This is a genomic window from Faecalibacterium sp. OF04-11AC (assembly GCF_003460645.1).
Taxonomy (GTDB): Bacteria; Bacillota; Clostridia; order Oscillospirales; family Ruminococcaceae; genus Faecalibacterium; species Faecalibacterium prausnitzii_I.
Genome location: NZ_QTVP01000022.1, coordinates 1 through 41318 on the forward strand (window position 1 = coordinate 1; position 41318 = coordinate 41318).

Sequence of the window (41318 nt, forward strand, 5' to 3'; positions counted from 1 at the left end):
CGTGGCCCGGCCTGCCAAGGGCTCCCCTGCTAGGAAAGACTCCCGCCGGGGAGGTGGCACGCAAGTGCCGAAAGGGAACAGGCTGTCTGCGCAGCAGACTGAGAGGCCTGCCGGGCCAGCACTCTTTAGTTCGCCGTCACCATGCCGGAGTAGCTGGACACGCTCTCAACGCGCACCATGTACTGCTCCACCAGACGCTCCGCCGCGCGCATTCCTTTCCAGCCCACGGAGGCGCGCTGGTTCAGCGGGTCGTCGCCGTAGCCCAGCTGCTTGACGATGTGCTCCAGGCCGCCGCCCTCCAGCTCGGTCACGCCGTAGGCGTGGGCACCCAGCACCAGCGTGCCAAAGACAGCCAGACCGGTGGGGCAGGTCTCATCCCGCCAGATCTTGGCCTCGCTGGTCTCCACGAAGCGGATGTTGCCCAGCTTGCCGATCTCACCGCGGTACATGGTGTCCGGGTCGGCATACTTGTGCACCTCCACAAACTCCTTGCTGGTCTTCAGGTCGTAGGCCGCATAGGGGTGGATGATGGCAATGTAGCTGTCACCGATGGGGTCCGCGTTCATGGCCCCCAGCTGCGCCGCGGCCCGGAAGAAGATCTTCGGGGTCAGGGTGCAGGTCTTGTCCAGCGCCTTGCGGCTGTTCACGGCCGTCTCGGTACCGTCCTCCGCCACCTTGGGCACATAGAGGACATTGGTGCCGCCTGCCAGCACGTCGCGGGTGATGCTGTCCATGGTGCGGCCCGCCTGGCTGGCCAGCACGCGGGTGGCCTGCACCACATTGTTGTCAATGGCCGTCATCTGGAGCACATCGGTCAGCGGGGTCCAGCCGCCATACTGGTGCAGGTCGCTGGTGATCGTGGTCACGTTCAGGGTCTGGCCATTGGGGGTCACGCCCTCCGTCAGAGGCGTGGAGGCCTTGGGCAGGCTGTCGTACTTGCGGAATTCAATGGTCTTACCGCCGTTCTGGGGCACGGGGTAGTAGTCCGCAAACTGGTCATGCACAAGGCGGGGCTCTGCCTGGTCGATGAGGCGCTTCTCGTAAAAGGTCTTCATCTCCTTGGTCATGGTGGCCGTGGTGTTGTTCAGGCTGGCCGACGCATCCGCGAACCGCTGGAGATCGATCTTCATTTCGTAGTTTTTCATGTTGTTCGTCCTTTCTGTATAGTCAAAATGATTTTTAAAAGAGGGAATTCCCTCTTACATTGATTCTTGGCTCCCCTGATAGGGGAGCTCCGCAAGGCGCTGGCGAAGCCAGACCGCAGCGTTGAGAGGTAAAACTTGATTTGCACCCCATGCAGCGCCTGCCGCTCCAGCGCTTCCCGCTGGGCCCGGGTCATGCTGGCCACGTCCGCTCTGGTCACCGCCGCGCTGCCGGGGCGGGTGCCGTTTTCCGCCGGGCGGGAGGCCCGCTGCCGGATCCGCTCCACCACCCCCTGCTCCACGGTCCGGGCTGTCTGGCGCAGGGCATCGCTGTAATGGGCAAGACGGTAGGCATCCCCCAGCCGCATCCCGGGCAGCTGCATCAGGCGGCGCATCTCCGGGTCCCGCAGCTCTGCTTTCAGGGAGAAGCCCGGCACGTCCCGGCGCAGCAGGGCTTCCTCCGCCGCCCACTGAGCGTGCAGATGCTCCACAAAACCACGGCCCGGCGCGGGCAGACGGGGCGGCAGGCGTGTTTCCGGCACTTCCGGTGCTGTGGGCTTTGCCGCCGGTTCCGGCTGCTCTGTTTCCCCGGCTTCTTCTGCCACTGCTTCCCGCGGCGGCTGCGCCGGGGCCTCTGCCTCCGCTGCTTTCATCGTGCCCGACGCAATGGCCTGCTGCTGTTGAGCGCGGCTCAGCGCCGGAGCAGAAGCAGGCGGTGGGGCGGCACCGCCCTCCCCCTCCGCAAACAGCTGCAGGTCCACCATGCACTGCTCCCCGCGGCCGCTCAGGTCCGCAAAGCGCACGTTGTCCGGGTAGCGCTCTGCCAGCAGGGCAAAACCTGCCTTGGCAAATTCAAATGCTCCCTCCACCCAGGGCTTCCGCGGGGCAGCCGCTGTCACGGCCAGGCGCGGGCCCTCCGGCTCGTCCCAGGCATCGCTTTTGGCGCTTTCCTCCCCGGCCAGCAGATAGACCAGCGTCTGCATCAGGGTGCTTGCCCCGGCGCACACGATGTCCTGCCCGGCCGGGGCATAGCCCGCATGGCCCGCCGCTTCCAGCCGGAGGGTCGGGCCGCTGGGGCCGTCCAGTTCGGTATAGGTCACTTTGATCATGAAACCGCTCCTTTCATCGCTCTTGCCGCTGCCGCCGTGCTCAGGTTCTCTCCCGGGCCGCTCAGGGGCCCTTGTTTCAACTGCACCAGCTGGCTCTGCAGCTGCTCCAGCCGCTGGGCCAGCGTGCCGTTCTGGCGCACCCGCTGGCGGACTTTTTCAATGCCCTCAAAATCCATCATTTCCAGCGCCGCCAATGCCGCGTCCGCGTTCCGCGGGGCAAAGAACCCCAGCTGGTAGCACTCTTTTGCCGTCTCATTCTGGGAGAGGCGGCTGAACGTTGATTTCTTCTCCGCGCTGACCACGATGTCAAAAACGGGCTCCCGGCTGCCAGCTCCACACCGCCCACACCGGGCAGAGCCTGTGCCCGGAGCGCCGCGCCGGAAAAGTGCACGAACTCGCTCCGGCCCGTCTCCCCGATGATCCGGAATATCCGCTCCTCGTCGTAGAACTGCCGCATCAGGTCCATGATGAGGTAGCATTCTTTGGCAAAGGCCCGGTAAGCGCTCTTGAGCATATCACGGGAGAGCTTGCTGCCCGCCTCCTGCAGCGCCGCAATGGCCGAAGCCGCCGTCACGCCGCCCGCGGTGCCGCCCTGGGTCATGTCCCGGTTGCCGCTGATCTCTTTCAGCTCCTCAATGCGGCTGTTGCGGTAGCTCAGGCTGTTGCCCTGCAGGCCGGTGGTCTGTAAGGGCCGGAAACTGTCGTCTCCCAGCCGCCCCACCACATGCACGATGTCCCGGGAGAAGTCCGCCAGCTCTTCCTCGTTCACCCCCGCCGCGTCGCTCAGCACATACCGCTGTTTGGAGGAGAGCAGGACGTTCTCGTCCATGGCGTGGTTCATCCGGTCAATGGCGGTCTGGCACTCTTTCATCACGTCGATGTACCCAAAACCCGCCGGGCTGTCCTCCTCCACAAACAGCGGGTCAAACACAAACGGATACTGGCCGTGGTCGTAAAAACCGCGTCCGGCGTATTCCGGGTCGTTCTCGCTGGCGTAGAGCACCACCCCGTTGCAGAACTTGCAGTAGTGGAGCACCCGGCGGCCCTCCGCGTTCCGCTTTTTGTAGTACCAGTCCACCACCACGCTCTTGCCGTTGGTGTCCAGCCCGCCGTCGTGGAGATAGTGGGGCACCTCCAGCGCACTGGTGCTGTGACCCTCCAACTGGGGCCAGCGCTCAGTCAGCTGGTCCGTGTCTTCCAGGCTCAGGGAGAAAAAGTTGGGTGACGCCTGGATATCGTCCACGCCCGGCTCCCAGTAGAGCATCAGCAGGTTCATGGGCCGCACCGTGATCTCACCCACACCGCCCCGCTGTTCCGGGTCCCAGAACACCCCCTTGACGCCGGTGCCCTGCTTGAGCTTGCGCCACCAGGTGTCGCTGTACACCTGCTCATAGTCCGCCTGTTCCAGCACCACAGGCAGCACGCTGGAAAGCACCCGCGCGGTCTGCTCATCGTCCGGGGCCCGGGGCAGCACATTGGGGGCCGGGTAGTTGTCCATGGCGTCAGCATGCTTGTTGGCAATGGAGTTGAACAACCACCCGCTGGACGGCTGAGGCTTGCCCTCCATCATGGGGTTCTGGTAATTTTTCCAGTGCCCCATCCGGAACCACAGCTCGTTGTCCACCAGCCGTTGATCCAGCGCCGCCTTGCCGACCTTGTACTTCTGCAAGATCTGCTCTGCCCGCGCCACCTCCTCCGCCCCGATGGGCGCTTGTCGGTCCATAGCTCTGTCATTTGTACCTCCGTTTCTAAAATTGTTTTTCTTTGTTACCATCCTTGCCCTCTCCGTCATTGTTTCGCAATGCCACCTCTCCCAGAGTGAGAGGCTTTGGCAGTTCGTAAAATTCCCTCAAAACGCTATGCGTCTATATAAAGCGAAACCTCTTTGCCAAGGGCTCTCCCTTTGGGAGAGCTGGACGCCGTCAGGCGGCCTGAGAGGCTAGCCCGCTGCCCTTTATACCCTATAAACCCTCGCCCTTTTGTGCAGCTCCAGCGGGTCATCCCGGAGGGGCGGCACCGTCTTCTGCCGGGGCGGCGCGATGGGATGTTCCATCAGCACATAGCGGCACTCGTCGTAAATGTGGTCTTCCTGCCGGGTGTCGATGTCCTCCACATTGCTCTCGTCGTACACCAGGTTCGGGATGGTCCGGATGAAATGCCGACAGGTGCTGAACACCTGAAACATCGGCCTGCCCTCCCCGTCAAAGGCCAGCCGGTAGTGGAACTGCATCTTGCCCGCCAGCCGGGTGTGGTCGCCGGGCCGCCAGTGCAGGAAATTGGGTGCCCGCTCCATCATCGCCGCGATGCTCTCGCCCCGGCTCTCGTCAAAGATGGCAGGGTCCGCGATGCCCTGAATGACCCGCCCCCGGAGCAGCGGGTCGTTCTGCTCCACTTCCCGGATTTGTCTTGCCTGCTCCACCGGGTCGATGCGCAGGCCCTCGTTGGGGCGTCCGGTGCAGCCGTACAGCTCCTTGACGCGGTAGAGCCGCCCCTCTTCGTCCGCCGCGTACCATCCCACCGAGAACGGCTTGGAGAAACCGAAATCGTAACCCCGGTAAATTTTCCAGTGCTTCGGGATGGCAAACGGCGCAATGACATGGGTCCAGCGCTGGTCCTCATAGTGGGCCGGGTCGTTCCGCCACTCGGTGAACACCTGCCCCTGAAAGCTGTCCCAGCTGCCGTAGAGCAGGGCCTGCTTTTCCGCTTCCGGCAGGCTGGCCAGAGCCGCCAGATAATCCGGATCGTTTTCCAGCAGGGCCGGGTTATCGAACACGCTGGACGGGATGAACACCCGCGCCCGTTTCAGTTTTTTCTCCGTGCCGTCCGGCATCCGCACCGGGTATTCTTCCACGATGGGCGTACCGGGCGGGGCCGGTGTGATGAACCGGGCCTTGACCCAGCCGTGCCCCACCCCGCCGGGGTTGGTGGTGGCCCGGAGATACACCCGGGTGCCCGGGCCGGTAGGGCGGTTGCGGCTCATCAGGTAGCTGTACTCTTCCCATTCAAAGTGGGTGAGCTCATCAAAGCCGATAAAATCAAAGGCCTTGCCCTGATAGTTCGTCCGGTCTTTGGTGTACTGCAGGGAGCCAAAATAAATCTTCGCCCCGCTGGGGAACACCCACACATGGCTGGTGGCGTTGTACTGCGCCCCGGGGAATGCCCGGCGGTAGTACAGCTGGCTTTTGTCCACAAGGTCGGTCAATTGCGGGTAAGTCTTGCGGAGGATGAGGGCTCGGTAGTGCGGGATGTGCACCTGCCGCAGCGCCTCGATCACCAGCGCGTCGCTCTTGCCGCCGCCTGCCGCCCCGCCGTAGAGGGCTTCCGGCTCCGGCCGCCGCATAAATTCCAGCTGCCTCGGCTGGGGCCGCCAGACCACGGCGGCTCTTTTTGGTTCACTCATGCTTCCTCCACCGACGGCAGCAGCACCACGCCGCAGACCGTGCCCTCAGCCTCTACGCCCTGCTCGTTCAGCGCCCTCGCCACCGCGGCCAGGTCTTTTAAAACAGCGGTGGCTTCTTTCAGTCCCTTGAAGCTGCCGGGGTCTGCCGGGCCGTCTTTGTCCGCTGCCTTTCTGGCCGTTTTCTGCCGGGCGTTCAGCTCCCGGACTTCCTGCGCCAGCAAGGTACTCAGGGTGTCGGTGGCCCGCTGTAAGCTTTCCATGCTCTTACTGGCGGGCTGTTTTGTCTGCCCCATCCTGGATTCTTCACTTCCTTTCCTGTTTGGCTTGGCAACAGGATACCATAGTGTTCCGCCCCCCAACAGCGCACATTTTTCAGATACTTTTTGCTTATTTTTGATTCAATTATCCAAACTGTATAACAAGAGTGTATAAAAACCTCCCTGCCTGTGTTCTTTTTCACAAGCAGGGAGGTTTCATGCTGTATTTATTTTACAAAAGCCGCTTAAAAATCGCGCATTCTTTCCGAGGTGCTCTTACAGCGTCTCCACCCGGTCAAACAGGCCCTTGGCGGCTTCCACAGCGTCCTTGCTGCCAAACGCCACCCGGACGCTCTTTGCCATCTGCCGGGGCAGAGCGGCGGCCTGGGCTTTCAGGGTGTCGGCGTCCACGGCGCAGAGGGCGGCACGGTCGGCCGCTGCCATCCCGTCAGTGATGCCGCAGAAATACCGGCGGTCCAGCTCCTTGGCCTGGGCGTAAGGCTTGCGGGGCGTGTCGAGCTTTGCCACCGTGCCCACGATGAACTCGTTCATGTCCTTTTCGGTGTAGTCCCGCGCGGCCAGGTCTGCCGGGCCCTTGGCAAAGGTGTCATAGCTCTCGGTCAGGTGCGGGTCACGGTAGGTGTAGAGGTACTCCACGCCATCCCGGGTCAGCATCCCGGTGCCGTACGCACCGCCCACCTCGCGGATATGGTGCCACAGATACTCGTAGCTCATCACACGGGCCAGCACCTTGCGGGCAGCGCACCGCTCCATGGGCCAGACCAGCAGGTCGTAGTTCACGCCGCCGTCAATGATGAACGCCTCGTTCACCGGGGCCGTCAGCTCCTCGGTGTAGGCACAGGCCGTGCCCCGCTCCGCCTCTGCAAAGGCACTGCCCGGCAGCAGCTTCCGCAGGGTGTCCAGCCCGGCCTCACTGCCATGGAAGCTCACGGTCAGCTGGGCGTGGTGCAGGATCTTCTCCCGCAGGGCCTCAAATTTGGCCCCCACAGCGGCCCAGTCGGCCTTTTCCAGCAGCTCGCACAGGAAATGATACGCCGTCACGCCGCTCACCCGCTCGGTCAGGGCGTTCTCCACGGTAAAGTGTGCCCCGGCGCGGACGGCCGCATAGCTGTTGCCCTGCTGGATGAACTGCTGTTCCATGTTCAGCTTCTGCTGGCTCAGCACCCGGGCATAAGCGGCCTCGGCGCCTGGCCCGGTCAGCCGGGTCTCGTACAGCCACTCGCCGCCCAGCTCCACGGCCTTTTCCAGGCTCCGCTCCAGCAGGCTCATGCTCAGGGTCAGCTTGGTGTGGCAGGGGCTGCCCGCCTGCCGTCCGGTCCAGATGCTCAGAGCCACGCTGCTGTTGCCCAGCCAGGTGCCGCGCAGGGTGTTCAGCTCCCGGGCCGTGTGGCGCGGGGTGTCCAGCTCGTCCAGCACGTCGGTCAACAGATCGAGATACTGCATTTCTTCCGGCGTCAGGCTGCCCAGGTCGTAGTAGAAATTCAGATAGGTGCTGCCCGCCGAGGGGTGGTGCAGCAGGGTAGCTCCGGCCAGCTGCTCTTCCCCGCCCGCGGCGCTCTTTTCCCCGCTGCCAAGATCGGCCACGGTCAGCGGGTGCTCCAGCACCAGCTTGCCGTCCACACGGGCAGCCTGTGCCTCTTCCTCTTTCTTGGGCAGGGTCGGCACCTGGGTCACCTGCACCGGCTCTGCCGCAAACAGGTCTTTCAGCAAAGCATCGAACCAGCCCTCGGCCAGCTTCTCCCGCAGGGAGGCAAACAGGCTGTTGGTGTGCAGCAGCATGGCCGGGTCGCCGGTGTGCAGCCAGCCCGTGGCCGCGTTGATGGCGTCCAGCACGCCGTCCGGGATGCTGCCCGGCCGCTCCAGCGAAGCAAACTCCGCCGCGTTCAGAGAGGCCAGCAGCAGGTCTTCCGGGATGCCTTCAGCCAGGATGTCGTCCACGGCTTTCCGCACGCCCGCGGCAAACCGGGCCGCCGTATCCTCGGTGGCACCGCGCAGCACCAGCTCCAGCGTGGGCTGTAACGTGCTGTCGTCAAACCCGATGTCGATGTCCGCGCCCAGCTTCTCGTTCAGCAGGGCCGCTTTCAGCGGGGCCTGATTGGAGCCCAGCAGCGCGTCCAGCAGGATCTCCACGCCCAGCTGCCGCTCCCGGTCTGCAAAGGCTCCGGTATACCAGGCCAGAGCGCACTGCACCTCGTCGGCCTCCGGCTTCTCGGTGTAGTAGGGGATCTTCACCTGCACGCCCGGCTGCTCGTCCTGCATCGTCAGGCGGGGGCGGCTGGTGCCCTTGGGCATCTTGCTCAGGTAGGCCTCGTCGAGGAATGCCAGCGCCTCCCCCATGTTCAGGTTTCCGTACAGGGTGATGCAGCAGTTGTCCGCGCTGTAGTGGCGGTGGTACACCCGCTTGTACTTCTCATAGGTCAGCGCCGGGATGGAAGCCGGGTCGCCGCCCGAGACAAAGCCGTAGGCCGTGTCCGGGAACATGGCCCGCTCCAGCGCGTTCTGCAGCTGGGCGTCCGGGGAGGCCAGAGCGCCCTGCATCTCGTTGTAGACCACGCCGCTCACGGTGCCGTCCTCGCCCCGGTGCCAGCCCTCCTGCTCAAACACGGCCTTGTCCACCATGGCCAGCGGGCAGAACACTGCATTGAGGTACACGTCCATCAGGTTCTTGAAATCCGTCTCGTTGGGCGTCGCAAAGGGGTAAACGGTCTTGTCCGGGAACGTCATCGCATTGAGGAACGACGCCATGCTGCTCTTGAGCAGCTGCAAAAACGGCGATTTGACCGGGTACTTCTCACTGCCCGCCAGCACCGAGTGTTCCAGGATATGGAACACTCCCGTGTCATCGGACGGGAATGTCCCGAACCCGATGCCGAACGCCTTGTTGTTATCGTCATTTTCCACCAGCAGTACCGACGCCCCGCTGACATCATGGGTCAGCACCGTCAGGGTGCCGTGCTGCTCCGGGCAGTCTTCCTGCTTCACCAGAGTGTAACCGGGATATTGCTTCATCGCTGTTTCTCCTTTGGTTTTTATTTTTTTGCCTTTATTGTATCATTCTTCCGGGTAAAACACAACAAACCAAAAACGGCAGCCTCCCGCTCCCGGGAAGCTGCCGCTCTGTCTTTTAATTTACGCTGTCGGTAATGACCCCCGCTTTGCACGACACCCTGAACAGCACAAAGCCCACCACAAACAGCACAATGAGGGAACCGACGCCCACATTGGCGCTGCCGGTCAGCTGGCTGCCCACGCTGACGATCATGGTGCCCAGGAACGAGGCCCCCTTGCCGCAGATGTCAAACAGGCCGAAGTATTCGCCGGATTTTTCCGGCGGGATGATCTTGGCAAAGTGGGAGCGGCTGAGGGCCTGCACGCCGCCCTGGAACATGCCCACGATGACGGCCAGCACCCAGAACTGCCACTGCCGGGTCAGGAAGAACGCAAACACCGCAATGCCCGCGTAGGCCGCGATGCAGACCGGGATGAGGGCCGTGGACGGGTATTTCGAGGACAGCCGCCCGAAGATGAGCGCTGACGGGAACGCCACGATCTGGGTCAGCAGCAGGGCCAGCAGCAGACCCGTGGTATCCAGCCCCAGTGCCGTGCCATAGGCCGTGGCCATATCAATGATGGTATACACGCCGTCGATGTAGCAGAAGAACGCCAGCAGGAACCAGAACACCTGTTTATCTTCCGGCAGGTGGCGGATGGTGTGCCCGATGCGGGCAAAGCTCTGGCGGATGGCGTGCCGCTCCACCTCCACATAGTGCAGCTGTTTGTATTGGTTCAGCAGCGGCAGCGTGGTCAGCAGCCACCAGAACGCCGTGATCAGCAGAGCCAGATCCAGTGCTTTCATCTGGCTGATGCCCAGCTTGTCCGCCCCCAGCACAAGGCCCAGACAGGCCACGAACGGCACACAGCTGCCAATGTAGCCCCACGCGTAGCCTTTGGAGGAGACTGCGTCCATCCGTTCTGGGCTCGTCACATCGCTCAGCATGGAATCGTAATAGACAAGGCTGCCCGAGAAGCCCACCTTGGCAATGACAAAGATGACGAGGAACGGCAGCCAGGCGGACATCTTGCCCATGGCAATGCAGCCCACGATGCCCACCCAGACGCAGAGCAGAAAGATGGGCTTTTTGAAGCCTTTCGTGTCCGCCAGAGTGCCCAGGATCGGGCTGAGGATCGCCGTGATGATGGTCACCACCGAGCTGGCGTAGCCCCAGTAGGCCAGATACTCCACCGACGACAGCCCGCCCGCGGCGGCCAGCGCGTTGAAGAAAATCGGGATGAGGGTGGCCACCATCAGCACAAAGGCCGAGTTGCCCACATCGTACAGGATCCATGCCCGTTCCAGCCCGGTGAGGCGGAATTTCTGCTTGCTTTCTTTTTCCATGTTGCCCCTCTCAGTTTTCCCCAAAGGTGTGCTGGTAGGCTTTGTCCAGCGGCGCTTCGGTCTGTAATGTATCGCAGTATTCCAGAATCAGCCGCTCGGCCAGCGGCAGGGCTTTCTGGTACAGCGCATCCAGCTGCTCACAGCTCTCCGCACAGGCGGGGTTGGGCTGCGGGTTTGCCACCAGCCCGTGCAGGCCCTCGTACCTGCCCACGGCTTTCATGCCTGTCAGCACCACCCAGCGCTTGGCCGGGCTGGATGCCAGCAGCAGCTTGTGCACGGCCACCATCCTTTCATGGCGTCGTAAGCCTGCAAAATGGTGATGCCCTGATAGAACGGCGCGATCACTTTCGCCCGCTCCATGCTGGGGTGGATGTGGCTGGCTGTCAAAAAATGCAGCGGGTCTTTGCCATCCCGGCGGAGGAGCATGTTGTCAAACTCCGTTTCAATTTCGCAGTGGCTCACGCCGCTGTCCCGGACATCCTGCTCCACGCGGGGGTGGCAGGTGGAGTCCAGCGCAAAATGGCAGAGGAAGCCCAGCGCGTAGGCCAGCGCGGCGTCTCTATTTTTCGCTTTGTTCACCACGCCCCGGGCCCGCTCGAAGAAAACCGCTCCCGGCTGCTCGTGCATGGCGTTGCCCAACGCGCTCACCGGGGTAGATTTTGCCGCGTGGTAGTAGAACAGCAGGTCCGGCCCGTGCAGGCCGATGTCATACAGCTCCCGGTAAGGAGCAATTTTTTCCTGCAATTCCGCGGGCAGGCGTTCCAGAACATCCGCGCCAAAGCGTCGGTGTGCATAGGTGGATGGCATAACAAAGGCCTCCTTTATTTTACAGCTTACAGCTGCGGCAGCTCGTTTTTCAGGCCGCGGTCCATCAGGGCGCGGACGGCCTCGGCAGCGCTCATGCCGTGGTTGACGATGGCGTCCACCGTCTGCACGATGGGCATTTCCACCTGATATTTTTCGGCCAGCTCCAGCGCGGCGGGCAGGGCGTTCATGCCCTCCACCACCATGCCGACCTCTTTCACGGCCTCCGCCGGGCTCTTACCCTTGCCAATGAGGATGCCCGCCCGGTTGTTCCGGCTGTGCATACTGGTGGCAGTAACGATGAGGTCTCCGATGCCGGCCAGGCCCGCAAAGGTGTGGACATTGCAGCCCATGGCCACGCCCAGCCGGGCGATCTCCGCAATGCCGCGGGTGATGAGGGCGGCGCGGGCGTTGTCGCCGTAGCCCAGGCCCGTGGAGATGCCCACGCCCAGGGCGATGACATTCTTCATGGCACCGCTCAGCTCCACGCCCTTGATATCCGGGTTGGTGTAAACGCGCATGCAGGTGTTGTTGAACACCTCCTGCACATACCGGGCGGCCTCCTCGTCCGGGCTGGCCGAGACGATGGTGGTGGGCAGATCAACCGCCACTTCCTCCGCGTGGGTGGGGCCGGAAAGCGCCACCAGACGCACGCCCTTGGGGCCGCCCTCCTTGCCCAGCTCGTCGGCCAGGATCTCCGTCATGGTCATCAGGGTGTCGGGCTCCACGCCCTTGGCCACATCCACGATGATCTGCCCGTCGGCCACATAGGGCCGGGCCTTGGCCGCCGTGCCCCGCACGAAGACAGACGGCACGGCAAACATCAAAATATCCTTGTCCGTGCACACTTCCTCCATGCTCTTGGTAAATTTCAGCTCCTGCGGGATCTTCATACCCGGCAGGTTGGGGTGGACGCGGGTGGTGGAGAGGCTGTCGATCTCCTGCCCCAGCGCCGACCACACCAGCACATCGTTTCCGCTCACGCACAGCATCCGTGCCAGAGCCATGCCCCAGGTGCCTGCACCCAGGATGCCAATTTTCCGTTTTGTCACGTTCTTGTCCTCCGTTTCCGCGCGCCGGGCAGAGCGCCCGTTCGCGCGGCAGTTTCTATGCAAAAAATAGTTCCGATATTTTAGTGTTCTACACCCAAGCCCATTTTACACGAAAGGCTGTATCCCGTCAACTCTCTGGCAGGCTGCACAAAGTCCGGTGGTGTTTTTCAGCGGTTTTGTCTATCGTATGCGATTTCATAACGACCAATTGCATCCATCGGAAATTCATGTTATAGTATTCTGGTAGGTTTTGTAGGTTTTTCAAAAACCCTTTGACCTCAACACAGGTTGATCCTGTATACTCTGCTTCATCGTCACATTTTCTTTAAAAGAGGATTTCAAAAAGCTTATGTTTGAGTCATTCCTTGCCAACCGCACCGTCGGCGTGCTGTGGGAGGCCCTGCCCCGTATCTTATCAGCGGGCCTCACCATGACCATCCCCCTCACGCTGATCTCGTTCTCCCTCGCCATGGTCATTGCCGTGGCGGTGGCTCTGGTGCAGTATGCCCATGTGCCGGTGCTGAGTCAGATCGCCCGGTTTTACATCTGGGTGGTACGCGGTACCCCGCTGCTGGTGCAGCTGTTCATCATCTTTTACGGCCTGCCCGGCGTGGGCATCATGCTGGACGCGTTCCCGGCTGCCGTCATTGCCTTTGCGTTCAATGAGGGTGCTTACTGCGCCGAGACCATGCGCGGCGCGCTGGAAAGCGTGCCCCAGGGCCAGCTGGAGGCCGGTTCCTGCGTGGGCATGACCTGGGCCCAGATCATGCGCCGCATCGTGCTGCCGCAGGCCCTGCGCACCGCCGTGCCCGCCCTCTCCAACTCCCTCATCGGCATGATCAAGGACACCTCGCTGGCGTCCAACATCACGGTGGCGGAGCTGTTCATGGCAGGCCAGCGGGTGGCCGCCCGCACCTATATCTTCCTGCCCATCTACTGCGAGGTCGCCGTGGTCTACCTGCTGTTCTGCACCGTCATCACCAAGCTGCAGAGCCTGCTGGAGCGCCAGCTGAACGCCCGCGGCTTCCAGTGAGAAAGGAGTGGAGCGTATGGCCATGTTAGAAGTGCGGGATCTCCGCAAATCGTTTTATACTTACGCAAAACCCGGCCTGCAGGCCGGCATCTTCCACAAGCCCGGGGCCCGCAAGGTAGTCAGCCAGCTGGATGTCCTCAAGGGCGTGGACCTCACCGTCAACAAGGGCGATGTCGTCGCCATCCTGGGCCCCAGCGGCTCGGGCAAGACCACGTTCCTGCGCTGCCTCAACTTTTTGGAAACAACCGACAGCGGCACCCTGATCTTTGACGGCGAGCAGTTTGACCTGGGTAAGATCACCAAGGCCGACATTGCCCGCCTGCGCAAAAAGACGGCGTTCGTCTTCCAGAATTACAATCTTTTCCGGAACAAGACCGCCCTGCAGAACGTCACCGAGGGCCTTGTCATCGCCCGCAAGATGCCCAAAGCCCAGGCCGACGCCATCGGGATGAAGATGCTGGAAAAAGTCGGCCTGGCCGACCGAGCCGATTCCTACCCCCGCCAGCTCTCCGGCGGCCAGCAGCAGCGGGTGGCCATTGCCCGGGCTCTTGCCACCGACCCGGAAATTCTTTATTTTGATGAGCCCACCTCCGCCCTGGACCCGGAGCTGACCGGTGAGGTGCTGGCCGTTATGCGGCAGCTGGCCGAAGAGGGCATGACCATGCTGGTGGTCACCCATGAGATGGGCTTTGCCCGCGGCGTCTCCTCCAAGACGGTCTTCATGGAAAACGGCGTGGTGGTGGAGGCCTCTCCCTCGCAGGAGTTCTTCGCCCACCCCAAAGAAGAACGCACCAGAGAATTTTTACGCAAAATTGAACATACGAACTGAAAGGAATCCAATCATGAAAAGAAGAACCTTTATCTCTCTGATGAGCGTGATGGCAGCGGCAGGCGTGCTGAGCCTGAGCGGCTGCTCTTCCTCCAATAACCCCGCGGCTTCCACCGCTGGCACTGCCGCCTCCAGTGCTGCCTCCGCAGGCGGCGACCTGCTCTCCACCATCCAGAACCGCGGCACCCTCATCGTGGCGCTGGAAGGCGCATGGCAACCCTGGAGCTTCCACGACGCGGACGACACGCTGGTGGGCTACGACGTGGAAGTCTCCCGCGCCATTGCCGAGAAGCTGGGCGTGGAGCCGGAATATGTGGAGAGCGATTGGGATAGCCTGTTTGCCGGCATGGACGCTGGCCGTTATGACATGGTCTGCAACGGCGTGGAGGTCACCGAGGAACGCTCCAAGACCTACGATTTCACCACGCCTTACGGCTACATCCACACCGCGCTCGCCGTCAAGAAAGACAACGACAGCATTACCAGCTTTGAGGACCTGGACGGCAAGACCACGGCCAACAGCCTGGCCTCCACCTACATGGAGCTGGCCGAGAGCTACGGCGCTACCGTGCAGGGCATCGACACGCTGGAAGAGACCATCCAGCTGCTGACGGCAGGCCGCATCGACGCTACCCTGAACGCCGACGTCTCGTTCTACGATTACCTCAATGTCCATCCGGACGCGGACTTCAAGCTGGTGGCATTCACGGAGGAAGCTTCCCACGTTGCCATCCCTCTGCGCAAAGGCGACGAGACCGCCACCCTGCTGGAGGCCATCAACAACGCCATTGAGGAGCTGCGTGCCGATGGCACTCTCTCCGAGCTGGGTGAGAAATATTTCGGCCAGGATATTTCTTCCGAGAACTGATTTTTTGATTTTGACAGCACAAAAGGCAGCCGCGTTCGCGGCTGCCTTTTTTCGCGCGTTAAATCGTCTCGCGGTACACTTCCAGATACACGCTCTGGCGGGACTCGTACAGTTTGCGCCGAAACTCGGTGCAGAAATCCGGGTCGTCGAACAGCTCCACCACCGCCGGGGCGTAGCGGCTGCCCTTTTGGGCCCGCAGCTCCTCGATCAGCTTTTCCAGCGGCTTTGCCGCCGTGTAGCACCGCCCGATGTTGTCGGTGGCCGCGTCCAGAGAGTCGGCCACGGTCAGGGCGTCCACAATGGGCTTCATGTTCTTCGGGCAGGGCGGCTGATCTTTCGGGTAGCCTCCCTGGCCGTCATAATATGTATGATGGTAGAGTGCCGCCAGCGCCAGGTCGCCTTTGTGGCCGATCTTACACAGCAGCTCATAGCCAAACGCCGCGTGCCACTGCACGCAGACAAATTCCTCATCCAGCAGGCGGCGGGAGTTGTTGCCCACATACATGGTCACCATGCTCTTGCCGATGTCGTGGTATACCCCGCACTCATAGGCCATCGTGCAGATTTCTTCACCGTGCTGCTGCACCGCTTCCACGGTGTCGTACCCCATGGTGCCCACCATGGCCTCAGGCTTCTTCCACAGCAGCCGCCGGACAAAAAAGCAGGTCAGGTTGGCCACCATCAAAGAGTGGACATAGGTCGGCTTGTGGGCCGCCAGCATGTACACCAGCATGTTTTTGCGGTAGGGCCGCTCCGCGACTGCCTGCATCTCCACCAGTTCCCGCACCGCGTTGCTGGCCACACGGGGATACTGGTTCACAGGCAGATCGTTCAGGTAACTCACGCTCTTGCTGAACATTTTTTCCAGCCGGCAGGCGTACTGGGGCTTTTCCTCCGGCGGAAGCGCGGCCTCATAATAAAACAGGGAGGAGAGGCTGGTCAGATTGTTGTTGATGCCCGTGGGCGAGTAGTCTTTCGGGTCCACCTTTTCAATGACCTCCAGCAGCACGTCCACTACCTCGCGGGCCGGGCAGCGCCCGGCGTGGTAACGGGCCGCCGCGTAAAAATAGCCCAGCCGCCAGTTCTGCAGCCGCTCGTCGTCCGTCTGGTTCTTCGCCTGCTCCCGGTGGATGTACTCCGCCGATTCCAGCACCTTTTCCGCGATCTCCGGGTCCTTAAAATCCCGCAGGTAAGCCAGCAGGGTCATCCGGTCCATGTGCATGGCATACTCAAATTGATCCCAGGGGATGGAGGGGTCCAGCTTGCGGTAATAGGGCGAGCGGATGACCCCCATGGCCTTGTCGAACACTTCCATGTAAGCTTCGCAGTCGGCATGGCTGTGGCGGGACATGGCCATCCGGCTGTTGCCCAGGCACCGGATGATATAGCTCTTGGTCTCCAGGTCAAATCCCTCGTACCGGGCCATGTAGGAGGCTCCCTCCTGGAAGTATCCCCGCACCTGTTTGCCCAGAGGTTGATGCTGGAATCATCGCCCCGGACATTCATGTAATGCATGGTCACGCCGGCCCAGTACAGTTCCCGGATGATAGCCCGGTCATCCTGTTTCAGGCGGGCGTAGTCCAGCAGCAGGGCGTGGATCTTATAGGCAATGCCGCTGTCCTCGCTGTTGGCGTAGTTGAACAGCTTGCCCGCGAACTCGGAAAGGCCCGCGGCTTCCTCCTCCGTCAGGTTTTCCGCCCGGCGGGAAAAGATCACTTCGTCCAGGATGGCATTGCTCTGCTGCATCAGCGTGTAGGACTCCGCCGCGTTCTGCTTGATCTCTTCCAGCAGGTCGGCGGCTTTCATTCCGGCGTGGGCTTCCGGGCGCGCGAGGGCACGGACCCGGCGCAGGTTTTCAATGTACCGCGTATACCGTTCGTCTATTCCCGGAAGCCCCCTTTCTGCGGCGATAAAATCGTTTGCCTTCGTTATTTTTTAATTTTGACAATTTTTCATAATATTGCGTTTTATTATACCCGGAATCAAAAATGTTGTCAATTCCCCCCATCTAATATTATTTTCACCCGGAACAATGGCCCACAATTTTGCCAGATTTTCACTTTTCTTTTTGTCTGGATTGCTGTTTTTCTCCCACATACAAAAAGAGAGCCGCTTCCGCCCGTGCAGCGGCTGCAGCTCTCTTTGCAAAATATCCTTTTGTTGCCGTGGGTCAGTTGCGGTAGCAGCGGTCCTGGGTCACAAGCCAGTCCTCGCAGCGGCTCTGGGCCTCCTCCACACTGCGGCTCACGCAATGGAAAAACGCCCCCTGCAGCGAGCGGTAGGAGTAGCTTACTTTGGGCACGCCGTTTGCATCCTTGATCTTCTCACAGCGTTCCTGTCCGGGCATCAGATAACATTGTTCCATGTTGCACTCTCCTCACAGTATTTCGCGGCCTGCCGCAAACAGGCTTATTCTATCACGTTTGAGCTGCGGAGGCTATGCGCTCTTTTACCAAAAAGAACGCAGGATTTTGTGGGAGAATGCGTATTGACAGCTTTTTTGTGCTTTGTTACGCGGTTTTCCGTTTCTTCCGACCCCACCAGAAACCACAGTAGACTACAAAGACCGGGATGGCCGCCAGCGTCACAGTCCGGCTCAGGGAGTAGCCATCGGCCTGGTAGACAAAATCAACGCGGTTGGTCCCTGCCGGACAGAGCACCGCCATCAGGCCCTCGTCCACTTCCACGATGTCGGCCTGCTCCCCGTTGACATAGGCCGTAAAGCCATCGTCATAGGGCACGGAGAAGAAGACAAGGTTTTCCCGGGTCAGGTTGATCTCGGCATGGAAGCCGGAATTCGTCATTTCAAACACCCGGCTGGCCGTGGCCCGGCGGGCATCACAGTCCTCCACATAGGTGTCATAGTAGAGGTCGTTCAACCGTTCCTCGGGCAGGGGTTGCAGGTACTCGCTGTAGGTTTCGGCATCCTCGTCTTTCAGCACCAGCGCCCGCATCAGCAGATTGGAGCGGGTGGTCTTGATGGTGTTCTCGTACTGGTTCTCGGTCAGGTAGTAATCGTAGGTGAACCCCATGGGGACGTAATTCTCGTTCTCATACAGCAGGTAGCCGTCCCGGGTGTCGTAGTAGCTCCAGCCCTCGTCGGCCTCCGCGAGGAAATCCTCCTGATGTTTCCGCGTGGTCAGCAGATATTTCACACTCAGCAGCCCCCGCAGGGCGTAGTTGGAGAGCTCCGGCTCGCTCCGCACGTCCCGCTTGACGCCCAGTGCCGGGTAAAAGCTCAGGATGCTGGGGGCTGCCGTGCTGCCAAAATATTGCAGGCAGCTCTTGTCCAGCCAGAGGCCCAGGTTATCGTGGGTCTTGTAGGTGTCAACGCGCCAGTCACCCGCGGGGAGATCTTCTTTCAGCTTGAGGGCGTTGGTGTACTCCTCCACCAGGTCGCTGTCGGTGTTCCACTGGCCGAACTTGCCAATGCCGATGTGCACCACGCTGAACGCGCAGGCAAAGGCCAGCGTGGCCGCCAGCAGCCGCCGGGCAAACACTTTCTGCCCCTGCCAGCGCCCGCAGAGAAAGCGGTACACCAGCAGCCCGCCCAGGCCAAAGGCGAACACCGCCGCGAACTGGCCGGGGTTCTGCAGAACGCCCAGGCTCCACTGTTTCGTCTCGCTGTCCTGCACCGGGACCACGGCAAAGGCCAGGGTGGCCACCATCAGCCAGCCAATGCCCCGGGCCGGGGCATCCAGGTCGGTGTCCGGCGCTTCCAGCGCGCAGGCCGTCATGGCGCAGAGGATGAGCACCGGCATATAGTACCAGCGGGCATAGTAGCTGGAGTTGAGGGCATAGAACGCGCTGTTGAGGACGGGCACCAGCGCAAACACGGCGCAGGTGGCCACGATCCGCTTTTTGCTGTCCCCTTTCCGGGCCCGCCAGTAGGCCATGGCACCGGCCAGGCTGCACAGGGGCAGGTAGGCGGACATGCTGGTCCACTTGATGACGCCCTCGGACCAGATGGAGGTCATATAGGGCGAATCCGGCGGCAGGATCCAGCTGACCAGAATGGCCAGATACTGCTGGACCTTGGAATAGGTCAAAAAGCCCCAGCCGGAGGAGAGGTCGATGGTGCGGGGGTTCTGCAGCACCGAGAGCACCGCCGGCCAGAGCAGGATAAAGCCCAGCGCCACGCCCAGCAGGCTTTCAAACGCCAGACGCGCAAAGAGCTTCGGCGTCAGCTTCACATCCCCGGCGCTGACTTTGCAGACAAAGTAGATGACCAGGAAGAGCACCTGCCCCACAAAGAAGAAATAGTTGTTGAGCAGGTTGAGCGCCACCCAGAACGCAAAGGGCCCGTGGCGGTGCTCATACATTGCTTCGTCCAGCGCGGCCAGCATCCAGGGGAAGAGGGCTACCACGTCAATAAAGTGGTTGAAGAAGATGTTGTAGACCGAAAAGCCGGAAAACGTATACAGGCAGGCACCCAGCACCGCAAAATTCGCGTTCTGCACATAGCGGCGCAGGTAGCGGTACGCGCCGCCGCCCGCCACGGCAAACTTGAGCACCAGCAGCGGCACCATCAGGTAGGGCAGCCACTGCTGCGGGAAGATCAGCGAGAACCAGAAAAACGGCGAGCCGTACAGGTAGAACGAATAGGCGTTCATGGCACCGCTGCCCAGGTCCGTGGCCCAGGAGAACGTATTGGACGCCGCCCCGGCCAGCGGGCTGTCCGGGTAGCCCAGCCCCTTGACAAAGCCGTTCATATACCGGTAAAAGCTGATCTGCTGGCTGTTGAAATCGCCGGCATAGTGGAAAAAGCCGCCGTCCAGAATGTAGAACGGCAGGAAGAACAACGCCGCCGTCAGGGCGCACAGCCCCACTGTCAACCAGAAGCGGTCACGCTGACGCCCCGGCAGGCGGAGACGGCGAGAAGTGAGAGAATCCATGGTAAGGGCCTTCTTTCTTTACGGGAACGGGATCTCCCGGTTATCATCTGCATCCGCAGCTCTCCGCTGCTGGTCGAACACGGCCTCGATGAGGGTGTCGATGTCTTCCAGATGGCTCAGCTCGCAGCAGTACCGCCGCAGGGCCGAAGCACCTTTCAGGCCTTTCATATAGTGCATGGTCTGGGCCCGGGCCTGGGGCATGGCGACAAATTCACCTTTCTGCTCCACCATCTCTTCCACCTGGCGGCGGAGGGCGTTCATCCGGGCCTGCAGGTTGGGCTCCTTGGGGGCGGGCAGCCCCTCGATGGCCGCGTTCACCCGCTCAAACAGCCAGGGGTCGCCCAGCGCCGCCCGGGCGATCATCACACCGTCGCAGCCGGTCTCCCGCATCATGGTCAGGGCGTCTTCCGCCGTGTGGATGTCGCCGTTGCCCAGCACCGGGATCTTCACAGCCTCTTTCACCCGCCGGATGATCTCCAGGTCGATGCCGGGGGTATACATCTGCTCCCGGGTCCGGGCATGGACAGCCACCAGCACCGCCCCCGCCTGCTCGCAGGCTTTGGCGCACTCCACGGCCGTGATGTGGTCGGCATCCCAGCCCTTGCGCATCTTGACCGTGACGGGGCGGGAGGTGTTTTGCACCACCTGCTCCACGATCCTGCCGCAGACGTCCGGGTCCAGCATCAGCTTGCTGCCCGCGCCGCCGGACACGATCTTGGGGGCCGGACAGCCCATGTTGATGTCCAGGAAATCGAATTGGTACTGCTCAATGGCCGCCGCGGCCTGCCCCATGATCTCGGGCACCTCGCCAAAGATCTGCACGCCGTAGGGGCCCCGTTGGGCTCCGCCTTGAGCAGGCTGACCGTTTTGTGGTCGCCGTACACCAGTGCCCGGCTGGACACCATCTCGCTGACGGTAAAGCCCGCGCCGTGCTCTGCCATCAGGCGGCGGCAGGGGGCATCCGTGAAGCCCGCCATGGGGCCGAACACTGCCTTGTGGGGCAGCGTGATATTGCCAAGTTTCAAAGGTTCCATTGTCTTCCTCGTATTTCAAATTGATTTGCTGCAGGTTGCGCTGCATCCTATTGTATCATATTTTTTTGCCTTATGGTATACTTGCTGCAGGAGGAGCGGCGGGCCGTGCCAAAATTCCCGCCGCAAAAGAGAGCTATGGAATATCGCAACTGGAAAAACGCCCCGGTCCGCACCTCGCTGCTGGGCTATGGGTGTATGCGCTTTCCCACCACACCGGAGGGCAGGATCGACGAGCCCCGGGCCGAAGCCCTGCTCAACGCCGCCCGGGACGCGGGCGTCAACTACTTTGACACCGCCTACCCCTACCACGGCGGTGAGAGCGAGCCCTTTGTAGGCCGGGTCATTGCCAAATGGCCCCGGGAAAGTTTTTACCTGGCCACCAAACTGCCCCTGTGGCAGTGCAAGAGCCTGGACGAGGCCAAGCGCATCTTTGCCGACCAGCAAAAACGGCTGGGCGTGGACTATTTTGATTTTTACCTGATGCACTCCCTGCACAAGGCCCGCTACGACGAGGCCAAGGCCCTGGGCATCGTGGACTGGCTCTGGGAGCAGAAAGCCGTCGGCACCATCCGCAGCCTGGGCTTCTCCTGCCACGACAACTCGGCGGGGTTTGAGCACATCCTGCGGGATCAGCCCTGGGATTTCTGCCAGCTCCAGTATAATTATCTGGACACCGACGACCGCGCCGAGGAGATCTCCGGCGACCGCGGCTACCAGCTGACCGAGGAACTGGGCGTCCCCCTCATCATCATGGAGCCCATCAAGGGCGGCACCCTGGCCACCCTGCCCCCGGACGCCGAAGCCCCCCTCAAGGCCCTGCGCCCGGAGGCCAGCGCCGCTTCCTGGGCACTGCGCTGGGTGGGCAGCCACCAGAATGTCCATGTCATCCTTTCCGGCATGAGCGCCGAAGACCAGCTGGAAGATAATCTCAAAACGTTTGAGCATTTTGAGCCGCTTTCCCCCGAAGAAGCGCAGACCGTGGAAAAGACCGCTGCCATCCTGCACAGCCGGATCAAGATCGGCTGCACGGGCTGCCGCTACTGTATGCCCTGCCCCATGGGCGTGGACATCCCGGACAACTTCAGCATCTGGAACAAACTTTCCATGTTCGGCCAGAAAGACGCCATCAAAAAGCAGTGGGCGGCCCACTTCCCGGACGCCGAAAAAGCCAGCCACTGCGCGCGCTGCGGCAAGTGTGAGGGCGTCTGCCCCCAGAAACTGCCCATCCGCGCCTCGCTGGCCCAGCTGCAGCAAGAGCTGGACGCGCTCTGATTTTTGCCCCATACGAAAAGGACGCCTGACTTATGCCGTCAGGCGTCCTTTTTTGCTTGCTTCCAGTTACCACAGCCGGATGACCTTGATGACGCCCTCGGCTTTGTCGCGGGCGATCTCCAGATGCTTCTGGAGGGCATCGGCGGCGGTGTTCCAATCGCCCCGGGTGGCGGCATCCAGGATCTCCAGGTGCTCTTCACAGGTCTGCTCCCGGTTGATCATGCTCACCTTGCCGGTCATGATGCGGAAACGGGTGTTCAGGCCGGTGATCCGGTCGTAGGCGGAGCGCAGGTATTTATTGGGCAGGGTGCTCATGAGCAGTTCATGGAAATCATCGTCCGATTTGCAGAAATCGTCGATGCGGTCCGGATTATGCATCAACTCGGTAAACGCGGCCAGCTCCTCCTGCGGGATCTCGCTGCCATAAGTACGCAGGGCGTAGGGCTCCACCAGCAGACGCATCTCAAACATACTGTGCACGTCTTCTTCGGTGATACCGGACACCATCAGGCCCTTTTTGGGCAGGATGGTGATGAGGCCCTCCTGCTCCAGCCGGCCCAGTGCGTCCCGCATGGGGGTGCGGCTGATGTTGCCCATCTCGGCGCAGAGCTTCTGCTCGTTGAGAAACTCGTTGGGACGGTACTCGCAGTTCAGGATTTTGGTTTTCAGGTACTGGTACGCCTGAAGTTTCAAGCTCAGCTTTGCCTGGGATTCCATCTCTTTCATCTTCTTCTCCTATATCTCCGGGGATCTTTCAAGCAAAAATACCCCGCCCACCCACAACGTTCCAACAGGAAGCAGCGCTCTGGGTACGGCAGGTTGTATCCCTGAAACAATCCAACGAATCTGGTCTTCTTATTATCACACAAGGTATCATTTATTACAAGACTTTTCGCAAAACTTTGGTGCGTTTTCCGTTTCAACCAGATATATTGTCTCTGTTTTGAGCATTTTGACAAATGTTTTTGTGCTTGTCACCAGTTTCGCGCTCTTGTTTTGCATCCATGTGTAAATTGTGGTACACTACCCGGTAGAAAGAAGGTTTTTGCATGGCACGAAGCGACGGCTACAACACCAAAACACGCCAGCTCATCCTGGATTATCTCATCAATAACCGCCAGCACGCAGTCAGCGCGTCCAACATTCTGGCCCACCTGGAAGAGCAGGGCGCGGCCCCCAACCCCACCACGGTCTACCGCTATCTGGATAAACTGGCCGGGGAGCAGCGGGTGATGAAATACGTGGCGGACAAGGGCGAAAAAGCCGTGTTCCAGTATGTGGACGAGGGCCGCCACTGCCGGGAGCACCTGCACCTGAAATGCGTGCGGTGCGGCCGCATCTACCACCTGGACTGCCATTTCATGGATGAAGTGCGGGGCCACCTGATGGCGGAGCACGGCTTTACCCTGCAGTGCGAGGGCAGCGTTTTGTACGGTTTGTGCCGCAGCTGCGCCGCAAAGGAAGCCGAAACCGTTCACCCTGCACAAACCGAAAAAAATTGTGAATACCCGATTGACACGGCAGAAAAGCGTGATACAATTCGGTCAAGAAAAAGCGTTGACCGGGAAAAGTAAGGTCCACGCGGCCCTCTTCCAGAGAGCGCGGGCAGGTGCAAGCCGCGCAGAGAGCCGGACCTGAACGAACCCCCGTGAGCTTCCCCCTGAACCCGCCTCGGGCGCGTAGTAGGGGCAGACGTACGCCGCTCGTTATCGCGGCAGTGCTTTCAACGGGGAGAGCGCACAAAAGTGACTGGCGCCCCTGTGCGCCGGTAATTTAGGTGGCACCACGGATACGGCAGCATTCGTCCTAGCAAATGGGATGATTGCTGCCGTATTTTTTGTTTATTTTGATTTGTTTCAGAGGGGTAAGAAGTATGTGTTGTGTTATGGGTTACACGGGGCACGACCTGAGTGCCGCCAAATTCAAAGAATACCTGCTGCGCACCGTGACGCGCGGCCCGGACGATCAGCGCGTGGTGGAAGGGCCTTTCGGCTGATGGGCTTTGGCCGCCTTGCCATCATGGGCCTGACGCCGGAGGGAATGCAGCCGTTCTACCGCGGGGCCGACTGCGTGGTCTGCAACGGTGAGCTGTACGGCTTCCGGTTCGAGAAAGAGATCCTGAAGCGCCGGGGCTACAAATTCGCCTCCGACTGTGACTGCGAGATCCTGCTGCCGCTCTATTATGAGTATGGCCTCGACATGTTCCGCCACATGGACTCCGAGTTTGCTCTTATTCTGTACGATTCCCGCAAGGATCGTCTGATCGCGGCCCGCGACCCCATCGGCATCCGGCCGCTGTTCTACGGCTACTCCAAGTCCAGCCACCAGATCGCGTTCGCCTCCGAGATGCAGAACCTCATTGGCTGGTGCGACGACATCCGCCCGTTCCCCATTGGCAGCTACTACTGCGATGGCCGCTTTATCCGGTATGAGGACATCGCCGATGTGCCGGCCCCCATGGAGGACGACATGCCCACCATCCTGAAAAACATCCGCGAAAAGCTCATTGCGGGCGTGGAGAAGCGGCTGGACGCCGATGCCCCGGTGGGCTTCCTGCTCTCCGGCGGCCTCGATTCCTCGCTGGTCTGCTCCATTGCGGCCAAAAAGCTGGGCAAGCCCATCCGGACGTTTGCCATCGGCATGGACACCGACGCCATCGACCTGAAATATGCCCGCCAGACCGCAGAGTATCTGGGCAGCGAGCACCATGAGATCATCATCAACCGGGACATGGTCATCAACAGCCTGGAAGAAGTCATCCGGCTGCTGGGCACCTGGGACATCACCACCATCCGCGCCAGCATGGGCATGTACCTGCTGTGCAAGGCCATCCACGAGCAGACTGACGTCCGCGTGCTGCTGACGGGTGAAATTTCCGATGAACTGTTCGGCTACAAATACACCGATTACGCCCCCACCGCCGACGCGTTCCAGCAGGAGAGCCAGAAGCGCATCCGGGAGCTGTACATGTATGACGTCCTCCGCGCCGACCGCTGCATCTCCGCCAACAGCATCGAGGCCCGTGTGCCGTTCGGCGACCTGGACTTCGTCCGCTACGTCATGGCCATTGACCCCGAAAAGAAGCTGAACAGCTACGGCAAGGGCAAATACCTGCTCCGCAAGGCCTTTGAGGGTGACTGGCTGCCCCCGGAGATCCTGTGGCGCGAAAAGGCTGCGTTCTCCGACGCCGTGGGCCACAGCATGGTGGACGATATCAAAGAGTATGCCGAGGGCCTGTACACTGAGGAAGAATTCCAGCTCCGCCGGGCCAACTACTCCGCCCACTGTATGCCGTTCACGAAAGAGAGCCTGCTCTACCGCGAGATCTTCGAGAAATACTACTACGACCAGAGCCGTACCATCGTGGGCTTCTGGATGCCCAACAAGGCATGGCCCAACTGCAACGTCAACGACCCCTCTGCCCGCGTGCTGGCAAACTACGGCGCTTCGGGCGTGTAATCAAGGAAACGAACGGAAAGCAAAAAATCCGCCCGGCAATGCCGGACGGATTTTTTTGTTTCTTCTCAAAATCACAGCTCGATCTTCTGGGCTGCTTTGGCGATCTCGGCCAGCAGGGCCACGAGCTTGGCCTCGTCCATCCGGCCGCTGTTGTTGGTAAAGGCGTAGAAGCACCCCTGCACGCAGAACGAGAGGACGATGCCGCGGCGGGGATCCGCCGTGAACGTGGGGTCCAGCTCCGCCACCCGCTTGCGCAGGCCCTGCTCGATGCTGTTGGCAAACACGCCCTGGCGGCTGCCCGAGAAGAGGATGTTGACGGCGCGCTGGTTCTGCACAAAGGCGCGGAACAGCCCCTGGGTCAGTTCCTCGGTGTGGTCCAGCGGGCGGTTCGGCCCAAAGTCGGTCACACAGGCAAGGATGTTGCCGATGACTTTGGTCTCCAGCCCGCTGGAGAGGGCGTAGATGTCCTCATAGTGGGCATAGAATGTGGATTTGTTGATGCAGGCCAGTGCGCACAGATCCTTGATCTTGATTTTTTCCAGCGGATTTTTGGCCCGCAGCTCCATAAATGCCTTTTCAATGGCACGGTCCGTTCTGGCAACGCGGATATCCAAAATAAACCACCTCTTTCCACGTTTGGTTGATTATCCAACCCTTTTCGTCTTTCGTCGATGGACAAGGGGTTGGTCTTTTTTTAGAATAAAATTGGGGTTACTCTTTCTGGTACAGCAGCCCCTTTTCAGCCAGAGCAGCCTTGACGCGGCGGAAGCTTGCTTCGTCCGGGCAGTGGAGGGTGTGCAGGTGCACGCCGCCGGTCATCCGGCTCAGCAGGCACTCCGGCGTATCCGCCGCCTGCCGGAGGAACAGGTCCACATCGTAGCGGCTGGCAAGGTTCAGGTTGCCGCGCAGCTCGCCGTACAGCGGGTTCTCCACGGCCACATCCACCACCACGCCGCCCTGGTCCACCACGGTGTACAGCTCGGCGCGCATCTCCTCGGCCGTGCGGTGGACACAGGCCAGGATGCCCGTGTAGCCTTTGGCCGCCGGGTGGAGCTGGTAGCCCCGGGGCGTGGCGTCGATCTGGGCCCCGGCCGCCCGCAGCAGGGCCACGTCCCCCACCACGATCTGGCGGGAGACCCCCAGTTCCCCGGCCAGCAGGCTGGCGCTCATGGGCTCGCTGGCACCCGTCAGCCGTGTCAGTATCCTTTCCCTCCGCTGTGCAGCGTTCATCCCACTCTCCCCTTTCACTTCTCTCTTATCATAGCAGAAGCCGTGCCCCGGCGCAAGCTCAGTGTTTCAGCCGCAGCAGGGCCGCGTAGTTGGAGGGCACCTGGACTTTCATCCGGCCCCAGCCCACCTCGGCCAGCAGCTTCTGCCCGCCCACGGTGTCTTCCATCAGGTCCTCGTAACCGGAGGCCTCCACGGGCAGCTGGAATTCCATCTGCACCGGGGTGTCACCGTTGTTCATCACGGCCACGATGGCCTCGCCGTCTTTCACCCGGGCGTAAGCGTAGCCCTGGGTGGTCAGGCTGAGCTCTTTGAATTCCCCGCTGCTCAGTTCCGGGTATTCCGCATGGAGTTTGCCCAGCTTTGCATAGACACTGGTGACGAAATTCGTCTTCTCGGCGTCCTTGTAGTCGTCCAGATTCAGGCAGGGGCGGAGCGGCCAGTCGCTTCCCCACTCTTTTTTGCCCTCAATGCCAAATTCCGAGCCATAATAGATGGACGGAATGCCCCAGAGCGTATATACTAGAATGGCAATGTGGCGGATATGCTCTTTGTTGCGCAGCTTGTTGGGCAGGCGCTCCACATCGTGGTTATCCGAGAAGAGATAGAGCTTTGTATCATGGCACAGGCCCTGCAGGCGGCGCATGGTGTGGGCGATCTCAAAATAGTTGTGGTCGTTGTGGCCGCTCCACAGCCCCTTGTGCAGCTCGTAGTTGGTCACGGAGTGGAGCATCTCGGGGTTGGCCCAGCGGCTGTAATCGCCGTGGATGACCTCTCCCATCAGCCAGAACTCGGGCTTGACCTCGTTGGCCAGGCGGCGCAGGCCTTTCATGAAGTCAAAGTCCAGCACATCGGCCGCGTCCAGCCGGATGCCGTCGATGTCAAATTCATCCACCCAGAAGCGGATGGTGTCAAAGTGGTAATTCTGCACCTCGGGGTTGCGCTGGTTCAGCTTGACCAGCAGGTTGAAGCCGCCCCAGTTGCCGTAGGAAAAACCATCGTTGTACTCGTTGTTGCCCCAGAAATTCACATCACAGAACCAGTCTTTATACCGGGCGTTCTCCCGGTTGGCTTTCAGGTCCTGGAACGCGAAGAAATCCCGGCCCACATGGTTGAACACACCGTCCACGATGACTTTCTGGCCCCGGGCGTGGCAGCCGGCCACAAATTCCTTAAATTCCTCGTTGGTGCCAAGGCGGCGGTCCACCCGGCGGTAATCAATGGTATCGTAGCCATGGGAACCGCTCTCAAACAGCGGGCCGATATAAATGGCCGTGCAGCCGATCCGTGCCGCGTGTTCTGCCCAGGCGTTCAGCTTTTCAAAAGCGCCGGGGGTGGGCTGGCCGTCGTTTTCGTGGGCACAGCCGCAGAGCCCCAGAGGGTAAATGTGATAAAATACCGCGTTGTCATACCAAGCCATTGTCAATCAACCGCTCCTCTTATTCGTAAATCATGCTGCATACAGCAGCTTCAGTATAGCACAAAATGCTTCGTTTTCAAAATATCAAATGTAAGGAGTCTTTTGCATGATGTATCCCTCCCTCCCCCAGAGCTTTTTTGTTGGCGAATGCTTTGACGCTTACCGCATCCTCGGCGCGCACCCGGCCCAAGGCCCCCATGGGGAAGAGGGCTGGCGGTTCAACGTCTGGGCCCCCGGTGCCACCGCCGTGGAGATCTGCGGCGGCTTTGATGGCTGGGGCCCCGGCGTGCCCATGGAAAAAGCCGACACCGGCCTGTGGAGCGGCTTCATTGCGGGCCTTGCCGAGGGCGACCTCTACAAATACCGGGTCCACGGGGCGGACGGCAGCGTCGTGCTCCACTCCGACCCCTACGCCTTTTCCACCGAGCTGCGCCCCGGCACCGCCAGCCGCCTGGCAAGGCTGGACTTCCGCTTTGACGACAATGCCTGGATGGAGCGGCGGGACAAATGCCGCAACCTGCCCCTGAATATCTACGAGCTCCACGCGGGCAGCTGGAAACAGAAACCCAACGCCACAAAGCCCGATGGCTCTGACGGCTGGTACGATTACGAGGAGCTGGCCCGGGAGCTGATTCCCTGGCTGCTGGACCACCACTTCACCCATGTGGAGCTGCTGCCCCTGGCCGAGCATCCCTTTGACGGCAGCTGGGGCTACCAGACCACCGGGTATTTCTCCGTCACCAGCCGGTACGGCAGCCCGGCTCAGTTTGCCTCGTTCGTCAACGCCTGCCACCGGATGGGCATTGGCGTCATTATGGATTTTGTTCCCGTCCACTTTGCGGCCAACGCCGACGCTCTGGCCCGCTTCGACGGCACCTATCTCTACGAGTACGACAGCGACGTGGGCCACAGCGAGTGGGGCACCTGCAATTTCAACTACTACCGGGGCGAGATCCGCAGCTTTTTGAACAGCGCCGCCGCCCTCTGGATGGATGTCTACCACTGCGACGGCATCCGGATGGACGCCATCTCCCGGGCCATCTACTGGCAGGGTGACCCCAACCGGGGCGTGAACGAGGGGGCCCTCAACTTCCTGCGGGGGCTCAACCACGGCCTGAACGAGCGCTGGCCCACCGGCATCTACACCGCCGAGGACTCCACCAACTTCCTCAAAGTGACCGCCCCCACCCGGTACGACGGCATCGGCTTTGATTACAAGTGGGACATGGGCTGGATGCACGACACGCTGGATTACTTTGCCACCCCGTTCGGGGAGCGGCCGGACGCCTACCACAAGCTGACGTTCAGTATGCAGTATTTCTACAATGAGCTGTACCTGCTGGCCCTCAGCCACGACGAAGTCGTCCACGGCAAGAAGACCATCATTGATAAGCTCTGGGGCACCTACGAGGAAAAATGCGCCCAGTTGCGCACCCTGTATCTTTATATGTATACCCATCCGGGCAAAAAGCTCAACTTTATGGGCAACGAGATGGCACATTTCCGGGAGTGGGACGAAAAGCGCCCGCTGGACTGGGACCTGCTCAAGTACCCGTTCCACGACAGCTTCCAGAAATTCTTCGCCGCCGTCTCCCGCCTGTATGCCACCGAGCCCGCCCTCTACGACGGGGAGTACAACCCGGACTGCTTTGAGTGGGTGGCCTGTGAGAGCCGCGCCGAGGGCGTGTACGCCTGGCTGCGCAAGGGAGCCGGACAGAACCTGCTCTGTGTGATGAACACCCAGAACACCGCCCACAAAAAGTTCCCGCTCTACCTCAAGTTTCCCTGTGGGGCCGAAGAACTGCTGAACACCGAGGCCTCCGTCTGGGGCGGCGCGGACAAGTCCCGCACGAAAACATTCCACACCACCGACGGCGGCGTCTACGGCCGGGACTACACGCTGGCCATCGACCTGCCCGCCATGGGCAGCCGCCTGTTCCGCCTGAGCCCGGAAGCCCTCCACCCGGAGGCCGCCCAGGCCAGCGCGGCATTGGCCCTGAACCAGAAGCGGAAAGCCGCCCGAGCCGCAAAAGCCCCCGCAAGCAAATCCAAAAAGTAATATTGCATTTAAAATATCCCGTCTGCTGAAAATGCAGCGGGATATTTTGCGTCCTGGCCCGTGGGCACTCTTGTCAGCCCCCGCCCCGGTTTGTTATACTGTAAGATGAAAAAGTTTAAATTTCATCTTTCATGGCTTCCCTGATCGGAAAGACTCCCTCCGGTCGGAGGGAGATGTCGCATACGCGACAAAGGGAGGCTACTCCGCGACAGGCTCGTAAAGCGAGATGGAGCGGTGAGAGGTTTTCAATAAGGAGAGTATTACACCATGGAAAAGAAAAAGTACAATTTCCCCGAAGTCAAGCTGGGCCAGTACAAGGGTCTGGCCGTCACCCGCCATGTCCGGCCGGTGACGGAAAAGACACTGGACATCGAGATGGTGCACCAGACCCGGATGCACGCCACCTACCGCCCCACTCAGGAGCCCGCCAAGCGCGGCTGCCGCGTCCTGCTGGATTTTGCGGGCTACATGGACGGCAAGGAGATTCCCGACAGCCGGATGGAAAAAGTGATGGTGGTGCTGGGTGACGGCAAGCTGATGCCCGCCGCCGAGCAGGCCATCTACGGCCACCGCGCCGGGGAGACGTTCCGCTTCGATTTTACTTACCCCGCTGAGTTCCGGGTGCCGGAGCTCTCCGGCAAGACCGCCCAGTTTGAGATCAACCTCCGCTCGGTGACCGAGAAGCACACCCCGGAGCTGACGGAGGAGTTTGCCAAGTCCATCGGTTATGACTCTCTCGCCGCCATGCGGGAGTCGATCCGGGCCCAGAAGCAGAAGATCCATGAAGAGGGTGCCGACCGCGCCGCCGGCCAGCGCCTGCTGGAAATGGCCGGGGCCAACATCGAGGTCCACATTGCGCCCGAAACGCTGGACCGCACTGCTGACAACGAGATGAAGCTGCTGGGCGAGCGGCTCTCCCGCAGCGGCCTGACCGTGGAACAGCACTGCAAGAACAGCCACACCACCCCGGAGGCCCTGCGCCAGCGCTACCGCGACGAGGCCGAGAGCCGGGTCCGGGTGATGCTGGCCGCCCGCGCCATTGCCGAGGCCGAGCAGATCGTCGTCCACCCGGAGGAGGTCAACGCCGAGTACCGCCGTCTGGCCGCCCTGCAGGAGACCCCCGAGGCCGAGATCCGCAAGGTGCTGACCGAGGACGCCGTGGCCGCCGCCCTGGCCGCCAAAAAAGTGCAGCGTTTTCTGTTGGATCACGCCGAAGTCACCTCTGTGACCGACAGCGCCGAAAAGGAGTGAGCCGCGCATGAGCATCTTTACCCGGTACGCCATGGATGCGCTGATGAAGACCTCGCATCCGGAGATCAACCGCCGTCAGTGCTGGAACCTGCACCCCCACCGCACGCCCTGCACCACCTGTAAGGACATCTGCCCCTACGGCGACCAGATCTTCACCCGCCCAAACCTTGTCAAAGACTGGGATCCCTGCACCGACTGCGGGCTCTGTGTTTCGGCCTGCCGCAGCGGCTGCATCGCCCCCTCGCCGGAGCAGGTGCAGCGGGACACCACCCCGGCAGACAACGATAACGATACCATCTGGATCGGGTGCGAGAAGAGCACCCGCAAAAATACCATCACCCGGCTCTGCATCTCGGCTCTCTCCTGGGAGGCGCTGGCCTACCTGGCCCTGAGCAAGAAGATCGTGCTGGATCTGACCCCCTGCGGCGAGTGCGAGAACGACCTGTGCGCCGAGCAGCTGCGCAAGGAGCTCACCCGGCTGGTGGAATTCTTTGGCCCTACCGTGTTCGAGGCCCGGTTCACCCTGGCCTATGAGCTGGAGGACGCCCCTTATCACGTCAAAGAGCTGTCCCGCCGGGAGATGATGGAACAGCTGACCGAGGGCTCCAAATCCGGCACCAAAAAGCTGCTGCAAAAGCTGCCCGGCCTGCGGGACGAGGAGGACGCCGGCATGGACTTCCGCCTGCTGCTCCACCAGCGCGCCAAACAGCTCAAGGCCGCCATGGAAACACCCCTGCGCTACGGCTACTACCTGCCCAATGTGACAGACAAGTGCTTTGGCTGCGGCAAGTGCGAAAAATCCTGCCGGGCCAACGCCCTCAAGGTGGAAGACCTGCCCGACGGCCAGACCCGCATCGTGGTCACCCCCTGGAAATGCGGGGAGTGCGGCATCTGCGTGGCGTCCTGCTCCAACCACGGCATCGACGGGATGAAGCTCCGCCAGCTGACCACGCTGGGCCCCGTGAGCATTTACAAGTGCACCAAGACCCTCTGCGCCGACTGCGGCAAGCCCATTGCACCGGACTCCGTGGATGGCATCTGCTCGGTCTGCCGGATCAAGCGCCGCACCAAAAAGCGGCAGGAGGAGGCCGCCGCCCGCGCCAAGGAGCGCGCGGCAGAGCGGGAGGCCAAGCGCGCTGCCGAGGAAGCAGCCAAAACCGCCGCGGAGGAGTCCGCCAAAGCAGCGGCTCAGGAGCTGGCCGCTGAAAATGCCGCCGCTTCCGCCGAAACCGCGGTTCCTGCTGCCCCGGCAGCGGCCCCGGAGGCCGCCGCCCCCACCGCCAGCATCTGATCGCCGGCATGCAAAACGGGCCGCAATGCGGCAAAAAACAATTGACGCCGGAGCCAATCAATGCTATACTTTGGCTAACCACCTGTGTGGCCGGAGGACTGTTACAAAGGAGTAACGGATGTATTTCCGTTGCTCTTTTTTCATAGGCTGCCCGCGGGGCAGTTGGCGGCACCTCCCCCGCTGCTGGGAAACAGCGGGCAAAACAACACGAACGCAAAATGCAAAACCGAAGAAAAGAGGGAATCATCATGACTCATTCGATCACCCGTCGTCAGTTCCTCAAGGCCAGCGGTCTGGCAGCCGTCGGCACCTGTGCAGCTGGTCTGCTGAGCAGCTGCGGCGGCAGTTCTTCCGCTGGCAGCTCCGCGGCTTCCGGTACGGCTTCTGCAGGCGGCAGCAGCTATACCATCCTGTACGACAGCCAGCCTTCCACTCTGAACTACCTGACCACCGCTTCCGACCTGGAGATGCAGGTGGGTGCCAACTGCGTGGACACCCTGGTGGAGTACGACAACAAGGGTGTGATGAAAGAGGGCCTGGCCACCAACTGGGACTGGGATGTGGACACCCTGACCTGGACGTTCCACCTGCGTGACGAGAACTGGGTGGACTGCAACGGCGAAGTCGTTGCTCCCGTGACCGCGCAGGACTTTGTGGACGCCCTGAAGTACGTCCTGACCCCGGACTACGCTTCCTCCAACGTGGACCTCGTCACCTCCTACATTGCAGGCGCTGACGATTACTACAACTACTACGTCTACCTGGCCAACGCCAACGGCGGCATCGTGGACGATGACGGCACCACCTACACCGTGGATGCTTCCGGCGTGGTCACCGTGGCAGGCCCGGACGGCACCACCACCTACGCTCCCGTTGATTTTGAGGACGTGGGCGTCCACGCTGTGGATGAGCACACCCTGACCTACACCCTGACCTACGATTTCCCTGGCTTCCTGAGCCTGCTGTGCTACCTGCCCTATGAGCCCGCTTACGGCCCCCTGCTGGAAGAGGTCGGTGACCAGTTCGCCACCAGTGCAGAGACCACCTACAGCTGCGGCGCTTACTACCTGGCTGAGTACGAGTCTCTGGAGACCTGGATCATGAAGAAGAATCCGGAGAACTACGACGCCGACAACGTCTTCATCGAGACGATCAGCCGCATCTACAACGCTGAGGCCAGCGTCAACGGCCCCGAGATGATCAAGCGCGGCGAGATCGACGAGGCTACCATCGGCTCCGACATCCTGGACAGCTGGCTGGCCGACGATACCACCAAGGACATGGTCTCCATGGATCGTCCCAACACCAACTACACCTACTTCTACATGTTCAACTTCTGCCCGCTGCCCCACAATTTCTCCAACGCCACCGTGGACGGCCTGGATGCAGAGTACGAACCCGAGAACTGGGCCAAGGCGATCAACAGCACCAACTTCCGCAAAGCATTCCTGTACGGCATCAACAACGCCGTCACGCTGGCTGTCAAGGCTCCCGAGGCTACGAGAACTATAAGCTGAACACCGTTACTCCGCCCAGCTTCTGCGCCAACAGCGAGGGCGTGGATTACCTGCAGTGCGGCGACCTGGCCAACATCACCGAGTTCTTTGACGAGGCCAAGGCCAAGGAGTACCGCGATGCCGCCGTGGAGGAGCTGACCGCGGCCGGTGCGACGTTCCCCATCAAGGTGCAGCTGCCCTACAACCCCTCCTCTGTGGACTGGGACAAGCAGTGCCAGGTGCTCAAGCAGCAGCTGGAGAGCGTGCTGAACGACGGCTTCAACTTCATCGACATCATCATCACCGCCGGCCCGTCCGACGGCTTCCTGTCCACCGTCCGCCGCAACGGCAAGTTCTGCTTCCTGCTGTGCAACTGGGGTGCCGACTACTCTGACCCCCAGACCGAGTCCGACCCGTTCTATCAGCCGAGGGCGACCGCGGCAGCCGCTACGCATTCCTGCGCACCGGCGTGGAGGATGGCTACATTACCGGCGAGACTGCTGATGCCGTGCTGAACTACATGAACGCCATTGAGGAGGCCACCGCCATCACCGAGGACATCGACGCCCGCTATGACGCCTTTGCCAACGCCGAGGCTTCCCTCATCAACAACGCTCTGGTCGTTCCCATGGGCATGAGCGTGCCCAATTATCTGGCTACCCGCCTGAACTACTGGGAGGGCCAGTACGCTTCCACCGGCTTCTCCAACAAGCGCCTCAAGGGCATCCATGTGCTGGATCACTACGTTTCCATGGCCGAGTACGAGGCCAACCGCGACGCCCGCTGAATTTTACATGAAGCAAATTTCATTTTGAACTGACCATCTTGTAATATTTTCAAAAGCCCTGTATGGTTTTGGCCGTACAGGGTCTTTTTTATCGCCCTTTCTGATTAATTTTTCAACAAAAATGGGCAAATCACTTTCCAAAAGTAGTTTTTTGTTGTATTCTATTCCTATCCGTTATTACAAAACAAAGAGAGAGGGGTGCGCGCAGATATGCTCAAATATCTGGCGAAACGTGTCGGGCGCTCGATTTTGACACTGTTCATCATCGTCACGCTCGTGTTCTGTCTTCTGCGGCTGATGCCGGTGGAGGGCTATTTTGCGAACTATGAAAAAATGACCGAGGTACAGATCCAGGCCGGCCTGCAGTCCATGGGCCTGCTGGACCCGCTCCCGGTGCAGATCGTCCGTTTCTGGAAAGATGCCCTGCATGGCGACCTGGGCGTGAGCCATATTTATAAGGTCAACGCTTCCGTCACCGGCATCCTGGCCAAGAAGCTGCCCATCTCGGTGCAGATGGGTGTATACGCCATGCTGCTGAGCCTTGTCATCGGCATCCCCATGGGCATGTTCATGGGGCGTTTTAAATCCCGCTGGCCGGATAAGATCGGCACCGCCATCATCGTGCTCATCCAGGCAGTGCCCAGCGCCGTGTACTACCTGTACATCCAGATGTATGGCACCACGGCACTGGGCGTGGGCCTGCTGTTTGACGCCTCCAACTGGAAATACTGGGTGCTGCCGGTCTGTTCCATGAGCCTGGGCAACATTGCGTTCTACGCCATGTGGCTCCGCCGCTACATGGTGGACGAGAGCAACAAGGACTACGTCCGCCTGGCACGCGCCAAGGGCGTGAGCGAGAATAAGATCGCGCTGAAGCATATCTTCCGCAACGCCATGGTCCCGCTGGTGCAGTACATTCCCTCCGCGTTCCTGAACACCGTCGTCGGCTCCATCTACATCGAGAGCCTGTACAGCATTCCCGGCATGGGCGGCCTGCTGGTCACCTGTGTGCAGCGCCATGACAACACCATGGTGCAGGGCATCGTGCTGCTGTACGCCTGTGTGGGCATCATCGGCCTGATCCTGGGCGACCTGCTCATGGTGCTCATTGATCCCCGCATCAGCCTTGGCAAGAAAGAAGGTGGCCGATAATGCTGTTCCGCATCAAAGACGAAAAAGCAAAGAAGCTGGAAGCCCAGCTGAACAAACTGCAGAAAGACGGTCCCGCTGCCTGGGCCAAGCTGCCGGAAGACGAGCTGTTCACCCCCGCCGGGTTCCGTTCCGAGCAGGCCGAAGCCACGGGCTACTCCAACTACAGCTACTGGGGCAGCACGTTCCGCGCGTTCTTTAAGAACAAGCTGGCCGTGGTCCTGCTGGTGGCCCTCATCGCCGTAGTGGCGTTTGCCTTCTTCCAGCCCCACCTGCCCGGCCAGGTAGACCCCAACCTCTGCGAGGTGGATCCTGCCACCGGCGTGCAGTACCGCAACATTGCCCCCGGTGAGATGGGCTTTATCTGGGGCTCCAACGCCATCGGCCAGGATCTGTGGGCCCGCATCTGGGCCGGTGCCCGCACCAGTCTGATCATCGCGTTCTTCGTGGCCCTCATCGAGGCCGTGGTAGGCATCACCGCCGGTGTGCTGTGGGGCTATGTCCGCCAGCTGGATTTCTTCTTTACCGAGCTGTACAACATCTGCGATAACGTTCCCTCCACCATCATCCTGATCCTGATCTCCTATGTGGCTTCCCCCAGCATCAAAACGCTGATCCTGGGCATGTCCATCACGGGCTGGATCGAGATGGCGCGCTTTATCCGTAACCAGATCCTCATCATCCGCGACCGGGATTACAATGTGGCCTCCCGCTGCATCGGCACCCCCACCAGCCGGATCGTGCTGCGCAACCTGCTGCCCTATCTGGTCAGCGTCATCATGCTGCGGATGGCTTTGACCATCCCCGCCGCCATCGGCAGTGAGGTGTTCATCACCTACATCGGCCTGGGCCTCTCGGTGGAGACGCCCTCCCTGGGCAACCTCATCAACGATGGCCGCAAGGTGATGATGCAGGCAGGCCTGCGCTACCAGCTGCTCTACCCCACCATCATCCTCAGCTTTGTCACCATCGCGTTCTATCTGATCGGCAACGCCTTCTCGGACGCTGCCGACCCGAAGAACCATCTGCAATAAAAAGGAGGGACAGACGATGCAAAAAAATCAGCTGATCCTCTCGGTCAAAGATCTCAACATCAAATTCAACCTCCGTGGAAAAGTCCTCCATGCCATCCGCGGCATCGACCTGGACGTCTACCACGGCGAAGTCCTCGCCATCGTGGGCGAGTCCGGCTCCGGCAAGAGCGTGTTCACCAAATCGTTCATGGGCCTGCTGGACGCCAACGGCTCCATTTCCAGCGGCACCATTGATTACTACGGTGCCGACGACGGCAAGCCCATCCGCCTCTCCGAGCTGACCAAAGAAAAAGACTGGCTCAAGGTCCGCGGCCACGAGATCGCCATGATCATGCAGGACCCCATGACCAGCCTCAACCCCCTGAAGACCATCGGCGACCAGATCATGGAGGCCGTGGAGCTGCATCAGGGCCTCAAGGGCAAGGCCGCCAAAGAGAAAACGTTGGAATACCTGCGGGATGTGGGCATCACCGACGCCGAGAAGCGTTTTGACCAGTACCCGCATGAGTTCTCCGGCGGTATGCGCCAGCGCGTGGTCATTGCCATTGCGGTAGCCTGCAACCCGCAGATCCTGATCTGCGACGAGCCCACCACGGCACTGGACGTGACCATCCAGGCACAGATCCTGGAGCTGCTGAAAGAGATGCGGGTAAAGTACAACCTGACCATCATCCTCATCACCCACGACCTGGGCGTTGTGGCCAATATCGCGGACCGGGTGGCCGTCATGTATGCCGGCGACATCGTGGAGATCGGCACCTCGGACGAAATTTACTACGACCCCCGCCACCCCTACACCTGGGCCCTGCTGTCCAGTATGCCCCAGATGGGCATCAAGGGCGAAGACTTGTTCAACATTCAGGGCACGCCCCCCAACCTGTTTACCGAAATTCACGGCGACGCTTTCGCGCCCCGCAACCCGCAGGCGCTCAAGATCGACTTCGTCAAGCGTCCGCCGTATTTCAATGTCAGCCTCACCCACAAGGCCAAGACCTGGCTGCTGGACCCCCGGGCCCCCAAGATTGACCCGCCGGCGGCTGTGCAGATGCTGAAAGAGGAGGGCATGTGATATGGCAGAAGAACAAAAGCGCGAAGTTCTGGTGGAGGTCAAGAACCTTGAGGTGACTTATGGCTCCGGCCGCAAGGCTTACAAGGCCGTGAGCAACGCCAACTTCATCATTTATAAAGGCGAGACCTTTGGCCTGGTGGGCGAGTCCGGTTCCGGCAAGACGACCATTGGCCGCGCCATCATGCGCATCCTGCCCACCTCGGGCGGCGAGATCCTCTACAAGGGCCAGAAGATCAACGGCAAGATCTCCCACGCGCTGGACAAACAGATCATCAAGGAGATTCAGATGATCTTCCAGGATCCCCAGTCCTCCCTGAACGAGCGCGCAAAGGTCAGCTACATCGTGGGCGAGGGCCTGATGAACGTCCGGCCCGACCTCTCCGCTGCCGAGCGGGAAGCCAAAGTGCGTCAGGCCCTGCTGGACGTGGGCCTGCTGCCGGAGTTTGCCTCCCGTTTCCCCCATGAGTTCTCGGGCGGCCAGCGCCAGCGCATCGGCATTGCCCGCGCCCTCATCGTGGAGCCGGAGTTCATCATTGCCGATGAGCCCATCTCCGCGCTGGACATGTCCATCCGCGCTCAGGTGCTCAACCTGCTGCGCCATATCCAGAAAGAGCGGAACATCACCTACCTCTTCATCGCTCACGACCTGTCCGTGATGCGGTACATCTCGGACCGCATCGCCGTCATCCACAAGGGCGACATCGTGGAGCTGGCCGATGCTGAGGAGCTGGTGACCCACGCCATCCACCCCTACACCCGCAGCCTGCTCTCAGCCATCCCCATGCCCAGCCCCCGCCGGGAGCGGAACAAGCATCTGCTGGTGTACGACCCCTCCATGCACGATTACAGCAAGGAAGCGCCTCAGTGGCGGGAGCTGCGCCCCAACCACTTTGTGCTCTGCAGCGAAGCCGAAGCTAAGCAGTGGCTGAGTGAAATGTAAACGTCCCGCGCTTTCTTTGCTACATTTCACACGCTCTGTTTATTGACTTTTCCGGGCTGCTCAACTACAATAGTCAGGATGGATTCCCATCCCGTTCTGCTGCCCTGGTGTGAGGGCGAGAAAAGATAAAAGGAAATGGATGATTCAATGACTACACCGGAAAATGTTCTCTACGCGTCTACGGCGCGTCCCTGGCTGAAATATTACGCACAGAAGTATATTGACCAGACCCTGCCCACCTGCTCGGCATTTGATTACGTCTGCCAGCAGAACAAGAACCGCCTGGGCGAGGCGGCCCTGAATTATTACGGCCGCAAGTTCACCTATGCGGACTTCATCGTCAATGTGAAAAAGACGGCAGCCGCGCTCCGCGGTGTCGGCGTCAAAAAGGGCGATATCATCACAGTGGTCAGCGTGATGACCCCGGAGGTCATCTACGCGTTCTACGCTGCCGACCTCATTGGTGCCACCCTGAACCTGGTGGATCCCCGCTACAGCGTCGAGGGCATCCGCGATTACATTGAGGAAGTGGACTCCCACCTGCTCATCTGCCTGAACGTGGTGTACGAGCGCTGCCGTCAGGCCGCCAAGCGCACCCATGTGGAGCGTGTGATCGTCCTCTCCCCGGCCGACTCCCTGCCGTTCCCGCTCAGCGTCGGCTACAAGATGACCAGCCCCGATAAGAACAAGTACAAATCCAACGTTCTGCACTGGAAGCAGTTCCTGGAGGGCGGCGAGGGCCAGAGCACCGCCGCGGAGCCTTACTCCCCGGACCACGCCTGCGTGGTGGTCCACACCGGCGGCACCACGGGCTCGCCCAAGGGCGTCATGCTGACAGACAACAGCTTCAACGCCATTGCACAGCAGTTCTCTGCCTATGACACCCTGTTCCAGAAAGGGCAGAAGCTGATGAACATTATGCCCCCGTTCATCGCCTACGGCTATGCCTGCGGCGTGCACCTGCCGCTGGTGCTGGGCCTGACGGTGATCATCATCCCCAACCTGGACCCTGCCAAGCTGGGCAGCCTGGTGCTCAAGTACAAGCCCGAGATCATGTTCGGTGTGCCCGCCCACTACCAGCAGCTGGCCGCCGACCCGAAAGTTCAGAAAAAAGACCTCTCGTTCATTCACAACTACGCGGCTGGCGGCGACGCCATTTCGCTGGGCGCGGAGAAGACGGTCAACGAATTCCTGGCCTCCCACAACGTGGAGTACCCCATGGCCAAGGGCTATGGCATGACGGAAGTTGCCTCGGCCGCCACTGTGGCCGCCGGTAAGAACAACAAGCCCGGCAGTGTGGGCATTCCCATGGTCAACACCCTCGTCTCGGCGTTTGAGCCAGGCACGGACAAAGAGCTGCCCATTGGTCAGCGCGGCGAGCTGTGCATCAGCGGCCCCGCCACCATGAAAGGCTACTACAACAAACCCGACGAAACGGCCATGATCCTGCACAAGCACCCGGATGGCCGCGTCTGGGTCCACACCGGCGATATCGGCTATATCGACGAGGACGGCTTCGTCTACCTGGATTCCCGCATCAAGCGGCTCATCATCCGGCACGACGGCTTCAAAGTCTTCCCCTCCATGATCGAAAACGTGGTCAGCCAGCACCCCGCCGTGCACCAGTGCTCCGTTGTGGGCTGTGCCGATCAGGACCATGTGCAGGGCCGCCTGCCATTCGTGTACATCGTGCTCACCCCCGCCGCTGCTGGTGTCAAGAAAAAACAGCTGATCAAAGAGCTGCGCCAGATGTGCGAGGAGGAGCTGCCCGAATACGTCCAGCCTGTGGCCTACAAGTTTGTGCCGGAGCTCCCCATGACCCCGGTGGGCAAGGTAGACTATCGCAAGCTGGAAGAGGAGATCACTCCCCGCGATTACTGAGATTTTTGATGGGAAAGAAGGAACCACACCGTGAAAAAGAAATTTGTCAGCCTGCTGCTGGCAGCCGCTCTGGTGTTCTCGCTGGGCGTCCCCGCCTTTGCTGAGACTGCTGGGCGTCCCCGCCTTTGCTGAGACTGCCAAGG

At 60.9% G+C, this 41318-nt stretch carries 37 protein-coding genes, 1 pseudogene and 1 other annotated feature; of the genes and pseudogenes, 17 read left to right on the plus strand and 21 right to left on the minus strand.

Annotated elements, in window-relative coordinates:
- Positions 1-125: 125 nt before the first annotated feature.
- The 11 genes from DXA70_RS10130 to DXA70_RS10170 form a co-directional block, all read right to left on the minus strand.
- On the minus strand, positions 126-1130 hold the full coding sequence (locus DXA70_RS10130; RefSeq protein ID WP_128118418.1) for a N4-gp56 family major capsid protein: 1005 nt from the start codon (positions 1128-1130) through the stop codon (positions 126-128).
- Between the two features lie 11 nt (positions 1131-1141).
- The gene (locus DXA70_RS10135; protein ID WP_128118401.1) at positions 1142-2251 is read right to left on the minus strand and encodes a ribosomal-processing cysteine protease Prp; all 1110 of its coding nucleotides are present in this window, start codon (positions 2249-2251) and stop codon (positions 1142-1144) included.
- Positions 2248-2430 (minus strand): hypothetical protein, encoded by a 183-nt coding sequence (locus DXA70_RS14545; RefSeq protein WP_243001295.1) that lies wholly within the window; start codon positions 2428-2430, stop codon positions 2248-2250. Before DXA70_RS14545 ends, DXA70_RS10135 begins: the two co-directional genes overlap by 4 nt.
- Positions 2427-3974 carry a hypothetical protein gene (locus tag DXA70_RS10140; RefSeq protein WP_243001296.1) on the minus strand — a complete coding sequence of 516 codons (1548 nt, stop codon included), beginning with the start codon at positions 3972-3974 and terminating at the stop codon, positions 2427-2429. The genes DXA70_RS14545 and DXA70_RS10140 overlap by 4 nt, the downstream gene beginning before the upstream one ends.
- Positions 3975-4205: 231 nt before the next feature.
- On the minus strand, positions 4206-5651 hold the full coding sequence (locus DXA70_RS10145) for a phage terminase large subunit (RefSeq protein ID WP_022256666.1): 1446 nt from the start codon (positions 5649-5651) through the stop codon (positions 4206-4208).
- Complete coding sequence (locus tag DXA70_RS10150; protein ID WP_022256667.1) at positions 5648-5944, minus strand: hypothetical protein; 297 nt, start codon at positions 5942-5944, stop codon at positions 5648-5650. Before DXA70_RS10150 ends, DXA70_RS10145 begins: the two co-directional genes overlap by 4 nt.
- A gap of 240 nt (positions 5945-6184) precedes the next feature.
- Entirely contained in the window at positions 6185-8938 is a 2754-nt protein-coding gene (locus DXA70_RS10155) for an insulinase family protein (protein ID WP_128118402.1), read from the minus strand.
- A 115-nt stretch (positions 8939-9053) separates the two neighbouring features.
- Positions 9054-10325: an MFS transporter gene (locus tag DXA70_RS10160; RefSeq protein WP_128118403.1), complete on the minus strand. Its 1272-nt coding sequence runs from the start codon at positions 10323-10325 to the stop codon at positions 9054-9056.
- Between the two features lie 10 nt (positions 10326-10335).
- Positions 10336-10602, minus strand: a complete 267-nt coding sequence (locus DXA70_RS14550; RefSeq protein ID WP_243001297.1) for a hypothetical protein — start codon at positions 10600-10602, stop codon at positions 10336-10338.
- Positions 10551-11132, minus strand: coding sequence for a zinc dependent phospholipase C family protein (locus DXA70_RS10165; RefSeq protein WP_243001298.1), 582 nt, complete (start codon positions 11130-11132; stop codon positions 10551-10553). The genes DXA70_RS14550 and DXA70_RS10165 overlap by 52 nt, the downstream gene beginning before the upstream one ends.
- 26 nt (positions 11133-11158) lie before the next feature.
- A complete protein-coding gene (locus tag DXA70_RS10170; protein ID WP_278321335.1) occupies positions 11159-12181 on the minus strand; it encodes an NAD(P)H-dependent glycerol-3-phosphate dehydrogenase in 1023 nt (340 codons plus the stop codon).
- A gap of 349 nt (positions 12182-12530) precedes the next feature.
- On the opposite strand from DXA70_RS10170, the gene DXA70_RS10175 reads away from it, so the two are divergent.
- From DXA70_RS10175 to DXA70_RS10185, 3 genes are read left to right on the plus strand one after another with little or no spacing between them, the layout of a single operon-like run.
- Positions 12531-13214, plus strand: a complete 684-nt coding sequence (locus DXA70_RS10175; protein ID WP_128118405.1) for an amino acid ABC transporter permease — start codon at positions 12531-12533, stop codon at positions 13212-13214.
- Between the two features lie 16 nt (positions 13215-13230).
- Positions 13231-14043 carry an amino acid ABC transporter ATP-binding protein gene (locus DXA70_RS10180; RefSeq protein ID WP_022256673.1) on the plus strand — a complete coding sequence of 271 codons (813 nt, stop codon included), beginning with the start codon at positions 13231-13233 and terminating at the stop codon, positions 14041-14043.
- Between the two features lie 13 nt (positions 14044-14056).
- The gene (locus DXA70_RS10185) at positions 14057-14911 is read left to right on the plus strand and encodes a transporter substrate-binding domain-containing protein (protein ID WP_128118406.1); all 855 of its coding nucleotides are present in this window, start codon (positions 14057-14059) and stop codon (positions 14909-14911) included.
- A 58-nt stretch (positions 14912-14969) separates the two neighbouring features.
- Here the strand turns inward: DXA70_RS10185 and DXA70_RS15495 are convergent, their stop codons facing one another.
- The 6 genes from DXA70_RS15495 to DXA70_RS14565 form a co-directional block, all read right to left on the minus strand.
- Positions 14970-16226 (minus strand): HD domain-containing protein, encoded by a 1257-nt coding sequence (locus DXA70_RS15495; RefSeq protein WP_347553545.1) that lies wholly within the window; start codon positions 16224-16226, stop codon positions 14970-14972.
- Entirely contained in the window at positions 16115-16717 is a 603-nt protein-coding gene (locus tag DXA70_RS14560) for a hypothetical protein (protein WP_243001299.1), read from the minus strand. Before DXA70_RS14560 ends, DXA70_RS15495 begins: the two co-directional genes overlap by 112 nt.
- A 364-nt stretch (positions 16718-17081) precedes the next feature.
- Positions 17082-17276 (minus strand): DUF3873 family protein, encoded by a 195-nt coding sequence (locus DXA70_RS10195; protein WP_022256676.1) that lies wholly within the window; start codon positions 17274-17276, stop codon positions 17082-17084.
- Positions 17277-17421: 145 nt separating this feature from the next.
- The gene (locus tag DXA70_RS10200; RefSeq protein ID WP_128118408.1) at positions 17422-19806 is read right to left on the minus strand and encodes a YfhO family protein; all 2385 of its coding nucleotides are present in this window, start codon (positions 19804-19806) and stop codon (positions 17422-17424) included.
- A gap of 18 nt (positions 19807-19824) precedes the next feature.
- The gene (locus DXA70_RS10205; RefSeq protein ID WP_243001306.1) at positions 19825-20598 is read right to left on the minus strand and encodes a tRNA-dihydrouridine synthase; all 774 of its coding nucleotides are present in this window, start codon (positions 20596-20598) and stop codon (positions 19825-19827) included.
- Positions 20490-20840 carry a tRNA-dihydrouridine synthase gene (locus tag DXA70_RS14565; RefSeq protein WP_243001300.1) on the minus strand — a complete coding sequence of 117 codons (351 nt, stop codon included), beginning with the start codon at positions 20838-20840 and terminating at the stop codon, positions 20490-20492. The genes DXA70_RS10205 and DXA70_RS14565 overlap by 109 nt, the downstream gene beginning before the upstream one ends.
- A gap of 135 nt (positions 20841-20975) precedes the next feature.
- On the opposite strand from DXA70_RS14565, the gene DXA70_RS10210 reads away from it, so the two are divergent.
- Positions 20976-22112, plus strand: a complete 1137-nt coding sequence (locus DXA70_RS10210; RefSeq protein ID WP_128118419.1) for an aldo/keto reductase — start codon at positions 20976-20978, stop codon at positions 22110-22112.
- Between the two features lie 66 nt (positions 22113-22178).
- On the opposite strand, the gene DXA70_RS10215 is transcribed toward DXA70_RS10210, so the two are convergent.
- Positions 22179-22838: a GntR family transcriptional regulator gene (locus DXA70_RS10215; protein ID WP_128118409.1), complete on the minus strand. Its 660-nt coding sequence runs from the start codon at positions 22836-22838 to the stop codon at positions 22179-22181.
- A gap of 323 nt (positions 22839-23161) precedes the next feature.
- Here DXA70_RS10215 and DXA70_RS10220 point away from each other — a divergent pair, with 323 nt between their 5' ends.
- Positions 23162-23686, plus strand: coding sequence for a transcriptional repressor (locus tag DXA70_RS10220; RefSeq protein ID WP_128118410.1), 525 nt, complete (start codon positions 23162-23164; stop codon positions 23684-23686).
- Positions 23661-23924: a binding site (T-box leader), on the plus strand. It overlaps the preceding gene by 26 nt.
- 73 nt (positions 23925-23997) lie before the next feature.
- Positions 23998-25571, plus strand: a pseudogene (asnB, locus tag DXA70_RS10225) (asparagine synthase B).
- A 71-nt stretch (positions 25572-25642) separates the two neighbouring features.
- Here the strand turns inward: asnB and DXA70_RS10230 are convergent.
- The 3 genes from DXA70_RS10230 to DXA70_RS10240 form a co-directional block, all read right to left on the minus strand.
- Positions 25643-26185 (minus strand): TetR/AcrR family transcriptional regulator, encoded by a 543-nt coding sequence (locus tag DXA70_RS10230; RefSeq protein ID WP_022256683.1) that lies wholly within the window; start codon positions 26183-26185, stop codon positions 25643-25645.
- 97 nt (positions 26186-26282) lie between these two features.
- Positions 26283-26801, minus strand: coding sequence for a transcription repressor NadR (locus DXA70_RS10235; protein ID WP_022256684.1), 519 nt, complete (start codon positions 26799-26801; stop codon positions 26283-26285).
- Between the two features lie 58 nt (positions 26802-26859).
- On the minus strand, positions 26860-28218 hold the full coding sequence (locus tag DXA70_RS10240) for an alpha-amylase family glycosyl hydrolase (protein ID WP_199522879.1): 1359 nt from the start codon (positions 28216-28218) through the stop codon (positions 26860-26862).
- A 106-nt stretch (positions 28219-28324) separates the two neighbouring features.
- Between DXA70_RS10240 and glgB the strand changes: the two genes are divergently transcribed.
- The 11 genes from glgB to DXA70_RS10285 all read left to right on the plus strand — a co-directional run bounded on the left by glgB (position 28325) and on the right by DXA70_RS10285 (position 41175).
- Complete coding sequence (gene glgB / locus DXA70_RS10245) at positions 28325-30277, plus strand: 1,4-alpha-glucan branching protein GlgB (protein ID WP_128118412.1); 1953 nt, start codon at positions 28325-28327, stop codon at positions 30275-30277.
- Between the two features lie 267 nt (positions 30278-30544).
- Positions 30545-31528 (plus strand): trigger factor, encoded by a 984-nt coding sequence (gene tig / locus DXA70_RS10250; RefSeq protein WP_128118413.1) that lies wholly within the window; start codon positions 30545-30547, stop codon positions 31526-31528.
- A gap of 7 nt (positions 31529-31535) precedes the next feature.
- Positions 31536-32819 (plus strand): 4Fe-4S dicluster domain-containing protein, encoded by a 1284-nt coding sequence (locus tag DXA70_RS10255; RefSeq protein ID WP_128118414.1) that lies wholly within the window; start codon positions 31536-31538, stop codon positions 32817-32819.
- Between the two features lie 248 nt (positions 32820-33067).
- Positions 33068-34336 (plus strand): ABC transporter substrate-binding protein, encoded by a 1269-nt coding sequence (locus tag DXA70_RS14570; RefSeq protein ID WP_243001301.1) that lies wholly within the window; start codon positions 33068-33070, stop codon positions 34334-34336.
- A gap of 41 nt (positions 34337-34377) precedes the next feature.
- On the plus strand, positions 34378-34830 hold the full coding sequence (locus tag DXA70_RS14575) for an ABC transporter substrate-binding protein (RefSeq protein WP_243001302.1): 453 nt from the start codon (positions 34378-34380) through the stop codon (positions 34828-34830).
- Positions 34785-35102, plus strand: coding sequence for a hypothetical protein (locus DXA70_RS14580; protein ID WP_243001303.1), 318 nt, complete (start codon positions 34785-34787; stop codon positions 35100-35102). The genes DXA70_RS14575 and DXA70_RS14580 overlap by 46 nt, the downstream gene beginning before the upstream one ends.
- A 210-nt stretch (positions 35103-35312) precedes the next feature.
- Positions 35313-36254 carry an ABC transporter permease gene (locus DXA70_RS10265; RefSeq protein WP_128118415.1) on the plus strand — a complete coding sequence of 314 codons (942 nt, stop codon included), beginning with the start codon at positions 35313-35315 and terminating at the stop codon, positions 36252-36254.
- On the plus strand, positions 36254-37285 hold the full coding sequence (locus tag DXA70_RS10270) for an ABC transporter permease (RefSeq protein WP_112148620.1): 1032 nt from the start codon (positions 36254-36256) through the stop codon (positions 37283-37285). Before DXA70_RS10265 ends, DXA70_RS10270 begins: the two co-directional genes overlap by 1 nt.
- Before the next feature lie 16 nt (positions 37286-37301).
- The gene (locus tag DXA70_RS10275; protein ID WP_022256692.1) at positions 37302-38354 is read left to right on the plus strand and encodes an ABC transporter ATP-binding protein; all 1053 of its coding nucleotides are present in this window, start codon (positions 37302-37304) and stop codon (positions 38352-38354) included.
- Position 38355: 1 nt separating this feature from the next.
- Positions 38356-39294: an ATP-binding cassette domain-containing protein gene (locus DXA70_RS10280; protein WP_128118416.1), complete on the plus strand. Its 939-nt coding sequence runs from the start codon at positions 38356-38358 to the stop codon at positions 39292-39294.
- A 147-nt stretch (positions 39295-39441) separates the two neighbouring features.
- On the plus strand, positions 39442-41175 hold the full coding sequence (locus DXA70_RS10285) for a class I adenylate-forming enzyme family protein (protein ID WP_128118417.1): 1734 nt from the start codon (positions 39442-39444) through the stop codon (positions 41173-41175).
- The last annotated feature ends 143 nt before the right edge of the window (positions 41176-41318 follow it).

Excerpts from the sequence above, each read along its gene's own strand:
- DXA70_RS10235 (WP_022256684.1), bottom strand. The coding sequence starts at position 26,801 with ATGAACGCTGCACAGCGGAGGGAAAGGATACTGACACGGCTGACGGGT.
- DXA70_RS10220 (WP_128118410.1), top strand. The coding sequence starts at position 23,162 with ATGGCACGAAGCGACGGCTACAACACCAAAACACGCCAGCTCATCCTG.
- DXA70_RS10180 (WP_022256673.1), top strand. The coding sequence starts at position 13,231 with ATGGCCATGTTAGAAGTGCGGGATCTCCGCAAATCGTTTTATACTTAC.
- DXA70_RS10275 (WP_022256692.1), top strand. The coding sequence starts at position 37,302 with ATGCAAAAAAATCAGCTGATCCTCTCGGTCAAAGATCTCAACATCAAA.
- DXA70_RS14570 (WP_243001301.1), top strand. The coding sequence starts at position 33,068 with ATGACTCATTCGATCACCCGTCGTCAGTTCCTCAAGGCCAGCGGTCTG.
- DXA70_RS10265 (WP_128118415.1), top strand. The coding sequence starts at position 35,313 with ATGCTCAAATATCTGGCGAAACGTGTCGGGCGCTCGATTTTGACACTG.
- DXA70_RS10270 (WP_112148620.1), top strand. The coding sequence starts at position 36,254 with ATGCTGTTCCGCATCAAAGACGAAAAAGCAAAGAAGCTGGAAGCCCAG.
- DXA70_RS10285 (WP_128118417.1), top strand. The coding sequence starts at position 39,442 with ATGACTACACCGGAAAATGTTCTCTACGCGTCTACGGCGCGTCCCTGG.
- DXA70_RS10165 (WP_243001298.1), bottom strand. The coding sequence starts at position 11,132 with ATGCCATCCACCTATGCACACCGACGCTTTGGCGCGGATGTTCTGGAA.
- DXA70_RS10280 (WP_128118416.1), top strand. The coding sequence starts at position 38,356 with ATGGCAGAAGAACAAAAGCGCGAAGTTCTGGTGGAGGTCAAGAACCTT.
- DXA70_RS10175 (WP_128118405.1), top strand. The coding sequence starts at position 12,531 with ATGTTTGAGTCATTCCTTGCCAACCGCACCGTCGGCGTGCTGTGGGAG.
- tig (WP_128118413.1), top strand. The coding sequence starts at position 30,545 with ATGGAAAAGAAAAAGTACAATTTCCCCGAAGTCAAGCTGGGCCAGTAC.
- DXA70_RS10215 (WP_128118409.1), bottom strand. The coding sequence starts at position 22,838 with ATGAAAGAGATGGAATCCCAGGCAAAGCTGAGCTTGAAACTTCAGGCG.
- glgB (WP_128118412.1), top strand. The coding sequence starts at position 28,325 with ATGATGTATCCCTCCCTCCCCCAGAGCTTTTTTGTTGGCGAATGCTTT.
- DXA70_RS14545 (WP_243001295.1), bottom strand. The coding sequence starts at position 2,430 with ATGATGGATTTTGAGGGCATTGAAAAAGTCCGCCAGCGGGTGCGCCAG.
- DXA70_RS10145 (WP_022256666.1), bottom strand. The coding sequence starts at position 5,651 with ATGAGTGAACCAAAAAGAGCCGCCGTGGTCTGGCGGCCCCAGCCGAGG.
- DXA70_RS15495 (WP_347553545.1), bottom strand. The coding sequence starts at position 16,226 with ATGGAAGTGTTCGACAAGGCCATGGGGGTCATCCGCTCGCCCTATTAC.
- DXA70_RS10130 (WP_128118418.1), bottom strand. The coding sequence starts at position 1,130 with ATGAAGATCGATCTCCAGCGGTTCGCGGATGCGTCGGCCAGCCTGAAC.
- DXA70_RS10200 (WP_128118408.1), bottom strand. The coding sequence starts at position 19,806 with ATGGATTCTCTCACTTCTCGCCGTCTCCGCCTGCCGGGGCGTCAGCGT.
- DXA70_RS14565 (WP_243001300.1), bottom strand. The coding sequence starts at position 20,840 with ATGGAACCTTTGAAACTTGGCAATATCACGCTGCCCCACAAGGCAGTG.
- DXA70_RS10210 (WP_128118419.1), top strand. The coding sequence starts at position 20,976 with ATGGAATATCGCAACTGGAAAAACGCCCCGGTCCGCACCTCGCTGCTG.
- DXA70_RS10195 (WP_022256676.1), bottom strand. The coding sequence starts at position 17,276 with ATGGAACAATGTTATCTGATGCCCGGACAGGAACGCTGTGAGAAGATC.
- DXA70_RS10160 (WP_128118403.1), bottom strand. The coding sequence starts at position 10,325 with ATGGAAAAAGAAAGCAAGCAGAAATTCCGCCTCACCGGGCTGGAACGG.
- DXA70_RS10185 (WP_128118406.1), top strand. The coding sequence starts at position 14,057 with ATGAAAAGAAGAACCTTTATCTCTCTGATGAGCGTGATGGCAGCGGCA.
- DXA70_RS10135 (WP_128118401.1), bottom strand. The coding sequence starts at position 2,251 with ATGATCAAAGTGACCTATACCGAACTGGACGGCCCCAGCGGCCCGACC.
- DXA70_RS10155 (WP_128118402.1), bottom strand. The coding sequence starts at position 8,938 with ATGAAGCAATATCCCGGTTACACTCTGGTGAAGCAGGAAGACTGCCCG.
- DXA70_RS14560 (WP_243001299.1), bottom strand. The coding sequence starts at position 16,717 with ATGAAAGCCGCCGACCTGCTGGAAGAGATCAAGCAGAACGCGGCGGAG.
- DXA70_RS10255 (WP_128118414.1), top strand. The coding sequence starts at position 31,536 with ATGAGCATCTTTACCCGGTACGCCATGGATGCGCTGATGAAGACCTCG.
- DXA70_RS10240 (WP_199522879.1), bottom strand. The coding sequence starts at position 28,218 with ATGGCTTGGTATGACAACGCGGTATTTTATCACATTTACCCTCTGGGG.
- DXA70_RS10140 (WP_243001296.1), bottom strand. The coding sequence starts at position 3,974 with ATGGACCGACAAGCGCCCATCGGGGCGGAGGAGGTGGCGCGGGCAGAG.
- DXA70_RS10150 (WP_022256667.1), bottom strand. The coding sequence starts at position 5,944 with ATGGGGCAGACAAAACAGCCCGCCAGTAAGAGCATGGAAAGCTTACAG.
- DXA70_RS10205 (WP_243001306.1), bottom strand. The coding sequence starts at position 20,598 with ATGGGGCAGGCCGCGGCGGCCATTGAGCAGTACCAATTCGATTTCCTG.